The 57671-nt window shown below is 42.1% G+C and carries 50 protein-coding genes and 1 tRNA gene (1 of these 51 cut by a window edge); 32 read left to right on the top strand and 19 right to left on the bottom strand.

Features of this window, described 5'->3' with window-relative positions; translation table 11 throughout:
• Positions 1 to 171 precede the first annotated feature (171 nt).
• Positions 172 to 531, top strand: a complete 360-nt coding sequence (locus AC13CS_RS04405) for a CoA-binding protein (protein WP_482888508.1) — start codon at positions 172 to 174, stop codon at positions 529 to 531.
• Here AC13CS_RS04405 and AC13CS_RS04410 read toward each other — a convergent pair.
• Positions 515 to 2002, bottom strand: coding sequence for a sodium:solute symporter (locus AC13CS_RS04410; RefSeq protein WP_482888509.1), 1488 nt, complete (start codon positions 2000 to 2002; stop codon positions 515 to 517). The genes AC13CS_RS04405 and AC13CS_RS04410 overlap by 17 nt on opposite strands.
• A gap of 76 nt (positions 2003 to 2078) precedes the next feature.
• On the opposite strand from AC13CS_RS04410, the gene recR reads away from it, so the two are divergent.
• The 14 genes from recR (at position 2079) to AC13CS_RS04480 (ending at position 14554) form a co-directional block, all read left to right on the top strand.
• Complete coding sequence (recR, locus tag AC13CS_RS04415) at positions 2079 to 2699, top strand: recombination mediator RecR (RefSeq protein WP_482888511.1); 621 nt, start codon at positions 2079 to 2081, stop codon at positions 2697 to 2699.
• 80 nt (positions 2700 to 2779) lie between these two features.
• Positions 2780 to 4141 carry a dihydrolipoamide acetyltransferase family protein gene (locus AC13CS_RS04420; protein ID WP_293169255.1) on the top strand — a complete coding sequence of 454 codons (1362 nt, stop codon included), beginning with the start codon at positions 2780 to 2782 and terminating at the stop codon, positions 4139 to 4141.
• A gap of 72 nt (positions 4142 to 4213) precedes the next feature.
• Positions 4214 to 4987 carry a 3'-5' exonuclease gene (locus AC13CS_RS04425; RefSeq protein WP_293169253.1) on the top strand — a complete coding sequence of 258 codons (774 nt, stop codon included), beginning with the start codon at positions 4214 to 4216 and terminating at the stop codon, positions 4985 to 4987.
• A gap of 30 nt (positions 4988 to 5017) precedes the next feature.
• Positions 5018 to 5629 (top strand): fumarylacetoacetate hydrolase family protein, encoded by a 612-nt coding sequence (locus tag AC13CS_RS04430; RefSeq protein WP_482888512.1) that lies wholly within the window; start codon positions 5018 to 5020, stop codon positions 5627 to 5629.
• Positions 5629 to 5967, top strand: coding sequence for an Hpt domain-containing protein (locus AC13CS_RS04435; protein WP_163626821.1), 339 nt, complete (start codon positions 5629 to 5631; stop codon positions 5965 to 5967). The genes AC13CS_RS04430 and AC13CS_RS04435 overlap by 1 nt, the downstream gene beginning before the upstream one ends.
• Complete coding sequence (locus AC13CS_RS04440) at positions 5968 to 7218, top strand: competence/damage-inducible protein A (RefSeq protein WP_482888513.1); 1251 nt, start codon at positions 5968 to 5970, stop codon at positions 7216 to 7218.
• A gap of 74 nt (positions 7219 to 7292) precedes the next feature.
• Positions 7293 to 7520 carry a 50S ribosomal protein L28 gene (gene rpmB, locus AC13CS_RS04445; RefSeq protein ID WP_100817573.1) on the top strand — a complete coding sequence of 76 codons (228 nt, stop codon included), beginning with the start codon at positions 7293 to 7295 and terminating at the stop codon, positions 7518 to 7520.
• A 28-nt stretch (positions 7521 to 7548) separates the two neighbouring features.
• Complete coding sequence (gene rpmG, locus AC13CS_RS04450) at positions 7549 to 7731, top strand: 50S ribosomal protein L33 (RefSeq protein ID WP_100817574.1); 183 nt, start codon at positions 7549 to 7551, stop codon at positions 7729 to 7731.
• A gap of 38 nt (positions 7732 to 7769) precedes the next feature.
• Entirely contained in the window at positions 7770 to 7922 is a 153-nt protein-coding gene (locus AC13CS_RS04455; protein WP_014033527.1) for a DUF4295 domain-containing protein, read from the top strand.
• A gap of 175 nt (positions 7923 to 8097) precedes the next feature.
• Entirely contained in the window at positions 8098 to 9054 is a 957-nt protein-coding gene (gene ftsY / locus AC13CS_RS04460; RefSeq protein WP_482888514.1) for a signal recognition particle-docking protein FtsY, read from the top strand.
• A gap of 4 nt (positions 9055 to 9058) precedes the next feature.
• Entirely contained in the window at positions 9059 to 10723 is a 1665-nt protein-coding gene (locus tag AC13CS_RS04465) for an amidase family protein (RefSeq protein WP_482888515.1), read from the top strand.
• A 116-nt stretch (positions 10724 to 10839) separates the two neighbouring features.
• Entirely contained in the window at positions 10840 to 12141 is a 1302-nt protein-coding gene (gene rimO / locus AC13CS_RS04470) for a 30S ribosomal protein S12 methylthiotransferase RimO (protein ID WP_482888516.1), read from the top strand.
• Positions 12142 to 12461: 320 nt separating this feature from the next.
• The gene (locus tag AC13CS_RS04475; RefSeq protein ID WP_326278885.1) at positions 12462 to 12941 is read left to right on the top strand and encodes a DoxX family membrane protein; all 480 of its coding nucleotides are present in this window, start codon (positions 12462 to 12464) and stop codon (positions 12939 to 12941) included.
• Positions 12938 to 14554 carry a Gfo/Idh/MocA family protein gene (locus AC13CS_RS04480; RefSeq protein ID WP_482888517.1) on the top strand — a complete coding sequence of 539 codons (1617 nt, stop codon included), beginning with the start codon at positions 12938 to 12940 and terminating at the stop codon, positions 14552 to 14554. The genes AC13CS_RS04475 and AC13CS_RS04480 overlap by 4 nt, the downstream gene beginning before the upstream one ends.
• 272 nt (positions 14555 to 14826) lie before the next feature.
• On the opposite strand, the gene AC13CS_RS04485 is transcribed toward AC13CS_RS04480, so the two are convergent.
• The 3 genes from AC13CS_RS04485 to AC13CS_RS04495 are packed head-to-tail and all read right to left on the bottom strand — an operon-like array spanning position 14827 to position 16687.
• Positions 14827 to 15960, bottom strand: a complete 1134-nt coding sequence (locus AC13CS_RS04485) for a serine hydrolase (protein ID WP_482888518.1) — start codon at positions 15958 to 15960, stop codon at positions 14827 to 14829.
• 17 nt (positions 15961 to 15977) lie between these two features.
• The gene (locus AC13CS_RS04490; RefSeq protein WP_482888519.1) at positions 15978 to 16229 is read right to left on the bottom strand and encodes a hypothetical protein; all 252 of its coding nucleotides are present in this window, start codon (positions 16227 to 16229) and stop codon (positions 15978 to 15980) included.
• A 5-nt stretch (positions 16230 to 16234) separates the two neighbouring features.
• Positions 16235 to 16687: an SRPBCC family protein gene (locus AC13CS_RS04495; RefSeq protein ID WP_482888520.1), complete on the bottom strand. Its 453-nt coding sequence runs from the start codon at positions 16685 to 16687 to the stop codon at positions 16235 to 16237.
• A gap of 118 nt (positions 16688 to 16805) precedes the next feature.
• On the opposite strand from AC13CS_RS04495, the gene AC13CS_RS04500 reads away from it, so the two are divergent.
• From AC13CS_RS04500 to AC13CS_RS04525, 6 genes are all read left to right on the top strand, one after another.
• Positions 16806 to 17687, top strand: a complete 882-nt coding sequence (locus AC13CS_RS04500; RefSeq protein ID WP_482888521.1) for a peptidyl-prolyl cis-trans isomerase — start codon at positions 16806 to 16808, stop codon at positions 17685 to 17687.
• Entirely contained in the window at positions 17671 to 19071 is a 1401-nt protein-coding gene (locus AC13CS_RS04505) for a peptidylprolyl isomerase (RefSeq protein WP_293169226.1), read from the top strand. Before AC13CS_RS04500 ends, AC13CS_RS04505 begins: the two co-directional genes overlap by 17 nt.
• Before the next feature lie 4 nt (positions 19072 to 19075).
• Complete coding sequence (locus AC13CS_RS04510; protein ID WP_293169224.1) at positions 19076 to 20029, top strand: AAA family ATPase; 954 nt, start codon at positions 19076 to 19078, stop codon at positions 20027 to 20029.
• A 104-nt stretch (positions 20030 to 20133) separates the two neighbouring features.
• On the top strand, positions 20134 to 22401 hold the full coding sequence (locus tag AC13CS_RS04515) for an aconitate hydratase (RefSeq protein WP_482888522.1): 2268 nt from the start codon (positions 20134 to 20136) through the stop codon (positions 22399 to 22401).
• A gap of 80 nt (positions 22402 to 22481) precedes the next feature.
• A complete protein-coding gene (locus AC13CS_RS04520; protein WP_482888523.1) occupies positions 22482 to 23042 on the top strand; it encodes a TlpA family protein disulfide reductase in 561 nt (186 codons plus the stop codon).
• Complete coding sequence (locus AC13CS_RS04525; RefSeq protein WP_482888524.1) at positions 23039 to 23605, top strand: TlpA family protein disulfide reductase; 567 nt, start codon at positions 23039 to 23041, stop codon at positions 23603 to 23605. Before AC13CS_RS04520 ends, AC13CS_RS04525 begins: the two co-directional genes overlap by 4 nt.
• Here the strand turns inward: AC13CS_RS04525 and AC13CS_RS04530 are convergent, their stop codons facing one another.
• The 7 genes from AC13CS_RS04530 to AC13CS_RS04560 all read right to left on the bottom strand — a co-directional run bounded on the left by AC13CS_RS04530 (position 23606) and on the right by AC13CS_RS04560 (position 30559).
• Positions 23606 to 24058, bottom strand: coding sequence for a sterol desaturase family protein (locus AC13CS_RS04530; RefSeq protein WP_293169216.1), 453 nt, complete (start codon positions 24056 to 24058; stop codon positions 23606 to 23608). It lies immediately after the preceding gene.
• Positions 24055 to 24897, bottom strand: a complete 843-nt coding sequence (locus tag AC13CS_RS04535; protein ID WP_482888525.1) for a phytoene/squalene synthase family protein — start codon at positions 24895 to 24897, stop codon at positions 24055 to 24057. The genes AC13CS_RS04530 and AC13CS_RS04535 overlap by 4 nt, the downstream gene beginning before the upstream one ends.
• On the bottom strand, positions 24894 to 26354 hold the full coding sequence (locus AC13CS_RS04540) for a phytoene desaturase family protein (RefSeq protein ID WP_482888526.1): 1461 nt from the start codon (positions 26352 to 26354) through the stop codon (positions 24894 to 24896). Before AC13CS_RS04540 ends, AC13CS_RS04535 begins: the two co-directional genes overlap by 4 nt.
• Before the next feature lie 6 nt (positions 26355 to 26360).
• Entirely contained in the window at positions 26361 to 27260 is a 900-nt protein-coding gene (locus AC13CS_RS04545; RefSeq protein WP_482888527.1) for a MerR family transcriptional regulator, read from the bottom strand.
• A gap of 235 nt (positions 27261 to 27495) precedes the next feature.
• A complete protein-coding gene (locus tag AC13CS_RS04550) occupies positions 27496 to 29106 on the bottom strand; it encodes an alanine/glycine:cation symporter family protein (RefSeq protein ID WP_482888528.1) in 1611 nt (536 codons plus the stop codon).
• 106 nt (positions 29107 to 29212) lie between these two features.
• Positions 29213 to 30316 carry a hypothetical protein gene (locus tag AC13CS_RS04555; protein WP_482888529.1) on the bottom strand — a complete coding sequence of 368 codons (1104 nt, stop codon included), beginning with the start codon at positions 30314 to 30316 and terminating at the stop codon, positions 29213 to 29215.
• Between the two features lie 159 nt (positions 30317 to 30475).
• Positions 30476 to 30559, bottom strand: a tRNA-Leu gene (locus tag AC13CS_RS04560).
• Positions 30560 to 30724: 165 nt separating this feature from the next.
• Here AC13CS_RS04560 and AC13CS_RS04565 point away from each other — a divergent pair.
• The 7 genes from AC13CS_RS04565 to AC13CS_RS04595 all read left to right on the top strand — a co-directional run bounded on the left by AC13CS_RS04565 (position 30725) and on the right by AC13CS_RS04595 (position 41931).
• Positions 30725 to 31285: an RNA polymerase sigma-70 factor gene (locus AC13CS_RS04565; RefSeq protein WP_482888530.1), complete on the top strand. Its 561-nt coding sequence runs from the start codon at positions 30725 to 30727 to the stop codon at positions 31283 to 31285.
• A 121-nt stretch (positions 31286 to 31406) separates the two neighbouring features.
• Positions 31407 to 32360, top strand: a complete 954-nt coding sequence (locus AC13CS_RS04570; protein WP_482888531.1) for a FecR family protein — start codon at positions 31407 to 31409, stop codon at positions 32358 to 32360.
• Between the two features lie 150 nt (positions 32361 to 32510).
• On the top strand, positions 32511 to 35765 hold the full coding sequence (locus AC13CS_RS04575) for a SusC/RagA family TonB-linked outer membrane protein (protein ID WP_482888532.1): 3255 nt from the start codon (positions 32511 to 32513) through the stop codon (positions 35763 to 35765).
• A gap of 20 nt (positions 35766 to 35785) precedes the next feature.
• Complete coding sequence (locus AC13CS_RS04580; protein WP_482888533.1) at positions 35786 to 37531, top strand: RagB/SusD family nutrient uptake outer membrane protein; 1746 nt, start codon at positions 35786 to 35788, stop codon at positions 37529 to 37531.
• A gap of 80 nt (positions 37532 to 37611) precedes the next feature.
• Positions 37612 to 38742 carry an alkaline phosphatase gene (locus tag AC13CS_RS04585; RefSeq protein WP_482888534.1) on the top strand — a complete coding sequence of 377 codons (1131 nt, stop codon included), beginning with the start codon at positions 37612 to 37614 and terminating at the stop codon, positions 38740 to 38742.
• Positions 38739 to 40508, top strand: a complete 1770-nt coding sequence (locus tag AC13CS_RS04590) for an alkaline phosphatase (RefSeq protein WP_482888535.1) — start codon at positions 38739 to 38741, stop codon at positions 40506 to 40508. The genes AC13CS_RS04585 and AC13CS_RS04590 overlap by 4 nt, the downstream gene beginning before the upstream one ends.
• Before the next feature lie 163 nt (positions 40509 to 40671).
• Positions 40672 to 41931: a mechanosensitive ion channel family protein gene (locus AC13CS_RS04595; RefSeq protein ID WP_482888536.1), complete on the top strand. Its 1260-nt coding sequence runs from the start codon at positions 40672 to 40674 to the stop codon at positions 41929 to 41931.
• A gap of 18 nt (positions 41932 to 41949) precedes the next feature.
• On the opposite strand, the gene deoD is transcribed toward AC13CS_RS04595, so the two are convergent.
• The 8 genes from deoD to AC13CS_RS04635 form a co-directional block, all read right to left on the bottom strand.
• Positions 41950 to 42654, bottom strand: coding sequence for a purine-nucleoside phosphorylase (gene deoD / locus AC13CS_RS04600; RefSeq protein WP_482888537.1), 705 nt, complete (start codon positions 42652 to 42654; stop codon positions 41950 to 41952).
• Positions 42655 to 42664: 10 nt separating this feature from the next.
• Positions 42665 to 43306 (bottom strand): deoxyribose-phosphate aldolase, encoded by a 642-nt coding sequence (gene deoC, locus AC13CS_RS04605; protein ID WP_482888539.1) that lies wholly within the window; start codon positions 43304 to 43306, stop codon positions 42665 to 42667.
• 1 nt (position 43307) lies between these two features.
• Complete coding sequence (locus tag AC13CS_RS04610; protein ID WP_293169186.1) at positions 43308 to 43712, bottom strand: hypothetical protein; 405 nt, start codon at positions 43710 to 43712, stop codon at positions 43308 to 43310.
• Between the two features lie 134 nt (positions 43713 to 43846).
• Positions 43847 to 44926, bottom strand: a complete 1080-nt coding sequence (locus tag AC13CS_RS04615; protein ID WP_482888540.1) for a sensor histidine kinase — start codon at positions 44924 to 44926, stop codon at positions 43847 to 43849.
• A 491-nt stretch (positions 44927 to 45417) separates the two neighbouring features.
• Positions 45418 to 45711 carry a type II toxin-antitoxin system RelE/ParE family toxin gene (locus AC13CS_RS04620; RefSeq protein ID WP_293169182.1) on the bottom strand — a complete coding sequence of 98 codons (294 nt, stop codon included), beginning with the start codon at positions 45709 to 45711 and terminating at the stop codon, positions 45418 to 45420.
• Positions 45698 to 45940, bottom strand: coding sequence for a type II toxin-antitoxin system ParD family antitoxin (locus tag AC13CS_RS04625; protein WP_293169180.1), 243 nt, complete (start codon positions 45938 to 45940; stop codon positions 45698 to 45700). The genes AC13CS_RS04620 and AC13CS_RS04625 overlap by 14 nt, the downstream gene beginning before the upstream one ends.
• Before the next feature lie 118 nt (positions 45941 to 46058).
• Positions 46059 to 47120 (bottom strand): TlpA disulfide reductase family protein, encoded by a 1062-nt coding sequence (locus tag AC13CS_RS04630; RefSeq protein WP_293169178.1) that lies wholly within the window; start codon positions 47118 to 47120, stop codon positions 46059 to 46061.
• A 468-nt stretch (positions 47121 to 47588) separates the two neighbouring features.
• Positions 47589 to 49406 carry an alkaline phosphatase gene (locus AC13CS_RS04635; RefSeq protein ID WP_293169176.1) on the bottom strand — a complete coding sequence of 606 codons (1818 nt, stop codon included), beginning with the start codon at positions 49404 to 49406 and terminating at the stop codon, positions 47589 to 47591.
• 360 nt (positions 49407 to 49766) lie between these two features.
• Between AC13CS_RS04635 and AC13CS_RS04640 the strand changes: the two genes are divergently transcribed.
• The 4 genes from AC13CS_RS04640 to AC13CS_RS04655 all read left to right on the top strand — a co-directional run.
• Positions 49767 to 52928 (top strand): SusC/RagA family TonB-linked outer membrane protein, encoded by a 3162-nt coding sequence (locus AC13CS_RS04640; protein ID WP_293169174.1) that lies wholly within the window; start codon positions 49767 to 49769, stop codon positions 52926 to 52928.
• A 14-nt stretch (positions 52929 to 52942) separates the two neighbouring features.
• Positions 52943 to 54313: a RagB/SusD family nutrient uptake outer membrane protein gene (locus AC13CS_RS04645; RefSeq protein WP_293169172.1), complete on the top strand. Its 1371-nt coding sequence runs from the start codon at positions 52943 to 52945 to the stop codon at positions 54311 to 54313.
• 18 nt (positions 54314 to 54331) lie between these two features.
• Positions 54332 to 55855, top strand: coding sequence for a BspA family leucine-rich repeat surface protein (locus AC13CS_RS04650; RefSeq protein ID WP_482888541.1), 1524 nt, complete (start codon positions 54332 to 54334; stop codon positions 55853 to 55855).
• Between the two features lie 65 nt (positions 55856 to 55920).
• Positions 55921 to 57671 carry the 5' portion of a PI-PLC domain-containing protein gene (locus AC13CS_RS04655; protein WP_293169168.1) on the top strand. It continues 163 nt past the right edge of the window, so 1751 of the gene's 1914 nt are visible here — the first part of the coding sequence; it begins with the start codon at positions 55921 to 55923; the stop codon falls past the right edge of the window.

A 57671-nucleotide genomic window follows, 5' to 3' on the forward strand; every position in this document is an offset into this window, starting at 1 on the left:
GAAGAAACCCCGGTAAAAATACCGGGGTTATACATTGATAAGCTATACTAAACACTAACCATTAACTATAAAAATACAGTCTTACCAATGACAATATAATATATGAATAATAGACGAGTTATCCTTTTAAAAGTTACAGTCTATATTAAAGTTTAACACAAAAATTAACAAATGTCAAAAACACTTGTCGTAGGGGCTTCTACAAACCCGGGAAGATACAGCAACACAGCAATTCGTAGGCTGGTTGACAACAATATTGAAACAACCGCATTTGGGATACGTGGGGGAACTGTATCTGGGGTGCAAATTAAAGACAACTTGGGTGATTTTCAAAATATTGATACCGTAACTTTATATTTAAGCCCCAAAAACCAAAAGGAATATTATCAACAGATCGTGGACCTTAAACCCAAACGGGTGATTTTTAATCCGGGTACCGAAAACCCCGAGTTCTACAAAATCCTTGAAAATGCAGGGATTGAGGTAGAAGTGGCCTGTACTTTGGTGTTGTTGGCTACTGGGCAATACTAGTTTTTGGCTTGGATTCCTTGGTCCTGATCAGCCAAAGACCGATAAATGTCAATAATCCGTTGAGTGGTAACAATTCATAGCCAACCTGATACCCTCCCAAGTAATCTGCAGGTACACTGGCAACCAAAACTATGGTGACCACCGAAGCTAGTGCAACTATCCAAACATAACTATCCTTGATCTTATGCTTGGTGAAGATGCCAAAGGCAAAAAGTCCCAATAAAGGACCGTAGGTATAACCGGCCACAGTGAGCAGACTATCAATAACATTGCTGCTAAGAATGTACTTAAAGGCGATAATAACAATTACCAACACTACGCTCATTACAATATGGGTGCGTTTTCTGATGCGCTTTTGCTCTTTCTCCTCCTTTTTTTCAACATTTAAAAAGTCCACACAAAAAGATGTGGTCAGGGAGGTAAGGGCACTATCGGCACTACTATAAGCGGCGGCAATCAATCCAAGCATAAAAGTAATGGCCAAGGCTAGACCCAAGCCGCCGTTCAGTGCAATTTCAGGAAACAGTAAGTCCGTTTTTGGTGTACCGTCCATCAATGGAATTCCAATACCCTCTCTTTTTGCATAGATAAAAAGCAAAGCTCCCAACAACATGAACAAGAATGTGGTCCCTACCAATACAAAACTAAAGGAGACCATGTTTTTTTGAGCATCTTTCAAGGATTTGCAGGTGAGGTTCTTTTGCATCATATCCTGATCCAGACCCGTCATACAAATGGTCACGAACATTCCCCCTACAAAGGATTTAATGAAATAACTTTTGTTCAAAAAACTATCCGTTATTAAAAAGTCGTTGTAATTCTTTAATTCTTCCGAAGCCAAGAACTCACCAAAACTCCATCCCAATTCCTTGTTTATCATCACAATGGAAAGGATTACGGCCAAAATCATAAAAAGTGTCTGTAGGGTATCGGTCCAAACAATGGTTTTTATTCCCCCTTTGTTTGTGTAGAGCCAAATCAATAAAATAGAAATGACCACCGTAAACTCAAAACGGACACCTAGATCATCAAAAACAAATTGTTGTAAAACAATGGCGACCAAATACAATCTAAAAGCTGCACCCAAAACCCGGGATATAAAAAAGAAAAACGCCCCGGTACGGTGGCTTACTTTTCCAAAACGATCATGCAAATACTCGTAAATAGAGGTGAGGTTCAGTTTGTAGTACAGGGGCAACAATACAAATGCTACCACAAAATAGCCAAAAAGATACCCAAGAACCACTTGCATGTAGGTCAGTTGGCTATCTCCCACCCATCCGGGAACCGATATAAAAGTAACACCCGATAACGAAGCACCGACCATTCCAAAGGCAACAACGTACCATGGGGATTGCTTGCCTGCCTTAAAAAAGTCGGCATTGGAATCGTTTTTGCCAGTAAAGTAAGAAATAAGGATAAGTACCAAGAAATAGGCACCTATAAGCAACAGAATTTGTGTGGCTGACATATTTGCAATTTGATTTGCAAAGTACGAAAGTAAATTGGTAACACTAAAATCGTAATTTTGTAGTAGAATTGAAACTATGGAATTTTCATCGAAGCTATTGGAAAATGCAGTTTACGAAATGTCGCAGTTGCCGGGAATCGGTAAGCGAACGGCATTACGGTTGGTATTGCACCTGCTAAAACAGCCCGAAGAAAGGACCGAACTGTTGGCACATGCCCTGCTAAAATTGAAGAGCGAGGTCAATTTTTGTAAAAACTGCCACAATATTTCCGATACCGAACTGTGCGAAATCTGCGCCAATCCCAAACGGGACGAAACCATAGTCTGTGTGGTAGAAGATATCAGGGATGTAATGGCCATTGAGAATACATCGCAGTACAATGGGTTGTACCATGTGCTGGGGGGTAAAATATCTCCCATGGAAGGTATGGGGCCACAAGACCTTACCATAGCATCGTTGGTCAATAAGGTGAAGAATGGAGTTGTAAAAGAATTGATTTTGGCCCTGAGTTCCACCATGGAGGGCGACACCACTAATTTTTATATTTATAAACAATTGGACGGACTGGAGGTTACTACTTCCACGATTGCCAGAGGTATCTCGGTCGGGGATGAATTGGAATATGCAGATGAGGTAACTTTGGGAAGAAGCATCATCAATAGAGTGCCTTTCGAAAGCTCTATTAAAGCGAATTAAATGAACATAAATCAAAAATAAGTCGATTTCTTTAGTATTTTTGTAAAATACAAATCAAAATCACTTTGATAAATACGAATATGTCAAAATTTGAATTGAAATTACCGCAAATGGGAGAAAGTGTCGCAGAAGCTACCTTGACCAACTGGTTGAAGGAAGTGGGCGATACCATTGAGATGGACGAGGCCATCTTTGAAATTGCCACCGATAAAGTGGATTCCGAAGTTCCCAGCGAAGTGGATGGCGTGTTGTTGGAAAAGCGGTTCGATGTAGATGATGTCATAAAAGTTGGTGAAGTGGTCGCCGTAATCCAAATAGAAGGTGAAGCTGACCAAGTAGCGGATGACACCTCCGATGATGAAATGGTGGTAGAGGAAACCGCAGAAGTACCAGCAAGGGAATTGGAAGCCCAAATGGCAGGAGTGAAAGAATCCGTTTCCTCCCCAGCACCCGATTTTTCAAATTCGGAACGATTCTATTCACCTTTGGTGAAAAACATAGCCAAAGAAGAAAATATTTCCATGGACGAATTGGAGGCGATTGCAGGTACCGGTAAAGAAGGCAGGGTCACCAAGAACGATATTATGGCCTACTTGGAAAATCGTTCCAATGGAAGGCAGCAGCAAGTGGAATCCAAACCCCAGCCCGAAACCAAAACAGAAAAAGTCGCTGCGCCCGAGCCTCCAAAACAGGCTCCGGTAAAACCGCAAGAGTCCAAAGTGCAAGTAGGAGCCGGTGATGAGGTAATCCCGTTGACCCGTATGGGCAAACTGATCGCCCACCACATGATGGAGAGCATATCTACCTCCGCACACGTGCAGAGTTTTGTGGAAGTGGACGTGACCAATGTGGTGAACTGGAGAAATAAAGTAAAAAATGTATTCCAGGAACGTGAAGGGGAAAAACTGACCTTTACGCCCATATTTATGGAAGCTGTGGCCATGGCCCTTAAAAAATATCCAATGATGAACATATCGTTGGACGGGGACAAGGTGATTAAAAAGAAAAATATCAACTTAGGTATGGCAGCGGCCCTGCCTGATGGCAATTTAATAGTTCCCGTGATTAAAAATGCCGATCAATTGAACTTGGTAGGCATGGCCAAAACCGTGAACGATCTTGCCAGTAGAGCCAGAAATAATCAGTTGAAGCCCGATGAGGTAAAAGATGGCACCTACACGGTAACCAATGTCGGTTCCTTCGGAAGTGTTTTCGGAACGCCGATCATCAATCAACCACAAGTGGGAATCCTTGCTTTGGGCGCCATCAGAAAAATGCCATCAGTCATCGAGACCGATCAAGGAGAATATATTGGTATCCGCAGTAAAATGTACCTATCACACAGTTACGACCACCGTGTTGTAAATGGTGCCTTGGGGGGTATGTTTGTAAAAGCCGTGGCCGATTATTTGGAAGCTTGGGACATAAACAGGGAAATATAACGGAAAACCGTTCATATTCTTTTCACTATTCTTAATTTAGAAGCCCAGTGAATTTTATTTAAAACGTCCCACATGCAATTACAATTGACCAAACCTATCTGCTTTTTCGATTTGGAGACCACGGGAACCAACGTAGCGAAGGATAGGATAGTTGAAATATCCATCCTAAAGGTTTTTCCCAATGGAAACAAGGAAAGCAAGACATGGTTGGTGAACCCAGAAATGCCGATTCCGGCAGAATCTGAGGCCATTCATGGAATTTCCGATGAAAAAGTGGCCAACGAGCCCACATTTAAACAGTTGTCCAAAGACATTTATGCCATGATCCGTGATAGTGATTTGGCAGGTTTCAATTCCGACAGGTTCGATATTCCACTGTTGGCGGAGGAAATGCTCCGGGCCGATGTGGATTTTGATATGAAGAGCATGGTTTCCGTAGATGTCCAGACCATTTTCCATAAGATGGAAAAGCGAACGTTGGAAGCGGCCTACAAATTCTATTGTGATAAGAATTTGGACGACGCTCACAGTGCCGAAGCCGATACCATGGCCACTTATGAAGTTTTGCTCGCACAGTTGGAAAGATACCCTGAACTGGAAAACGATGTTAAAAAACTATCGGAGTTCACTACCCGAAAGCAAAATCTTGATTTTGCAGGTTTTATCGGTGTGGATGAAAATGACAACCCTATTTTTTCCTTCGGAAAGCACAAAGGAAAAACGGTGGATGAGGTCATGGAAAAAGAACCCGGATATTTTGGTTGGATTTTGAACGCCGACTTCCCGCTGTACACCAAAAAAGTACTTACCCAAATAAAGTTGAGCAAGCTCAACAATAAATTTTAAGATAAGAAGCGTTAACCCCCATAACAGATTATGAAGCTGATTTGTATAGGACGTAATTACGTTGATCATATTGATGAATTGAACAACGAGCGTCCGGATGAACCTGTGGTTTTTATAAAGCCCGATTCTGCTATTTTGCCCAAAGAGCAAGATTTTTATATCCCCGAATTTTCTCAAGATGTACATTATGAAGTAGAGGTCTTGGTGAAAATCAAAAAAGTGGGAAAACATGTTTCCAAAGAATTTGCCCACAAGTATTATGACGAAATTGGGCTGGGTATAGATTTTACGGCAAGAGACCTTCAATCCAAATTAAAATCCAAAGGATTGCCCTGGGAAAAGGCCAAAGGATTTGATGGAGCGGCCGTGGTAGGCAAGTGGTTGTCCAAAAACAAATTTAAAGATTTGGACAATCTAAATTTTACATTGTCAAAAAATGGAGAAAAAATGCAAGAAGGGAATACCTCTTTAATGTTGTGGAAAATAGATGAAATTATAGCGTATGTATCGACGTATTTTATGCTGAAAAAGGGCGATATCATCTTTACCGGTACGCCTGCCGGTGTTGGTAAAGTAAGCCCAAATGACTACCTTGTCGGTACATTGGAAGGAGAGCAACTGTTTGATATTAATGTAAGATAATGATTTACAACCTCGATAAAATAAATGAAATGGCCGAAGGTGATGAGGATTTCATTACCTCGGTAATTTCTGTGTTTTTGGAAGAAGTTCCAGAAGACTTGGAAAGCCTTGAAAAGGCAATCAGCTGTAAGGACTACGAAAACATATACAAGCTAGCGCACAAAATTAAACCCAATGTGGATATTTTGGGCATGGAGCAAACAAGGGCCAAGGCGCTCGAAATAGAAACCTTGGGTAAAACAACAGGCAGTATGCAGGAAATAGAGGAAAAATTTCCCATCCTTAAAAAGGATGTGCTCCAAGTGGTCACCGAACTGAAAAACGACTTCAATTTATAGATGCAAGCCGAAATAATTACCATTGGGGACGAAATTCTCATTGGCCAGATTGTAGATTCCAATTCAGCGTTCATTTCCAAAGAACTGAACAAAATTGGGGTCTCGGTCTATCAAATTACTTCCGTACAAGACGATAGGGAACATATACTCAAATCTTTAAAAGAAGCAGGGGAACGTTCTTCGGTGGTCATCATTACGGGTGGTTTGGGCCCCACAAAGGATGATGTGACCAAGCACGCCCTTTGTGAGTTCTTTGAGGACGAACTTGTTCGGGACGATTCAGTATTGTCTCACATTGAAGAGCTTTTCAAAAAATATATTACCACCCCTATTTCTGATTTGAACAGGGAGCAAGCCATGGTTCCATCCAAGGCTACGGTGCTGCACAACGAATTTGGTACCGCTCCTGGCTTGTGGATAAAAAAAGGGAAGACCGCCTTTGTTTCACTTCCAGGTGTACCTTATGAGATGAGAAATCTCATCGCCAAATCCGTATTGCCCAAGATTATTGAAGCATACGAACGTCCACACATTGTTCATAAAACCATTATGACCTATGGTATGGGAGAGAGTGCCGTGGCAGAAAAACTGGAAGATTGGGAGAATAATCTACCATCTTTTATAAAGTTTGCCTACTTGCCCAATCTTGGGAGCGTACGGTTGCGGCTTTCTGCCAAAGGAACGGATAAAGAAGCCTTAATGGCCGGCATAGAGGAACAGGTTAAAAAGTTGTATCCTTTGATTGGCGATATAATTTATGGCGAGGAGGAAGAAGATGGACGAGTGGAGAAACAAATCGGTACTTTGTTGACCAATAAAAAAATGACATTGTCCACGGCCGAAAGTTTTACGGGCGGCAGTATTGCAGAAAGAATTACCGCAGTTCCGGGAGCATCCAATTATTTTAAGGGAAGTATAGTGTGCTATGCCACCGAGATGAAAGTGAAATTGTTGGACGTGCCACAAGAGCTTATAGATAAACATTCCGTAGTCAGCGAAGAAGTTGCCATGGCCATGGCCAACAATGTGAAGAAAAAGCTGGAAACTGATTTTGCGATTGCCACTACAGGTAACGCAGGGCCCACCAAAGGGGATTCCGATGCCGATGTTGGAACTGTTTACATAGGAATAAGCACACCAAAAGCTACTTTTGCCCAAAAATTTGTAATGGGCAAGCATCGGGAAAGGGTTGTCAAAAAGTCTGTAAACAAGGCTTTTGAGCTCTTGTACAAAGAAATTTTAAATTTCTGAAAAAGATTTTTGTACGTCCCATTAAAATGGTGTAAATTTGCAGCCTCAATAAAATCACTCAAATAGTTAGGGAGATGTCTAAAGTTTGTGAAGTAACAGGAAAAAAGGTGATGTTTGGAAACAACGTTTCCTTTTCTATCAATAAGACCAAAAGGAGGTTCGATGCGAATATCTCCAAGAAGAGATTTTATATTCCAGAGGAAGATCGTTGGGTAACCTTGAACGTTTCTGCCCGTGGGTTGAAAATCATCAACAAAAAAGGAATCTCTGCTGTCTTGAAGGAAATCAATTCCAAAAAGTAAGTTGTAAAAGCATTATAAGTACAATACAATGGCAAAGAAAGGAAATAGGGTTCAGGTAATTTTAGAGTGTACAGAACACAAGGAATCTGGTATGCCAGGTACTTCTAGGTATATTACCACAAAGAACAAGAAGAACACGCCAGATAGGATGGAGATCAAAAAGTATAATCCTATCCTTAAGCGTATGACCGTTCATAAAGAAATTAAGTAATAGCTTTTTACAAAGTAAATAGCATAAAAATATAAACCATGGCAAAGAAAACAGTAGCAACACTTCAGTCATCATCCAAAAGATTGACAAAGGCCATCAAAATGGTTAAATCTCCTAAAACTGGAGCATACACTTTTGTAGAGTCCGTTATGCCACCAGAAATGGTTAATGACTGGTTGAACAGCAAATAAGGAAATCTCCTTGTAGACAATATAGAAGCCGCTTTTTTAGCGGCTTTTTTATTTTCTTGACTTTGTATTTCACCAGCCTCTGCTACAATCATAAGGGTAATCCGTCCCGATCAAATTTTGTATTAACAAAACTCCCCTTACTTTCCTATCTTTGACCATTAGCAAAGAACACAGGATGAGCTTATTCAAAAATATATTTTCAAAGGATAAAAAAGAGACCTTGGACAAGGGGCTCGAAAAATCCAAAACCAGTTTTTTTGGTAAACTGGGCAAGGCCGTTGCAGGTAAATCCAAAGTGGATGATGAGGTATTGGATAACCTGGAAGAGGTTTTGGTAACTTCCGATGTAGGCGTAAATACTACACTTAAAATAATCGACCGAATCGAAGAACGTGTGTCCCGTGACAAATATATGGACACCGATGAACTCAACACCATTCTTCGAGAAGAGATTGCAGGTTTGCTTTCTGAGACCAATTCGGGCGAGGATACCGAAATTACCGTGCCCCAAGACAAAAAGCCGTATGTAATTATGGTGGTAGGTGTAAATGGTGTGGGTAAAACAACCACCATTGGTAAATTGGCCCATAAGTTTAAAAGTAAAGGAATGAAAGTGGTGCTGGGAGCAGCCGACACCTTCCGTGCTGCCGCCATTGATCAATTGGAAGTGTGGGCAAAACGGGTGGATGTGCCCATCATCAAACAAAAAATGGGCAGTGATCCCGCTTCCGTGGCATTTGATACCTTGAGTTCGGCGGTGGCAGAAAATGTAGACGTGGTTTTGGTGGATACCGCAGGACGTTTGCACAACAAGGTCAATTTAATGAACGAACTATCCAAAGTGAAGCGCGTAATGCAAAAAGTGGTCCCCGACGCGCCTCACGAGGTGCTTTTGGTGCTGGACGGATCTACGGGACAGAACGCATTTGAACAGGCCAAACAATTTACCAAGGCCACCGAAGTAACCAGTTTGGCCGTAACCAAGTTGGACGGAACAGCAAAAGGTGGGGTTGTCATCGGCATTTCCGACCAATTCCAGATTCCCGTAAAATATATTGGGGTAGGTGAAGGAATCGAAGATCTTCAAGTGTTCAATAAATATGAATTTGTCGATTCATTCTTCAAAATATAATATCATGTTCAGATATTTTCTATGTGCTTCTCTACTGATTGGATTCATTTCTTGTAAAGATAAAAATGCGGAACCCAAGGAAGAGATTGTCCTTTGGACACCCTATAACGATTCCGCTGAGGTTGCTGCCAATGCAGATCACGAGAACAAGAGGATGCGCTATAAATTCATCCAGAGCAAGGTCTTGGATAAGAACGAAGTGTTTCTCCCTCTGTATGACGAAGTATCCCAGTTCACCGAAGCGCAATACGAAAAAATGAAACCTTTGGTTTTGGAACAGGATATCCCAACCATTCAAAACCATATTGATGCAGGAACGTTCTCCTACGAAGATTTGGTATTGTTCTACCTACATCGAATTTATAAATACGAGTTGCCGAACAAAACCACCTTAAACACCATAATTGCATTGAATCCAAAGGTGCTTGAAGAAGCCCGTCAACTGGATGAAAGCAAGGAGATCCATCATCTTATTTATGGGATGCCCATTTTATTGAAGGATAATATCGGAACCTCCGAAATGAAAACCACAGCAGGTGCCATTGTTCTCAAAGAAAACCAGACCGATGATGCTTTTATCGTGGAACGTCTAAAGTCAAAGGGAGCATTAATTTTAGGTAAGGTAAACCTAAGTGAGTGGGCTAACTTTATTTGTAGTGTATGTCCCAATGGCCAGAGCGTCATAGGCGGACAGACCTTAAATCCCTACGGAAGAAGGGTTTTTGATACGGGTGGTTCCAGTGCGGGCAGCGGAACATCCACCGCAGTCAATTATGCAGTAGGTGCGGTGGGAACCGAGACTTCTGGGAGCATACTTTCACCATCTAGTCAAAGTTCCGTAGTGGGATTAAAACCGACTATTGGTCTGTTGAGCAGGACGGGAATCGTGCCTATCTCCAGTACCTTGGACACCCCGGGTCCCATGACCAAAAATGTAACCGATAACGCCATCCTTTTGGATGCCATGTTGGGCAAGGACGAAACCGATTATAAATCGGTAAGTACGGAAAAACCAGGTATTTTATCCGCTTGGATGAGCCCTGAGCCCCTCAATGAAATTCGTCTTGGGGTGATGACAAACTTAATGGAGGGGGACTCCATTTATGCTGCCAATGTGGAAGCTTTGCGAGAAGCTGGTGCTCAAATAGTTGCATTTGAAGCAGAAAGTATTCCTTTGGAAGGTTTCACTACGCTGTTGAATTTGGATATGAAAGAGGATTTACCTGCTTATTTAAACGCTGAGGTGAAAGATAGGGACGCTGTAAGAGTAGCATCGGTAGAAGATGTGGTTACATTCAACAATCAAGATTCTTTGGTTAGAATACCCTACGGGCAAGCACGTTTTGATGGTATTTTGGCCGATTCGACCACGGCAGAACAATTCGAAAAAATAAAGCAAGATTTGAGGGAATCAGGTAGGGCGTTCTTCAAAATAATGGAAGAAAAGCAGCTTGATGCCGTGTTGAGTATCAACAATTACCATGCAGGCTATGCTGCCGTGGCAGAATATCCCGCTTTGACCGTTCCGATGGGGTATAAAGCTGATGGCGAGCCTGAAAGCATGACTTTTATCGGAAAACCATTTTCCGAAGCCCATTTGTTGCGAATAGGCAAAGCTTTTGAAGAGCTGACCAAGGCCCGAAAAATGCCAGAAGACTATCGGGATTAACAAGCTTAGTATTGCTTTTACCTAATTACTACAAGATATACTACCGCTAAAATTATACACTAAAGTGATTGTAATGCTTTGCGTTATTGTATTTTTGCACTCCATTTATAGGAAATATGCGTACAAAATCGCTCAAAAAGAACAAAATCAATGTAGTGACCTTGGGTTGTAGCAAAAATGTCTACGACTCCGAAGTGTTGATGGGACAATTGCGTGCCAACAACAAAGATGTGGCACACGAAGAGGAAGGCAATGTTGTGGTGATCAACACCTGCGGATTTATTGCGAATGCCAAGGAAGAAAGTGTCAACACCATTTTGGACTACGTACAGCGCAAAGAAGCTGGGGATGTTGATAAGGTTTTTGTGACCGGCTGCTTGAGCGAGCGTTATAAACCGGATTTGGAGAAAGAAATTCCCAATGTGGATGAGTATTTTGGGACCAGTGACCTTCCCAATTTGTTGAAAGCGCTTGGTGCCGATTACAAGCACGAGTTGATTGGTGAGCGTTTGACCACTACACCTAAAAACTATGCCTATCTTAAAATTGCCGAAGGTTGTGATCGGCCTTGCTCGTTCTGTGCGATTCCATTAATGAGAGGCAAGCACAGGAGCACACCTATTGAAGATTTGGTGGCCGAGGCTGAAAAGTTGGCGGCCAATGGGGTCAAAGAACTCATTTTGATAGCGCAGGATCTTACCTACTATGGTTTGGATCTGTACAAAAAAAGAAACTTGGCAGAATTGCTTCAGGCATTGGCCAAAGTTGAGGGGATTGAATGGATTCGTTTGCATTATGCATTTCCTACAGGATTTCCAATGGATGTTTTGGAGGTAATGCGCAACGAGCCCAAGATTTGTAATTACATCGATATACCGCTTCAACATATTTCGGATTCCATACTTAAAAGTATGCGACGTGGTACCACCCAGGCCAAAACCACAAAGCTGTTGAAAGACTTTAGGGAAGCCGTTCCCGAAATGGCTATCCGAACCACATTGATCGTTGGGTATCCCGGTGAAACCGAAGAGGATTTTGAAACCCTGAAACAATGGGTCCAAGAAATGCGCTTTGAACGTTTGGGTTGTTTCACGTACAGTCATGAGGAGAATACCCACGCCTACAATCTGGAGGACGATGTTCCCGAAGAGGTGAAACAGGAGCGCGCCAATATTATCATGGAAATCCAATCCCAAATTTCTTGGGAACTCAACCAAGAGAAAATCGGGGAAACCTTCCGTTGTATTATCGATAGAAAAGAAGGGAACCATTTTGTGGGCCGTACGGAATTTGATTCACCCGATGTAGACAACGAAGTGCTTATTGACGCTACAAAACACTACGTAAAAATCGGAGACTTTGTCAACATCAAAATTACGGACGCATCGGATTACGATTTGTTCGGTGAGCCAGCCTAAGGGTCTTGCTTAGGGGCAATATTATTTTTATCATCCAAAGTGTAATTCTATAATGCACTTGCCATGCCTTGCGCAGCTTGGTATGTCTTCTCAACATGCTTTTATTTGTTAGCGACCACTTATTAAAAGTCGCGATTTTATTGTTTTTAAACACAGACAATATGATCAACCCTTAAAAATGACATTTGTCATGGTATTTGGTGGTGGTGTTAGGTACTTTTAGTATTTCAAAATAAAAGAAGATCAGATGTGTCATTTCCCAATTTTTGATTTCTAAAACATATCAGAAGCAACGATTGTTTGCAATTAACTATATAACTATGGACCAAAATCAAAATAAGCTAAAAGCAAGTGTTACCCTGCTTCGTATTTTTATCGGGTGGCACTTTTTATTTGAAGGTGTGGTGAAGATGTACAATCCCGAATGGACATCGTTTGGGTATTTGGCAACCGCGCAAGGACCTTTTGAGTGGTTTTTTACCATGTTGATCGGCGATGCAACCATAGGTTGGGTGGATACTTTGAACATTATTGCCCTTATGGTGGTTGGGGTCACCTTTACCCTTGGAATCTTTGAAAAAATCGGGGCCATTGTGGGCATTGGCCTGCTGGCATTGTATTTCTTGGCCCATCCGCCATTTCCCGGGTTAACACAAATGAACGCAGAAGGAAACTACTGGTTGATCAATAAGAATTTGATTGAACTTGTGGCCTGTATTGTGATTTACCAACTACCAACAGGCAAATACTTTGGTCTGGATTACCTTAGAAAGTACAAACTTAAAACTCAGGAACAATGAAATGGACTAGAAGAGACCTTTTACTAGGATTGGGAGGCCTGCCCATACTCGGAGCTGTATGGTGGGCAGGAGCGGCGACCTCTGTGGGGTCTAGAAATAAACGCTCGGAAATATTGGAACAACTTAATATAAAGCCATCATTGCCCCCTGCTGTTCCGGCTATTGGCGGTGAACCTGTTCGAATCGGAATTATAGGTTTTGGTATCCGAGGGGAACAATTGACCAGGGCATTGGGCTTTGCTACCGACGAATGGAAAGAAGAAATGCGTTTGGAAGCCGAAGAAGACCCGAACAATAAAAGATTGGAGGATTTTGAGAAACAAGAACCGCTCAATGTAAAGTTGGTAGGCATTTGTGATGTCTTCGATGTGCGTGCTGAGAAATTCATCAACTCCTTCTCGACGGATGATAATCAAATAAAAAGATATTTGACCTACAAGGATATGATCCAAAGTGGCGAAGTGGATGCCGTGGTAATCGCTACCCCGGACCACTGGCATGCTCCCATGTCCATCGAAGCATTGAACAATAATGTGCATGTATATGTAGAAAAACCCATGACACATACTATTGGTGAGACCTATGCCTTGCGCGAGGCCGCCGAAAAATCCGATGCGGTTTTTGCAGTAGGACACCAACATAGGCAAACCTTGAGTTTTGGCACGGCCCGAGACATTGTGGAAAAAGGAACGCTGGGGCATGTGTCCTTGATCCAGACAAACACAAACAGGAACGACGACAACGGGGCATGGAACTACGATATCCACGAAAAAGCCAGTCCCGATACCATTGATTGGGAACAATTCTTGGGGTCGGCACCAAAGGTACCGTTCAACAAAAACCACTTTTTCAGATGGCGTAAATGGTGGGCCTATGGCTCCGGACTTTCCGGGGATTTATTGACGCACGATTACGACCGCTTGAACTGCGTCCTCAATATGGGAATTCCAGCTTCGGTAAGTGCTTCAGGTGGAATTTATACCCATAACGATGGCCGAAATGTTCCCGATGTGATTCAAGTGAATATGGAATTTCCCGATTTCAGTACGGGAAGCAGTCAGACTAAGGGCAAGGAAAAAGGAATGACCTTTTGCTATAGTGCTACCTTGGGCAACGGTTTCAACCGCCCAACTATTTTAATGGGTCACGACGCCACAATGGAACTGGGCAATAGATTAACGGTTTGGCCCGATGGGGCGTCTACCCGGTATGCCGATATGTTGGAAATGGAAAAAATGAGACCTGACGTACCTATCTACCAATACGACCCAGCAGCGAATGCAACAGATGCCGTATCATCGGCAACATCGCAGTATTTTGCAGATAAAGGCCTAATGTGGACCTATATTGATGGAGTTCGTGTAGATTCCACCTTTTTGCACATGAGGGAATGGTTAAGTGTTATTAAAAATGGTGGAAACGTAAGCTGTGGCATCAAGGAAGGTTTTGATGAAGCTATTTCTGCCCACATGGCAGGTTTATCCTGGAAATTGGGAAGAAAAATAGAATGGAATGCAGCAAGCCAAACCTTAAAGCCGATTGAAGGTATAGATTTTGACCAAGTGCTCTTGGGCAACGAAAACTGGAACATGCAACCAGAAATGGTTGGGTGAGGTTTCTTGACTTTTATGGATTCTAGTCCGGAAGGTGGGACATTGCCGAAAAGAATTTGATTCTTGGACCAATGTCCCTCTTTTCTTAATGAATGAATCTAGGGGTAAATCCCTCGCCTTTAGGTGAAGACTTTGGTCTTTTTTATTTCACGTTTTGTCCCCACCTAACCTCCCCAAAGGGGAGGAACTATTCTCCCCTCCGTTGGAGGGGTTGGGGGAGGACTCTTTGGTTGCCTTTAGAAGAAAGTAGTTTAATGTTGAAAGGGAGCTGATCAACGTTTCCGACTTAGCTCATACTCGTATAGTTCCCGACCCAATTGTGCCAAAAATGGTATGCCCACTTCGTCGTATTCGTAGGCATCATCATTAAAAATACCATCACTATTAACCAATATCGTTGCCGTGAGCATAAAATCAACATTGTTTTTGGTGTCCTTTATATAGGCACAATCCGTTAGGGTACCATAGGCATATCCCACTTTGTTATATATTTTAATGTGTTCGGGCATGGGTTCCGTACTGTCACCAAACATAAAAAACTTTACATAGCTGTCATAAAATTCATCAGGGTCATAACCTAATTGGGGCGGAAGTGTATGCATAGCGGTCAACAAATATTCGCGTTGATCATCACTCAGGTCAAAACGTTGTTCCCTTGGGAATGCTTCAGGAAAGATGATGCGTTTTAAAAGTGCAGTCTGTGCCTCGATGGGATAGTAGTTTTTCAACGAAAAATCAAAAGGACCCATTTGCAAAGATTCATCATAAATAAAACCTTTTCCTTTTTCAGCCCTATTTAGTTCAAGTGGTTTTATCGGGGAATTTATAATGGGTTTGCTCAATGAGGTCGTGGAATCGTTAAGGTAAAAAACCAATGGTTTGGTAGTTACATCATCAGCATTGTCCGTAGATAAACGATGGGCTATCCTAATGGGCGAAACGCCTCTCCTTTGCATCCTTTTATTCAAGTCGTCTTGCCCTAAAAACTCTACCAATCGGTTGTTTGCAGCATTGTCCGAGACGGCAAAAATTTCTGAAATGGCCTTTGCGAATGTTGTGTTTGCGGAATCACCTTCAACAAAAAACTGGGTGTTTAGGGAAAGTGAGTCAAGTTTGTTGAGTTTTTCCAGAGTGGCCACTGCAGCGGGGAACTTAACCGTGCTTGCGGGATAAAAATAGTTGCTTTTATCAACCTGAAAATCGTAATCTGTAAAAATGATGCTGTCATTCCTTCGGTCTATTTGGGTATACCGGATTTGAATTTCGTGCTTCTCCAGACTATCCATCACTTTTTTGATCTTGGGGTTTTGTGATGAAAGAGCATTGCCCAAAGGATCGGTTGAAGAGGAGTTGGAGCAAGATGTTCCCAGAACAAGCAAAACTATGATCGAAAACCTATGCCACATGCGTTCAGCGTTTAATTTTATTTGGTGTAGACCTCGCCTCTGTGAGGTTTGAGTATATTTTTCACTTCGTTCAATTCAAATTCGGCCACGACCAAAAAAGCAATACTGTGGGTGGGGCTATAATGTTCTACTCCCGAAAGATCATGTTTTAATTCCTCTGCCTCTACAAATTCTTTGAGGTGTTTTAAATAGTGATCGGCAACATGGGCTGCATTGGGGCCTCTAAAGTCCCAAATAATCTTGATTTTTCTGTCCAAAAGTTTTTCCATGGTTTTTATGAGTCGGTTATGGATTTGCCGGTTTCGGCGAAGGATTTAAAATCTTGCATGTATTTTAGGGACTGTTTTTTAAACGCCCCGGGCATAAAAAGCCCCATAAGTTTCATGCCAAATCCCGAAAATTGGAATTCAGACTCGGAAACCCAGCGGGTTTTGCCCCCTTCTTCCTTAAAATAATTTTTTTGAATGTTATGCACGCCTTTGGTGTCGTAAATGGTGTGCAGTTCGTCGGGAAGGTTTCTTTTGATGATGGTCTCTACCATAGTGATTTCCCGTTTGCCCATTTTGTAACTGAGGCTCATTTGGGCACCTTCCTGTCCAGGGGTTTGAGATAGTTGTTCATAGTTGACAAGACCTCTTTGCCAATGCCTCATGTTTTGGGGATCGTCCATCTTTTTGATGAATTCTTCCCTTGGGACATCAACAACAATTTCGGTAGTGTACTTCATGTTTGGTTTGGTTTTGCACTAATGTAGCAATTTCTGGCATCTATCTCCAACTAAAAAAAATCTGTTAATGAAATTAGAACCTTCTTGTAAGGGATTTTGTAATTGTTATTTTTGCGAAATGCTTAAGCACCAAAAAAATACGCTGTTCCTTCTTTGCGCTTTTATAGCAATCCTCGTTTCTTCTTGCGAGGGCATGTTCAACAAGGAAGAAGAAAAGGAACCTTTGGCAAGGGTGGACGATACTTTTTTATACAAAGAGGATATTGCTTCCTTGATCGGGGACGACATGACAGCGGAGGACAGCACCATATTTGTGACGAATTATATAAACAATTGGGCATCGAAGCAATTATTGTTGTCCAAATCCAAAATAAACCTGCCCGAAGAAAAGTTGGCCGAATTTGACCGTTTGGTGTCCGATTATCGGGCCGACCTTTATACAAGGGCTTATATAGAGGCATTGGTGAACCAATCCCAGGACACTTCCGTTACCAAGGCACAGCTACAGGAGTTTTACGAACGGGAGAAAGAGAACTTTAAACTGAACGAAAAATTGGTGCAGCTCAGGTTTGTGGGTATGTCCGAAAAGTTTTTGGACAGGGACGGTGTAGAGGCCAAAATAAAAAATTGGGACGTTTCGGATAAAAGATATTTGGATTCCATCGCGGTACAGTTCAAAAAAATTCATTTTAATGATTCTATTTGGATAAGTGCATCACGGGTAATCGAGGAAATCCCGCCTTTAACGCGGGCAAATGAGGAAACCCACTTAAAAAAATCACAATTTTTTGAGTTACAAGATTCGTTAGAGGTATATTTGGGCTTGGTGACCAATGTGTTGGAAGTCAACGAAACAGCTCCTTTTGATTATGTGGAGCCGGACATCAAACAATTGATATTGAACAGGAGACGGTTGAACTACATAAAAAAACTGGAAACCGAAATTATTGATGAAGCTATTAAGAAGAATGAATTTGAGGTTTATGACAAAGAAAATTAAAGGACTTTTTATTGCATTTTTTGCACTGTTCGGTATGGTACAAGCGCAGGAAGCCGACGAAGCATTGGGCGTTAACGATTCCACAAGTAACGCCAAAAAAGTAAAATTGGATGGTATTGCCGCCGTGGTCGGGGATTACGTGATCTTGGAATCGGATATAGATAAAACATTGATAGACCTTCAAAATCAAGGGGCATCCACCGAAGATGTTACCCGATGCAACCTATTGGGCAAACTTATGGAGGATAGATTGTACGCCCACCAAGCGGTACAGGATAGTTTATTGGTGTCCGACGATATGGTAAACGCCCAAAGTGATCAGCAGATACAACAACTTACCCAACAAATAGGCAGTGTTGAAAAAATGCTGAGCTACTATAAAAAGCCCGATATGGAAAGTTTCCGCGAGGAGCTTTTTGAAATCAACAAACTGCGTATGCTCTCCGAAAAAATGCAGGGCAAAATTGTTGAAGAGATTGAAGTGACCCCGGAAGAAGTTCGCCAATTTTTCTATAAAATTCCGGAAGATGAAAGACCTGTTTTTGGGGCAGAACTGGAAATTGCCCAGATTGTAAAACAGCCCGAGGCCCCGGAAGAGGAAAAACAAAAGGTCATTGACCAGTTAAAGGAAATTCGTCAGGACGTTTTGGAAAACGATGCTAGCTTTAATGTAAAGGCAATTTTGTATTCACAAGATCCAGGTTCTAAATCCAAAGGAGGTTTTTATAGTATGACGAAAGAAACTCCGTTTGTAAAGGAATTTAAGGATGTAGCCTTCAGTCTTCAAGAAGGGGAGATATCGGAGCCCTTTGAAACAAGTTTCGGCTATCATATTATTTATATAGAAAAAATCAGGGGACAAGAGTTAGATCTTCGACATATCCTCATGATTCCTAAAATCCCTCAAAGTGCTATTGATAAGGCCGTAAACGAATTGGATACTATCCGCCAACAAATTTTGGATGGCAAATATACTTTTGCCGAAGCAGCCCTGAACTTTTCAGATGAAAAAGAAACCAAGTTCGATGGTGGATTGCTCCGTAACCCAGTAAACTTTGATTCCCGTTTTGAGCTGACCAAAATGGATCCAACACTATACAATCAAGTTAGGGATTTAAAAGATGGGGAAATATCACGTCCCATTCGTGAAGATGACCAAAGAGGAGGAGCTCCCAAGTTCAAAATCATGAAGATTTCCAACAGATATGACGAACACGAGGCAGATTTTGCAAAAGACTACATGAAAATCCAGGAACTGGCACTACGAGAAAAACAATTCAAGGCCATTAAAGAATGGATGGACGAACATATAGAGGATACTTATATCCATGTTGACTCCGAAAGTAGGAACTGCGATTTTGCAAACAACTGGGTAAAGGAATAATTGTATGTCGGATGTGGTTGCAGTAGAAAATCTGGTAAAAAAGCACCAAGATTTAAAAAAAGAGATTGCCAAGGTCATTGTGGGCCAAAATGAAGTGATCGAGCAAATACTACTATCCATTTACACGGGGGGGCACTCCTTGTTGATCGGTGTTCCCGGTCTGGCAAAAACCTTAATGGTCAACACCATTGCACAAACCTTGGGGCTGGATTTTAAAAGAATCCAGTTTACGCCCGACCTAATGCCCAGCGATATTCTAGGAAGTGAGGTGTTGGACCAAAACCGAAACTTCAAATTTATAAAGGGACCTGTTTTTGGCAATATCATTTTGGCGGATGAGATCAACCGTACACCACCAAAGACCCAAGCAGCTTTGCTGGAAGCCATGCAGGAGAGAGCTGTGACCATTGCAGGAAAACAGTACAAATTAAATCGGCCCTATTTTGTACTGGCCACACAAAACCCGATAGAGCAAGAAGGGACCTACCCATTGCCCGAAGCGCAATTGGACCGTTTTATGTTCGCCATAGAGCTGAAATACCCCTCGATCGAAGAGGAAATCCAAGTGGTGAAATCCACTACTGCAGATGATGAGGTCCAGATAAACACACTTTTCAATGCCGACGAAATCATCGAAGTACAGCATTTGGTAAGACGTATTCCCGTGCCGGACAATGTTGTGGATTATGCGGTTAGGTTGGTCAATAGAACAAGGCCGGACCAAGAAGGTGCATCCGATTACGTAAAAAGTTATATTGATTGGGGAGCAGGCCCGAGGGCGTCACAGAACTTGGTTTTGGCAGCTAAGGCCCATGCAGCAATCAATGGTAAGTTTTCTCCGGACATCGAAGATGTTAAAGCAGTTTCCTTGGGAATCCTTCGCCACAGGATACTAAAAAACTACAAAGCTGAGGCTGAAGGCATCAATGAGGAAAAAATTATCACGGAATTATTGTAAAAAATAAGAAAGTCAACACTTATTTAGTGCGATTCTAATTCCAAATTACTTCTCATTTTAGTAAATTTACCGAATTACGAAAATCTTAAAAACTCAATTGTATAATGGCATTTGATATAGACATGATTAAGGGCGTTTACGCTTCCATAGGGGAACGTGTGGAAAAAGCCCGTGAATTGGTGGGCAAGCCCCTTACACTTTCCGAAAAAATCTTATACTCCCACCTTTGGGACGGTAAACCCGAAAAAGCATTTGTAAGAGGCAAGGATTACGTTGACTTTGCACCCGATAGAATCGCTTGTCAAGATGCAACGGCGCAAATGGCCTTGCTTCAATTTATGCAGGCGGGCAAGGATAAAGTAGCGGTGCCTACAACGGTTCACTGTGATCACTTGATCCAAGCCAAGGATGGCGCAGCATCAGATTTGAAGCACGCCAACGAAACCAGTAAAGAGGTTTTTGACTTCTTGGGGTCTGTATCGAACAAATATGGAATTGGATTTTGGAAACCAGGTGCAGGTATTATTCACCAAGTTGTCTTGGAAAATTATGCATTTCCTGGAGGTATGATGATTGGAACCGATTCCCATACCGTAAACGCCGGTGGATTGGGGATGGTTGCCATTGGTGTTGGTGGGGCCGATGCAGTGGATGTAATGGCCGGAATGGCCTGGGAACTAAAATTCCCCAAGTTGATCGGTGTAAAATTGACCGGTAAGCTATCTGGTTGGACAGCCCCTAAAGATGTTATTCTAAAAGTGGCCGAAATTCTTACCGTAAAAGGGGGAACAGGAGCCATTGTGGAATATTTTGGCCCAGGAGCCACTTCCATGTCCTGTACCGGTAAAGGAACCATCTGTAACATGGGTGCGGAAATCGGGGCTACCACTTCCACATTCGGTTACGACGAATCCATGGAGCGTTACCTAAGGGCGACGGACAGGAAAGATGTTGCGGATGAGGCAAACAAGGTAAAAGAACATTTGACCGCCGATCCAGAAGTTTATGCCAACCCAGAGCAATATTTTGACCAAGTAATCGAAATAAACCTTTCCGAATTAAAGCCTTTGCTAAACGGACCATTTACCCCGGATTTGGCAACAGAAGTAGGAACAATGAAAGAAAAGGCCGAGAAAAACGGTTGGCCTTTAGCTGTTGAGTGGGGATTGATAGGATCTTGTACCAACTCTTCTTATGAAGATTTATCGAGAGCATCATCCATTGCACAACAAGCTTTGGACAAAAAACTGAAAACAAAAGCTGAATTTGGTATAAACCCAGGTTCGGAACAAGTAAGATATACTACGGAGCGTGATGGTATCCTTGAGATATTCGAAAAATTGGATGCCAAAATCTTCACAAATGCTTGCGGACCATGTATAGGCCAATGGGCACGTTATAAAGACCCGAAGAACGCTCCAAAAAATAGTATTGTTCACTCCTTTAACCGAAACTTCGCAAAGCGCGCCGATGGAAACCCCAATACACACGCTTTCGTAGCTTCGCCCGAAATGACCGCTGCAATCGCTATTGCAGGTCGTTTGGATTTTAACCCCTTAACGGATAAGTTGATCAACGAAGATGGCGAAGAAGTAATGTTGGATGAACCGACAGGATGGGAATTGCCACCAAAAGGTTTTGAAGTTAAGGAAAACGGTTATGAAGACCCGTTGGAAGATGGAAGTGGAGTAGAGGTAAAAGTGGCTTCGGATTCTGAGCGTTTGCAATTGTTGGAGCCATTTGTGCCCATCAAAGCAAGCGATCTTCAGGGTATGAAATTGTTGATCAAAGCCTTTGGTAAGTGTACGACCGACCACATTTCCATGGCCGGGCCATGGTTGCGTTTTAGAGGACATTTGGACAATATTGCCAATAATACTTTGATTGGTGCTGTAAATGCATTCAACCAAAAGACCAACTTTGTAAAAAACCAGTTGACCGGTGAATACGGAGGTGTTCCGGATACGCAGCGTGAATACAAGAAAAAAGGAATCATGACGGTTGTTGTGGGAGACCACAACTACGGTGAAGGTTCATCAAGGGAGCATGCGGCCATGCAACCAAGGCACTTGGGTGTTGCCGTTGTATTGGTAAAATCCTTTGCAAGGATCCACGAGACCAACCTTAAGAAACAAGGTATGTTGGCCTTGACCTTTGCCAATGAGGACGATTACGATTTGATCCAGGAGGATGATACGTTCAATATTGTTGATGCCGCTGAGTTTGCTCCGGACAAACCTTTGACCATCGAAGTAGTGCACGCCGATGGAAGTAAGGATACCATCGTAACAAACCATTCGTACAACGATGCGCAAATCAAGTGGTTCAACGAAGGTTCGGCCTTGAACTTGATCAAGAAGCAGAATGCTTAATTGTATCTAATATAATCTGTAAAAACTCCTGATGTTGTAAAAGATGTCAGGAGTTTTTAATTTTTGATAAATAATTTTCAATGAAGATCAACAAAAAGACCATTCTCAATGTTGTATTGATTCTTTTTATCCTATCGTTTTTTGTGACCCCGATCGGTTACTACGGAAAAATTTGGTTGAACAGGGTGTTTGCATTTTCTCCCGAAGTCATCGAAAAAAGCGAGCAACAAAAAATCACCGATTACGATTGGGAGCTAAAAGATGCAGAATGGAACTTTTTCAACTTTGAAAAATCCAAAGGAAAGGTAATCTTCATCAATTTATGGGCTTCATGGCGATTGCCATCGGAAGCAGAGCTTGCAAGTATTCAGGAATTGTACGACAAATATAAAGATGAAGTTGATTTTTACATCATCACCAATGAGGAGAGAGCACCTGTTGAGGCCTTTATGGAAGAGCACGAATTTACATTCCCAGTAACCTATTTGATCATAGGCGAAAAAATGCCCATTGATCCCAGCGAGGTGCCTTCGTCCTATTTGATCGATAGATCAGGAAGCATTGTGATTCACGAAGAAGGAATTTCGGATTGGAGCACCAATAAAGTTTATAAATTAATGGAACGGTTAATCGCAGAATGAAAATCACCAAGGAACAGATCGGCAACGCTATATGGATTTTGGCCATAGTGCTCATACTTTTTACCCCTTTGGGCTTCTATCCACGGGTATGGGTCAATAAAATCGTTGCCACAGTGATTAGTCCAAGCACTGTGGACAAGGATGAACAAACTAGGTTGAAAAACTATAACTGGAACCTTGTTGATCTAAAGGGTAAATCAACCAACCTCCAATCAAAACAAGGTGAAGTTATTTTGGTGAACGTTTGGGCAACTTGGTGTCCCCCTTGTGTGGCCGAACTACCGGGTTTTGTGGAGCTCTACGAAGATTATGGAGATAAAGTCACTTTTGCCTTTGTTGCCAATGATGAAAAACAAAAAGTTGAGGCTTTTCTAAAGAAAAAAGGATATGAATTACCTGTATACTTTCAAGCTTCGGCCACACCAAAGGAGCTGGAAAGCGGTAGTATTCCGGTAACCTATATTATTGATAAAAAGGGCAATGTAGTAGTGGATAAAACGGGAGCCGCCAATTGGAATTCCGACAAAACCCGGGACTTGCTGGACGAATTGGTGGCTGAATAACTACTTCTTCTTGAAATATTTGAAAGGGACGACCAACATTCCAAAACATTCCCCATCTTCTTTGCCCAAATGTTTATGATGGATTTTGTGCGCCCTACGTACTCCTCGCGCATACCAATTGTTGGCATTCCTAAATATTTTAAAGCGTTGGTGAATAAATATATCGTGAACTGTAAAATAAGCAATGCCATAGGCCAAAATGCCAAATCCTAATGGCCATCCATACCAAAACGAGGTGTAACTGCCCAAGTAAAACAACGTCATGCTAACGACGGCGTAAAAAATAAAGAAAGCATCATTCCGCTCAAACCAGGAATCATGATCTTTTTTATGGTGGTCCTTATGCAGGCTCCATAGAAAACCATGCATTACGTATTTATGGGTAAACCATGCCATAAACTCCATAAAGCAAAAAGTTGCCAAAAATATCAATATCCAAAGTGCTACTTTCATTGTACCAATTGTAATTTATAATTTACATACGATTGTGCCAACAGCCCAAATTTTTGATAGTTGGGTACACGGATCCTAGTGTTTTTGATCTCCAGCGGAGGTGTGCCCTGCAATTTTTGAAGCAGTTTTTTATAATATCTATACGCGGTATAAACTCCAAACTTGGCTTGTTCGGGCAACTGTACAATTCCTGAGTACCCAAGCGCAAAATCGGCCTTGATCTCGTTTACGATACGCTTTTTGGACTCCTCGTCCAGTTCCATCAAGTTGGTGTTCGGAAAATAGGCCCGGTTCAAATGCTCGTAATCAGCTTTTAGATCACGTAAAAAGTTCACTTTTTGAAAAGCGGAACCCAAAGCCATGGCCGATTCTTTCAATTTTTCATACTTTTCCTTGTCCCCTTTTACAAATACACAAAGGCACATCAACCCAACAACATCGGCAGAACCATAAATATACTCACGGTATTCATCAAAAGTCTCATAGTTTTTCTTGGTAAGGTCCATGCGCATACTTTTCATAAACGACGCTACTAAATGATGCGGAATGTCATACTTGTGATAGGTATGCTGAAAGGAATTCAAAATAGGGTTAAGGCTTATTTTGTCCTCAAGGGCCTGTTCCATATCTTTTTCAAAGGCATTGAACAATTTGGCCTTGTCGTAATCGTGAAAGGTATCCACAATTTCGTCGGCAAAACGTACAAAACCGTAAATATTGTATATATCGGAACGGATGGACGGTGCCAACATTTTGGTGGCCAACGAAAAAGAGGTGCTGTAAGACTGGGTCACGACCTTGCTGCAGTTGTAGGATACATCGTCAAAAATAGTTTTCATCTTTTTACTTCTTTAATGATTAAATCAGCCACCAGTTTTCCGGAGATCAGGGATGGTGGAACCCCTGGGCCGGGAACGGTCAACTGACCGGTAAAGAACAATTTTTTTACTTTGCTACTTTTGAGGTTAGGTCGTAAAAAAGCGGTTTGGCGCAACGTGTTTGCCAAGCCATAGGCATTACCTTTATAGGAATTGTACTGCTCCACAAAATCGTTTACACAGAAACTTTCCTTAAAAATTACTGATTTTTTTACAGTTTGCTTGGTTAAATTTTCAAATCGGTCCATTACAATATCAAAATATTGGTCACGTACTTGTGGTGTATCTTCCAATCCAGGGGCAATGGGCACCAAGAAAAAACCTGTTTCTTTACCATTTGGCGCCATTGTGGCATCGGTTACCGACGGAAAGTTGGCATAGAACAACGGATTGCTTGGCCATTGGGGGTTATCATAGATTTCTTGGGCATGTTTTTCAAAGTCGGTGTCAAAAAACAAATTGTGATGTTCAATATTTTCCAATTTCTTGTCAAAACCTATGTAGAACAGCAGAGAGGAAGGGGCATAAGTTTTTTTGTTCCAGTATTCTTCGGAATATTGTCGGTATTTTTTATCCAATAACGTTTCGGAATGATGATAGTCGGCACCGCTCACTACATAATCACCAAGATGATTTTCCCCTTTGCTCCTGATGCCCAAGACCTCTCCATCGGATACTAGAATATGTGTTGCGGGGCTATTGGTATGTATGGTTACGCCCAATTCTTCTGCCAGACTTTGCATGGCCTTGATGATTTCGTACATACCACCTTTTGGATGCCATGTGCCCAAACCAAAGTCGGCAAAATTCATAAAATTGTAGAAGGATGGGGTTTTGCTGGGTTTGGCTCCCAAGAAAAGTACGGGAAACTCCAAAGTGGATACCAACTTTGGATTTTTGAAGCGTTTACGCACCTGTTGACTTATGGTTTTAAAAAACTGGTCAACCTTTAAAACGGTTTCTTTGGTTACAAGCTCCAAAGGGGAAAGACCTGGCCTCAACACCACCTTGTTGATAGCGATATTATAATTTTCTTGGGCTTCGGCTATAAATTGTTTCAAATGTTCGCTGCTTCCCGATTCAATGCGTTCGAACTCGTTGCATATCTTTTCCATACAGTCACCTATGGTGATCACGTCGTCTTCGAAGAAAATTTTATAGGCGGGGTTTAGCTTGTCCAACTGGTAATAGTCCGAGGTCTTTTTGTTGAAGTCAGCAAAAAATTTATCAAAAATATCGGGCATCCAATACCAGCTTGGGCCAATATCAAAGGTAAAACCATCTTTGACCAATTGTCTTGCCCTGCCGCCCACGGTATCATTTTTTTCGAATAGTTCCACCTCAAATCCTTCTTTTGCCAAATAACATGAGGCGGATAGGGAAGAAAAACCAGAACCGATGACAATTACTTTTTCCATTTGGACTTAAAGCGATTCTATCAGTTGATTAATGGATTTAAATATTTTGATGGGACCCGAAGGTTGCTCATCCTCAAATTCTTGTATCTGATGACCCAAAACGTAAAGTTTGGAACCGGGCGATTTTTTTAACACCTTACGGAATCGTTTAAAATAATCATCAATGTCATCTTTGGTGGGTGCTACGGTAAAGTAGGAAATAAACCTGATGTTATCGTAATATTTCAGTAAATCCTCAAGACTTTCCACCGGCATGGTCTGTCCTAAATATATGGTTTTGTAGCCGTTAAGGGCCAATTGGTAATTAATGTACAAGAGCCCCAATTCGTGTATCTCGTTTTCAGGAAGAAAAAGAACGTATACTTCATCTTTTTTTGCGGGAGTTTCAAATTGAAGCTTCTCGGTATGGATGTATATTTTTTGTTTGATCAAGTTGGATATAAAATGCTCGTGGGCCGGACTTATGGTGTTGGTTTGCCACAACAATCCAAGTTCGTTCAACAGGGGGATAAAGACCTCGTTAAAGATCTGGGTAAACGATTTCTCCTCCATGAGCCCATTGTAGGTCTTCAAAAAAAGTGATTGGTCAAAATTGAGCATCGATAGTTTCAATGAATTGAGTATGTGGTTCTTTTTACTTTTTTGCGAAACAATCTCATTGACCAATGCGGGTATTTTTTCATCCCCTAACTTGGCGATTTTGGAAATTTTGTACCCATTGTTATAAAGTAGGGTAACGTTCAATAACTTTTGTAGACTGGTAATGTTGTATGTCCGGATATTTGTGTTCGTTCTTTCAGGACGGAATAAATTATATCTCTTTTCCCAAATTCGGATGGTGTGGGCTTTTATGCCCGAAAGGTTCTCCATATCCCGAATACTAAAAGAAGTTTTTACACTGTTCATCTTTTTTATTTAAACGTTAAACAAATTTACAATTTAAAAGATGTCATCCTAGTTATTTATCATAAATTTTGCACTAACTCTTCAAAAAGTCACGAAGGTTTATGGAATTTTAACAATAAAATCCTTGCTCTCGATACATTCCTAAAAGCGAACAGGGTTTCCCCCTGGAAATAAACTTGAACTGGCTTTTATTGCCATTATCATGTACAATGCTGATGCCTATGAGGCCTTTTCCCTATTTTTTGGCGATCAAATGCATATAGCCTTTGAATTCTTTTTTTACATAAGGGAACAAGATGAGCAAACCGATCATGTTTGGAAATACCAGGGCCAATATCATAGCATCCGAGAACTTTATCACTGCATCCAGGGTTATGGCAGCACCCAGCACCGTAAACAAAAGGAATATAATTTTATAGGTAAGGTCAGTGACCTTGCTTCTTCCAAAGAGGTATTTCCATGCTTGTAGCCCATAATAGGACCAAGATAATATGGTGCTGAAGGCAAACAGGCATACAGCGGCCATTAGGATCCAGGAAGAACCGTTAATGGAATTTTCAAAAGCCAGGGATGTAATGTTCACCCCGCCCAACCGACTTCCATCAGCCATTAGAGCTTGGCCCTCTACTACATTGCCATATACAAAAACACCGTCCATGTTAAAGAGAATGATGACAACGGCTGTCATGGTACACACCAAAACGGTATCAATGAAAGGTTCCAACAAACCTACAAGTCCTTCCGATGCCGGGAATGAGGTATTAACGGCCGAATGTGCTATGGCGGCAGAGCCTGCGCCCGCTTCATTGGAAAAAGCAGCTCTTCTAAATCCTTGGATCATAACCCCTACAAATCCACCTGAAATTGTTGCTTCGGGTGTGAAAGCTTCTTTTATGATGAGGGCAAAGGCATCATCGACCCATTCTATTTTGGAAATTATGATGAACAGTGCAGCACCCACATAAAGTATGGCCATAAAGGGAACCACTTTTTCCGTAACCTTGGCAATACGTTTAATCCCGCCAATGATCACAATTCCGGCTAAAATTGCAAATACAAGGCCAATGATGCTCCCCGTAGCATCGCCGGTTAAACCAAAACGTTCTATAATCTGGGCGGCGGCCTGGTTGCTTTGGAAGGCATTTCCGCCACCAAAGGAAGCCCCCACGCAGAGTATGGCAAAAACTGAGGCCAAAAATTTGCCCAAGCGGGAAAACCCCCGCTGTTTTAACCCTCTGGACAAATAATACATGGGGCCACCATAAACATTGCCATCGGTGTCTATATCCCGATACTTTACCCCAAGGGTGCATTCCACAAACTTAGTGGACATGCCAAGCAGTCCGGCCAAGATCATCCAAAAAGTGGCTCCGGGCCCTCCAAAGGAAATGGCTACGGCCACCATGGCTATATTGCCCAGACCTACAGTACCCGATACCGCGGTGGCCAAGGCCTGAAAATGGTTTACCTCTCCCGAGTGCCCTTCATCTTTAATGGTGTCCACCAAGTCACCATCAACTTCATAAACCTGTGGTTTTGGTTTTGGGGATGTTTTTTCAAGTTCATCGTATTTTCCTCGGACCACTTGTATGGCTGTTGAGAAATGACGGATGTTGATAAACCCAAAGTAGACAGTAAAGAACAGGGCCCCCAGTATCAGAATGATAAGGATTATTGGAATGCCATGCCCGAATATGGGGATTTCTGCCAGAATCAGATTTTCCCACCATACGGCAAAGGGCATAAAGGCTTCATTTATTTTTTCGTCCAGACCTTTTTCGGATGTGGATGCTAAAATTGCATTGCTTGGAATGCATAATGTACTGTACAATAGAAATTTACCCATGATCGAAAGTTTGCCTGAATTTCGATTGTAGGTTTGATTTTTTTGGACATTGTCGGAATGAATCTCAAAATGTCAGTAACCAAATAACTGACAAATAAAAGCTAAGTCATTCATTTTCAATCTGTATGTTTTCTTTTGGGATATGGAGCCTAATTTTCCTTTCCCTGTTTTCCGACATTTCGAACAAAGTGCCTTTTAAGGGATGGTAGTGTTTGTCCCTTGTCCAATTCTTTTTGCCGAAGAGTCCATTCAGCAGCGCCTCCAATAACCTTTTAAGCTCATTGTGGTCGTTAATGTCATAGTTTTTGGAAGCTTCAAAGTTTTTAGGTTTGATTTCCAGCCAATTATCGGTTGAATTCAGTTTGCGTTCGGCAAATGTTCTCAACAAGCGATAGAGGGCAGGGGTGAGCCGAACGATTCTATCTTTATTACCAGGAAACCCGATTAAAGTCACTGAGCTTGCGCCACCGTTTTTTTGGCCACCGGTTTTACCAAATAAAAGTTTTAGCTGATGGGGTCCTGGTATCACCGTTTCGGTAAGTTCCTTTACCCAACTTAGTGCCAGGGCAAAGAACAGCATGATCAACGAAGTTTTAAAAATGGCTGAGAACAACAATAGATTAATGGTGTTGTCCATCAACTTATATATTTGGGCCAAGAGCGTTACCAAAATGGTGATCAATGCTAACCAACCCAAGAGGGGAAGCCTTCTTTTTATAAAGGATTCCCATAAAACAAAGCCTAAAAATAGCAAGGTCAACAGTGCATAAACAACATCGAGTTCATTGATGACGTATGCTTCACGGACCAAAAACATTTTGAATAGGGTAGGAAACAGTGCAAATGCAAAAGGAATACCGATGATGTAGGGCCAAAACTTTGATTTTATCAAAGGAGCCAATGCCTTGGGCAAATATTTGAACCAAGGCAGGGCCATCAAAATAAACAAACTGTTGGTCAATGATAGAATACTCCTAAGACCATCTTTAAAGTGGGGGTAAAGGCCATTATTGTTGAGGTACACGATTTCCACAAGCCCGGAAAAGGCCCAACAAAGCACAGAAAGAGCCAGCCATACAGGGCCATAATCATTTTGCTTTTTCCCGATATGGTACCAAATGGCCATTAGGGAAAGAAATGCAAAAAGGCATACCGAAAGCTGCCACCATCCATAAAACATGGAAATTTCACTTGATACTTGTGCATCCATGCCTATCGTTTATATAAGGGATAAGTATTCAACTATGACTGATTAGGAATTACTCGGAAAATAAATAAAAAAAGCAGAAGTAAAAAGAATGACTAAAAATAGAAGTCTATCCGTAGCCTTGAAAACAAAAAAACCGCAAGATTTTGCGGTTTTCTTCTGTGCCCACGACTGGAGTCGAACCAGCACGTCCTTACGAACACTACCCCCTCAAGGTAGCGTGTCTACCAATTCCACCACGTGGGCCTTTGGAATTTTAGGTGTGCAAATATAATTTTTTTGGACAAAAGGGAAGGATTTTAATGGCTTTTTATGGTCGATGGTTTTTAAAACCAACACGAGAACAAGCTTTCGTAAAGTTTACAATATCATAATATCCGTCCACTCTTATTTTTATGAAATTTGTCCGTGATGAAACACCCCCATACAAATGAAGCACAGCAAGAACTTGCTGTCCGGGTCAAAGCCTCGGACAGGAATGCATTTAACAGTCTGTTCTCCATGCTTTGGGAGCCCATGTACGTTTACGCAGCGTCTTTGGTAATGAACGATTCCTTGGCCAAGGATTTGGTTCAGGACATCTGGATCGATTATTGGCAACGCAGGGAAACTGTAGACGTAAACCATATTAAGTCATATCTCTTCAAAGCGATTCGGTATAAATGTTACAATACTTTAAGGGATACCAAGTTTAACAAAACACAGATTGAGGCTGCCAATTCGATTTATATAGCCCCAGAAATGGAGTTGGAAGAAGACCTTATGGAGCTTACCGAACGTATTGATGTAAGTATGGCCGATCTCCCACAAAGATGCCAGGAAGTATTTAGGTTGAGCCGAATACACAACATCAGTAATAAGGAAATCGCGGAGCGACTGAACATTTCCCATCGCTCGGTTGAGAATCAAATTTCCTTTGCCCTCCGCAGGCTGCGCAAAGACCTTTCCATTGTTAAATCATTGTTCCTTTAAATGATGGGTTTTTTAGCTTAAGGTTAAGAGGTTTCCTGTACTATTAAGTAATCATTAAAACAGATTTTTCGAGTGTGCGTCCCTGTACGTTTCTGGTACTTGTAGTTGAAACGGACATACAATGACTGAAAATGAGATCAAAGTTTTGATGAAAAAATACCTCAATGGTACCATTACCAAAAAGGAGGAATCACTCTTGGAGGAGTTTGACCATAAGTTGCTTTTCAAGAACCATCAAAACGTTTTTAAAAATCCAAAACAAAAGAAGCGGGTAGGTCAAAAATTGGCCAAACATATAAATAATTCCAAAAGAAGGCCAATACTAAAATGGAGCAGCGTGGCGGCTTCGTTAACCTTGTTGATTGGACTTGGATATTTTGCCTACACCTTTACCCATCAAACAGAAGTGGTGGAACCCATTGCCAAGATTACCAAAACCACGGAGTGGGGACAAAAGCTACACATTGTTTTGGCCGATGGTACCGAGGTATATCTTAACGCTGGCAGTACCATAAAATATCCGCAACGATTTGAAGGCGATACAAGGGAAGTGGAACTCGAAGGCGAAGCTTTTTTTGATGTTGCTAAAAACCTGGATAAACCCTTTATCATAAAATCGGGCGAGGTGGCAACCACGGTGCTGGGTACTTCTTTTAATGTGAATACCTATCCAGAAAACCAGCAAGTGGCAATAACAGTGGCAACAGGCAAGGTAAAAGTAGCTTCAGAAGAAAGCGAACTACTCCTGTTGCCCAATGAGCAGGGTATTTTCAATAGAAATTCAAAATCCATTTCCAAGGAAAAGATAGATATTGCCTCATTTCTACATTGGAAAGACGGCATCATTCATTTTGATGACGCAGAACTGTCCAAAGTGCTACAGACCTTGGAACGCTGGTACGGAGTAACTTTTGTGGTTGATAACAATACCATTGGCAATTGCCATATCACCGCAACATACGATAACGAAAGATTGGATGCTATTCTGGAAAGCATTGTGTATGCTAAAAACGGATTGCGCTATCAATTTTTGGATAAAAATAAAATCCAATTAAAAGGAAAATGTACTGACTAAAACCAACTCAAACCAAAAAACAGCATTACTATGACATAAAAGCAAACAAATTAAAAAGAGACAGCCCGTAACACTTTGGCGAGCGGAAACAGGCTGTCGACTGTTCAATAATTACAAATACTTATAACCATTTAAACATTATGTGAAATTATGAATTCACTAACTATTAAACAATTAATCAAGTTGACATTCCATACATTTTGCTTTCTGATTGTTTTGGCACTTCTGAACCCAGTGCTGGCCGCTGATGTCAGAGGACAGAACTTGGAAAGTTTTAAGGTGGACCTGTCCACGGACAATGCCACCGTAGTAGATGTGCTGAGACAAATCGAAGGCCAAACGGATTTTAAGTTTGTGTACGACCGCAAAGTGGATAGGTTGCAAAATACCTACGATATTACATACCAAAATGTGTCGCTGAAGTCTGTTTTGGAATTGATGGCCAAAGATGCCAATCTTACTTTTAGAAGAATCAACAATACCATTTCCATAGATGTTAAGCCCAAGGCTCCAAAACGAGTGTTCGAAGTGGTTTTTATTACCGTTACGGGCCAAGTAACGGATGAAAACGGAGTTCCATTGGCCGGTGCTTCGGTTATGGAAAAGGGTAGGGGCAACGGTACCATTACCGATTTTGATGGAAACTTTTCCATTGATGTTGAAAGTGATGCTGTGCTGCAAATTTCCTACTTGGGCTACAAATCCCAAGAAGTTTCCGTAGATGGCCGCAGTACCATCAATATTCAGTTGGAGCAGGATGCCACCATGTTGGAAGATGTGGTTGTTGTTGGGTATGGCACCCAAAGAAAAACCGATGTGACTGGTTCTATCGCTTCCGTGGACAGCGAAGATTTTAACAAAGGAATCGTGATGAACCCCGGGCAACTTTTACAGGGTAAAGTGGCCGGTGTGAACATTTCCAACGTTAGTGGAGAGCCCGGAGCAGCACAGGATGTAATCATCAGGGGTGTAGGGAGTCTTCGTTCGGGCACCACACCACTTTATGTAATTGATGGTTTTGCTTTGGACAATACGAGCACCGGTGTTCCGACCAACCCCTTGAACTTCATCAACCCACAGGACATAAAAAGTATAGATGTGCTTAAGGATGCCTCTGCCGCAGCAATTTATGGTGCAAGAGCAGCCAATGGAGTAATTGTAATTACCACCAAAAGGGGCAAGGCCGGAAGAACCAGCATGGATTTGAACGTATCCACCGGGTTTTCAACCTTGGCTAACCAAGTTGATGTTTTTTCGGCTGATCGCTTTAGACAAGAAGTTGTGGTTACCGGAGGTAATTTGGAAGACGGAGGTGCCAATACCAATTGGCAGGATGCCCTTAGCAGAACGGGGTTTACCAAAAATGTGAATTTAGCCATGAGCGGCGCATCCGAAAAATTCTCCTACCGAGCATCCTTGGGGGTGAACGATCAAGAAGGAATTCTTAGGGGCAATGATCTTAAACGTTATTCAGGTCGATTGAATTTGACCCAAAGGGCTTTCAACGATCGTTTAAAGGTCGAGTTCAATATGACAGCTACCAGGACCGAGAACCTTCGCGCAGATTCAAGGGCCATTGTGGGAGACATGCTTCAGCTGAACCCAACATTACCATTGTACACCGATGGGCAACCAACCTTGTTGGATAATATGCTCAATCCCTTGACCAGAGAGCAAATATACAGTGATGATGCCGTGAACCATCGTATTCTGGCCAACTTGGCACCTTCCGTGGAAATTGTGAATGGGCTTACCTATAAGTTGAACTTGGGCGTGGATTACTCATCTACACAAAGGGATATACAGTACAAGCCCTACTCTTTGTTGGAAGATTACATAAGGGGAGAACTGAACAGTATCTACACCACCAACAAAAACAGTCTTATCGAGAATACATTGACGTATAATTTGATGACCGATAAACACAATTTTACCTTTTTGGTCGGGCATACGTACCAAGAAACCTTTGTCCACCAAAAGAGTTTTGAAATGGAGGGTTTTTCGGATAATGGTATCGACCCAAAATATCAGGATCAGATAAGTTCTGAAGATATGCCAACTTTTATGAATACTTATGCCACAAAGAATGAGCTGCAATCTTTCTTTGGTAGGGCCAATTATGTGTTCGATAACAGGTATATGCTTACCGCCACCATGAGGGCGGACGGGTCATCCAAGTTTGGTGGGAACAACAAGTATGGATATTTCCCCTCCGTTGCCGCTGGTTGGAACATTATGAACGAAGCATTCTTGAGCTCGAACACAACCATCAACAATTTAAAGCTTAGGGCAAGTTGGGGTAGAACCGGTAATCAAGAAATTCCATCAAAAATTACAAAAAGAAGTTTTACCGATAGTAGGGACAATAATGATTCCTACCCCATCAATGGCGACGAAGAGACCTTGGCCGATTACCCTTACGGAACCATTTTTACCCGTTTGGCCAATCCCGACATCCAATGGGAGGTATCCGAGCAGTTGGATTTTGGTTTGGATTTTGGACTGTTCAACAATCGCTTGTCCGGTACGTTGGATTATTTCAATAAAGTATCCGAGAATATTTTGTTGGAAGTAACCCCGGCCGACCCTGTTCAACCTACCGATAAATACTGGACCAATATTCCCGATATGGAAATTAAGAACAGTGGTTTTGAACTTGCTTTGGATTACCACAGCGATTACAGCAAGGATCTTTCCTATAACATTGGCGGTAACTTGGCCTATACCAAAAACGAAGTGTCCAACTCACCCTACGAAGTGCTGACCACGGGAGCTGCACAAGGAGCGGGCCAGACCGATGCAACCATTAACGGAAACATTAATGGTGAACCAATAGGAGCTTATTATATGCAGGAGTTCTTGGGAATCGGAGATGATGGCCTGAGTATTTTGTCCGAAGATAGGAGAGTAGTGGGGAGTGCATTGCCGGATTTGATCTATGCATTTTATCTGAACTTCAACTATAAGAACTTTGATCTTGGATTGAACTTTAACGGGGTTTCTGGAAACAAGGTGTACAACCACACCGCAATGTCGTTGTTCAGTAAAGGGCTTTTAAGTTCCAACTTTAACACGACCTCCATTGCCACGCAATTTCCCAATGAGGATATCACCAACTCCAATGCCGTATCCACCAGATATTTGGAGGACGGTGATTTCTTGAGGTTGAACAATGCCACTTTGGGTTACAACCTTAGTCCGGAATTGGTCGGTCTTGATGGATTGGTAAACACGATTCGCTTTTCCATAACGGGGCAAAACCTATTTGTGATTACGGATTACAGCGGTTTTGACCCGGAAATCAATTCAAACTTGACTATAGACGGCATACAGACCTTTGGGATTGATTACTTCAATTATCCCAAAACAAGAACCCTTGTATTTGGCTTAAACGTATCATTCTAATCAAAAAAAACACTTCAAAAATGAAGCATAAAATAATAATCGCACTATTTGGAATAGGCTTGCTCTCAAACGTAAGCTGTACCGATCTTGAAGAAGAAGTTATCGACGAATCCCTGGAAGGTAGTGGACAGGCAGAAGCCATAAGCGGGGCCATTGCTCCGGCTTATGGGCAAATTTCTTGGACTTGGAGGCACACCAATTACTATGGATTGCAGTTAATTCCGTCCGATGAGGCCATATTACCTTATCGCGGTGGGGTCGACTGGTACGATAATGGGAAGTTTTTAGAAGTACATCGCCACAATATTGCTCCAAGTAATAGTTTGGTAGGAAGCTCTTGGAACGAAGTGACACGAAACATATCCAGGACAATAACGGCAATTGATGTTTTACAGCCCCTTGCGAAAGAAGGAAATGCCGAGGCAGAGGGGGGGCTATATGAAATGATTGCCCTAAGGGCCTACTTGAACATGCTTACTTTGGATAGTTGGGGATTGGCTTTTAAGAAAGAAACTTCAGGTGAGCTTTCAGAAGTGATCCGAGGGCAAGATGCCATTGATTACATCGAAAGTGAACTGCTTTCAGTTGTTGATGTGATCAATACCAGTAGAGGCCCGGGACGAATAACACAAGCAACCGTTTGGGGGTTCTTGGCCCGATTGAGCCTAAATGCTGCCGTGTACCGCGATCCCTACGGAACACCGGATTTTACCTCAGAAGATATGAACAAGGTAATTGAGTACACCGACAATATCATCAACTCCGGAATGTACTCCTTGTCCCCAGAGTATTTTGAGCTTTTTAATGATGAAAACCACGACAACCCAGAGTTGATCTTTGCTTTGGATCAACGTGGCGTGATGAACAGGGAGCACAGCCGATGGGCCTATTGGTCGTTGGCGGGATCTTGGTATCCCAGACCGGAACACCCCAGCGCAGATGGTACCGATGGGCCGGCCATTACCCCGGATTTTTATCAGACCTGGGTAGATGCCTACGGCGATGTTGACCCGGCGGAGGCCGATGCCAGATTTTATCAGGAAAACCAGATTATCCCTGAAGAGCTCAGGGACTTGACGGGTGTTTCACCGGAAAATGATGAAGATCATTACTACTGCATGTCCGCTGAAGATTTTGAAATCAACAGGGGAATTATCCGAGGTGTAATTTGGGGGCCGCGCAAAGACGAAAACGGCTCTTTTTACACCTGCGACGAAGGTTACCGTATTTATCCGGTAATCCAAAGAAAAGGGAATGGTCCCGATAAGGATGTGGATTATGTGAACCATACCTTGCAGGTGGATTTCTCCAACGAAGGCAGATTGCACAAAAACGGTTACCGCGTATCCAAATACCAGTTTAGCCGTACCTCGCCAAATGGCAACAATTACAGTAGCGTAGACCTTGTTTTGATGCGCTTGGCCGAAATCTATTTGATGCGTGCAGAAGCTAAATTACGGACAGGTGATAATGCCGGTGCTCTGGCTGATGTAAATACAGTTAGAACCTCCAGAACGGCACGTCCAGAGCAGACTCCGGAACCACTTTCCGCTATCGATTTGGATATCTTGTTCCGTGAAAGAGGATTTGAGTTGTACTGGGAAGGTTTCCGCAGGAGCGATCAAATCCGGTTTGGTCGTTACGAAGATACTTGGACCGAAAAAACAGATGACAACGTTCATCACAGATTGTTCCCGATTCCACAAGACGCCATAGATGGCGCATCCAATGTTGCAGGGTATTTGGAGCAGAATGAAGGTTATTAGTAGGGTGTATTTTTTAGCTAAGCGGCAGGTTGGTTTATCCACTTGCCGCTTACATGTTATAAAAGAAAAAGAACAGATTCATGAAAATTTCATTTAAAAAAGCTGCTGCATCTTTGGCCGTTCTATGGATTTTGGGCTGTACCACATCAAAAAAAGAAGAAAAACCTATAGAATCCATCAATGAAGAGCCCCTGAGCATTATTTTTATGATAGGCGACGGGATGGGTGTTCCACAAGTATCAACGGCCTATTATTTTGGCGATAGCCTGCCCAATTTTTCACGGTTCAAGCAAATTGGATTTCACCAAACATCGGCAACGGATTATACCATCACCGATTCGGCCGCTGGGGCCACCGCCTTTTCAACCGGACAGAAAACCTATAAAAGGGCCATTGGGGTATCTGTTGATTCGCTTCCGCAAGAAACCATTTTGGAACAGTTGAAGGGGAATGGATACCAAACAGGCTTGATCAGTCTTACCACAATTACACATGCAACGCCTGCGAGCTTTTATGCCCATGTAACCGACCGTGGCATGCACAATGAGATTGCTTCACAGTTGATTGAGGCTGAAGTTGATTTTTTTGCGGGCGGAGGAAGAAAGTTTTTCAATAAAAGAAACGATGGAAGAAATCTTTTTGAGGAATTAAAGGACAAAAACTATCATTTGGATACCTTGGCACTATCAAAAACCGCGAAGGACAAAAGGAATGCCTATGTTTTGGCCGATGATGGGATTCCCTCAAAAATTGATGGGCGGGCCAATTATTTATCCGAAGCAACTACCATGGCCTTGGATTATTTTGATCAAAAAGGGGAGCCATTTTTTATGATGGTCGAAGGCTCGTACATTGATTGGGGCGGACATGCAGAAAATGCCGAAATGATGATATCCGAAGTGTTGGATTTTGATAAGACCTTGGGAGTTGTGTTGGATTATGTGGAAAACAACCCGAATACCTTGCTGGTGGTTACGGCAGACCATGAAACAGGAGGAGTGAGTATTGGCAAACATTATGAAGTGGACAAAAGTACGGGCAAAAAAAGGGAAGTGCCCGAAAAAGTGACCGTTTACTTCAATTCCGATCAGCATAGCGGGGAATTAATCCCTGTTTTTGCCAAGGGCAAGGGGTCGGACAATTTCCAGGGCATCTATGAAAACAACGAGATTTACCATAAAATGATCAATGCCATAAATCAAGCAAAATGAAAAAGAGAGCAGCCTTTTTAGTTATAGTTGGATTGATTTTCTTCGTTACGGGAAAAATCTTTGCCCAGACCGTTTATAAAGTCCACTCCCATAACGATTATGCCCAAAAACTGCCATTTTGGTATGCCTACAGCAATGGGGCATCATCCATAGAGGCCGATGTGTTTTTAAGGAATGACTCCCTCTATGTTACCCATGCCGAAGATGAGATAGTCAAGGGAAAAACCTTTGATAAGCTGTATTTGAACAGGCTCAGTAGTTTGGAAAGATCAGGGGAACTCAGGCCACTTCAATTGCTTATCGACATCAAGTCCGAAGCATATGCCACACTGGGAAAATTGGAAGAAATACTGCGATCTTACCCAAATTTGATCAAAGCGGACAAAATCAAATTTGTGATTTCTGGCAATCGGCCTAAACCAGAAGAGTACAAAAATTACCCAAGTTTTATTTGGTTCGACCATCAGAATTTGGACGAGTTGGAACACATGGATTTAAGCAAAGTTGCATTGATCAGTTCCAGTTACAAAAACTATTCTGTATGGAATGGATACGGACGAATGACCGCCCTTGATCTGGAGAAAGCAAAAAAGGCCATAGCCAAAGCCAAAACATCTGGAAGACCATTTCGATTTTGGGGCACACCGGATACCAAAACAGCTTGGGCACGTTTGGCAAAATTAGGTGTGGATTATATCAATACGGACAGACCGGCCTTGGCCAAACAGTATTTGGATAAACTGGATGCAAACACCTTCACATTAAAGGATACAGTTGAGGTGTACCGACCCAAATATGCATACAATACCGATACCAAGCCTACCAATATTATTTTAATGATAGGTGATGGCAATGGATTGGCGCAAATTAGCTCGGCCATGATTGCCAATCGGGGTAAACTAAGTGTAACAGGGTTAAAAAACATAGGATTGGTGAAAACAGCTTCACATGATGATTTAATCACCGATTCTGCCGCTGGAGCTACCGCCATGGCTACAGGTAGAAAGACCAACAACCGGGCCATAGGCACAGGATCACAGGCTGAACCACTGACAAATTTAGTGGATATGGTGAGCAAAAAGGGTTTCAATACGGCGATAGTTGCCACGGATGCCATTTATGGAGCTACGCCCTCATCATTCTACGCCCATAGGGTTGAACGAGATGATACCCCAGGCTTGATAGAGGATTTAAAAAGCAGTCCATTGGACTTTTTTATTGCGGGTGGGGAAAAGAACAAAAAAAACATTGAAGCGGTATTTTCCGAACAGGAACTGGAACACTTCTCCGATTTTAAAAGACCGACAGCTATTTATTTGGGCGACAATAAAGCTCCGTCTATCGCGGATGGTAGGGGAGATGCACTTCCAAAAAGTGTTGCAAAGGCTCTAACTGTTCTGGGGGCCAAAAACAATCCATTTTTTCTGATGGTCGAAGGTGCCCAAATTGATAATGGAGGACACTCCAACAGCACTGGCGACATAATCCGGGAAATGTTGGATTTTGACCAAGCCATTGCAGAGGCATTAAAATTTGCCGATGCCGACAAAAATACATTGGTGATCATTACTGCTGATCACGAAACTTCTGGTTTTGGAATAGTTGGTGGCAGCATGGAAGATGGTATCGTGCAAGGTGATTTTTTAACCGTTGACCACACAGGAATTATGGTGCCCTTGTTTGCTTATGGGCCCGGAGCCAAAAATTTTAGCGGTGTTTATGAGAACACAGATATCTTCGATATAATATTAGAGGTATTGAAATAAATATAGAACCAAAGGCATTTTAGGCACGTAATGCCTTTGGTTTTTTTGATAAACCTTATCAAATCATACAACCTGCTTTTCTCGGATAAAATGATGACCCCCATATATTGGGAGCAAGATTAGATTCTGTAATTTTGTACCGTATTTCTTTCAATTGGAAACTATGGACAAAGACCTGGGTCGTTTGCTTTACAATTATTTGTTGGAGACAGGAATGAGCGAAGGCTTGGCTGCTTACCTCAACGTATTTGTACTTATGCTTGTTGTTCTTGTACTAGTACTGTTGCTGGATGTGCTCATTTGGAAAGTATTGCGGGCATTGTCCGTAAGGCTGGCCCGAAAGTCCATAAACAATTTTGACAATTTTTTGGTGGCCCACCGGGTTCCGCGTTATGTGGCTCATATTGTACCATTGACCATCTTATTGGAGTTTGTTCCCATAGCTTTTGCAGATTTTGATTATGCGGAGATTTTAGCTCTAAAAACCATTAAGATCCTCTTTGTCTTCTTGACCTTGGTCATTTTTCGGAAGTTTTTTAAAAGCGTGAACGGATATTTGAGAACCCGTCCCAAGTTTAAGGACAAGCCAATAAACAGTTACGTTCAGGTATTTATGATCTTTGCTTGGGTGGTGGGGCTGCTCACTGTTTTTGCTATCGTTACCGATACCACGGTATGGAAATTTTTTACCGCATTGGGTGCTGCCTCTGCAGTGATACTGCTCATTTTTAAGGATTCCATTTTAGGTTTTGTGGCCAGTATTCAGGTTACCATTAACGATATGGTGCGCATTGGCGATTGGATTACGTTCGAAAAATATGGGGCCGATGGTGATGTAGTGGAGATTAGTTTGGCCACGGTTAAGGTTCAAAATTTTGATATGACCATCACCACGATACCTACCTACGCTTTGATTTCTGATTCGTTCAAAAATTGGAGGGGCATGCAGGTTTCGGGCGGAAGGCGAATCAAGAGATCATTGATCATACGGCAAAAGAGTATTCGGTTTTTAACTGAAGAGGAAATAGAAAAGCTTAAAAAGATCCAACTGGTAGAAGGTTACATAGGTACTAGGAACGAACAGATCAGGGCCTATAATGAAGAAAACAATATCAATAAGGAACTGTTGGTGAACGGAAGAAACCTGACCAACTTTGGTGTGTTCCGAAAATACGTGACCAATTATCTGGAAAATCATTCCGCCATAAACAAGAAAATGACCTTGATGGTACGGCAGTTGCAGCCTACTCCGCAAGGTATTCCTTTGGAAATATATGCCTTTAGTTCGGATAAGCGATGGGAAAACTACGAATATGTGATGGCCGATATTTTTGACCATTTGCTCGCTGCCCTACCTTATTTTTCTTTGGAGCTTTTTGAGTTGCCCGTGGCAAAGGATTATGTTTCTACCGGAGATGAATGATTAGCCTAAAGCCTACTTTTAGGGCAAAGCAGCCGCCAAGGCAATTTCTACCATATCCTTGAATGTTGTCTCACGAGCATGTGCCGAGAGTCTTTCTTGAGTTACCAGGGAATCTGAAATGGTAAGAATCGTCAATGCCCTTACATTATATTTTGCGGCTATGGTGTACAAGCCGGCGGTTTCCATTTCCACACAAAGTACACCGTATTCCGCCCAGAGTTTGTATTCCTCGGGGTCATCCACATAAAACTCGTCCGAAGAAAGCACATTGCCTGCTTTAATGGGAATGTTTTGTTCTTGGGCATAGTTAACGGCTTTTAAAAAGAGTTCAAAATTGGCGGTTGGGGAGTAGTCGGAGTTAATAAACCTGGAGTTATTGATGCCTGAAGTAGTGGAAGCGGCCATGGCCAAAACCACATCATTAAGTTTTACGTTTGCTTGGTATGACCCTGCGGAACCCACCCGGATGATGTTCTTTACCCCATAATCTGTGATGAGTTCATGAAAATAGATCATGGCCGAAGGCATACCCATACCACTACCTTGTACAGAAATCCGTTTGCCTTTGTATGTGCCCGTGTAGCCCAGCATTCCCCGTATTTTATTATAGCAAAACGGGTTTTCGAGAAAAGTTTCGGCAATCCACTTGGCCCGTAAGGGATCGCCCGGCATTAGCACTGTTTCGGCAATTTCTCCTTGTTTGGCTTCTATATGGGTGCTCATTCCTAATTTATCATTGTTCAATTAAAGCAGGGCCTGATGAGGTTCCTATGCGAGATACCCCAAGTTCTATGTATTGTAGGGCTTCTTTCTTTGTTTTTATACCACCGGAAGCTTTTATTTTTAACTTGTTGCCCACAACGCTTTTCATGAGTGCCACGTCATCCAAAGTGGCACCTCCGGTTCCAAACCCAGTGGATGTTTTTACAAAATCCGCCTTTGCATCAACCGCTAGGGTGCAGGCAAGTTTTTTTTCTTCATCGCTCAGGTAGCAGGTTTCTATGATCACTTTCAAAATATTGCTGCCAATCGCTTGTTTTATCGCTTTGATCTCATCTCTAACAGCATCAACCTCTTTTAATTTAAGCCATCCAATATTAATTACCATATCTATTTCGTCCGCACCATTTTTAATGCAGTCCATGGCCTCGAACACTTTTGCCTTGGTAGACATGGCCCCAAGGGGAAAACCGATTACGGCAGCCGTTTTTATTTGACTTCCTTTTAAAACTTCTGTGGCCAAAGGTATATGGCATCCGTTTACACAAACAGCATAAAAACCATGTTCAATAGCTTCCCTACATAACTTTGTTATGTCGGTATGGGTGGCGGTGGGTTTTAGATTGGTGTGATCTATATATTTTTCCAAAGACATGTTAATGGTTAAAGAGCTGTTTGAGCTTAAAGATAGCCAACATCTCCGATCTATTTTTCCCAGCAAAAGATTTGGCTATGGATTCGGCGGTTTCAACAACCAATTTTTTGATAGGTTCGGTGAATTTTTCGGGATGTTCTTTGTAAAACTCCTTGAATTCCTTGAAATATTCTCCACCATCTTTCTCCTCTCCATTTAACCAATCGAAAACAATTTCTATTTGATAGGCGGCATCGGTATGAAACTCATCTTCAATTTCATCCATATCCAGCCAATGTTGCCGAACATATTTCCGCAACCTTTTTATTTCGATGGGCCTTACATTGTTATCTGCCATGGCCACGGCATAAAACAGCTTGCCAAGGTTTTGGTAGAATTCGTTTCCTATTTTCTCAGAATTTAGCATGATTATCCTTTTAAACTCAACTAAAGTTAAGATTAATCAAATAGGTTTAAAATGACATTTCTCAATTGTTTTTTGGAAAAAATGTCTCAAATGTTATCATAATTGGTTTGGCACAAACAAATTAGGTGGTGCGATCAATTTGTAATCGAGGGGATTTGTGCTTTGAATAGAATCGTAAAGGTGGTCCCTTGGTTAACCTTGCTGTCCACCGAAATACTTCCACCAAGGCTGGTAAGCTGTTCGTGGACTAAATATAAGCCAACACCTTTACTGTCTTCGTTACCATGAAATTTCTCGTTCAACTTAAAAATAAGGGTGCCTACTTTCTCCATATCAAAGCCAAGACCATTGTCCGTATAGGTTAGTTTCTTTTTCCCATTTTCTTGTGCTGTGCTTATTGAGATGATGGGAGGAACACTGGGTCTGGCATATTTAATGGAATTGGTGATTAAATTCAAAAAAATACTTTCCATGTAAATATCCTTGAAATGGACACTAGGCATGGCACTAAAATCTATGTGGAATTTGGCACCTGCCCTTTGTATAAGTGAGCTTATAGAGTTCTGGACCTTATCAAAAACATTTTTAAAATCGACATCTTCCAACACCATATTCCGAACGTCCTCTTCGGAATAGGAATCAATATATGCGTTCATGGTATTCTTCAATCCTTCGGCGGATAGTTTTATTAGACTGAGTATTTCTTTGGTATCCACATCATCAATTTTGGTCAAATCCAATAAATTGACCAGGGACAGCATATTGTTAAGAGGCGATCTAAGGTCGTGTGAGGTGCTATAGTTCTGTTGTTTAAGCTTTTCATTTACCTTGGACAGTTGACTTAAATGCAATATGCGCTCCTTTTCCAGTTTTTTGGTATGCGTAATATCCTTGGCTATGGCGTAGATCAATCGCTCATTTTCCAACGGTATGGATGTCCAATGTAGCCAGACAATAGCTCCTGATTTGCACACATACCTGTTTTCGAAATTCACCAGTGGAACATTGTTTTTTAGTTCTTCCCTGTGAGCGGCCGTTCGTTCCCTATCTTCGTGATAGATGAATTCGGAAATTAATTTTGAGCCCAGCTCTTCTTCGGTATACCCCAATAGCTTTATAAAAGCAGGGTTCACTCTCACAAAATACCCATTATAGTCTGCAATACAGAGACAATCCATGGATTGGTCAAAAAAAGGTTCTAATTGGGGGTTCATTGTTTTTGTTGTGGTTTTTATCATTCCATCTTCCTTTGTGAGAAAACAGGGGCTCTTTTATCAATTCATCTCGTGGTCGGTTATCTGGTACCAACTTGGACTAAATTATATCTGCATACTTTTTGGTTTAATAAGTGGAAATGACAAATATGGCCAACACATTTTTTAATTGAAAAGACAATACCACTCTTTTTTACCAGCTCGTTAAAATATAGCGTGAAACAGTAATAAGCAAATACATTTTATTGATTGTCACTAAGGTTTCATCATTTTTTGGAGGGAAAACCATAATCCATACCATCTTAGATCGTATTGTGAACCCTTTTAAACCATATTATATCAAATTAAGATAGGTCTAAAAAACACAAAACCCCGTAATTTAAATTACAGGGTTTAATTTCTTATGGTTTGCTAAAAAGTGACCTGACTGGGTTCAGTGAATAATATGTTCAGCCCTTTTTTTAGCCACTTTTCAATCGTTTTTATAAACTTTAAAGATGCTCAACAAAATTCATGCGTTTGCCCAACACCCTGACAATAAAAATTTCGTCAACACTATCAAATTGGTAGAAAATAACATGAGCTTTATAGCTGTAGTATTTTAAAGGACCGGAAATGGCCGATGCGTCTTTGGCCAATTCTGGGCGTTCGGACAGTTCCTCTAAAAAACTTTCCAAATCCAATAAATACTTAGAGGCCTGTTGAGGGCCAAAAAACTTTATACCATATTTATAAATGCCAACTAAGTCGTATTGGGCCCTGGTGGATAAATTATAATTCCCCATTATCAACTTTTGCGATAATGTCACTTATTTTGAGATTACTTCTGCCACTTTGCAATCCATCATCAATTGCGGCCTTAAGCTCCGCGAGTTTCATGTTCTCTTCTTGGTCCTTTCTTACCAAATCCCTTATATACTCACTATCATTGGTAAAGTCACCTGATTGAACCCTAAGCTTTATCCAACTATCTTGTTGATTTGTAAAAGTGATTGACTTTCTAACTGTTTCCATAAACCTATGTTTGTGATGCAATATAACACTTTTTCGCACCACCAGTGGTGTGTACGGCTCTTTTTAAAATTTATAGTGGAATTTACTCTTCGCTAATAGGTTGGTCAGCTATTGTTTATCATAGCTCGGTTTCTAAGATTCTAGTTAATTCGACATGGTTTACATCAACTGTCATAATTTGTCCTTCACGGTCTAATAGTATATTGAATGGAATGGAATTTAAATTATATGTTCTTTTAGTTTCTCCTAAAGAATCCAAAACCTGCAACCAGCTAATACCATCCTCTATTATCGCTTCTTTCCATTTTTGGGAGTTTTCATCTATTGAAATTCCCAAAATTTCAAACCCCTTATCTTTTGATTTCTCATAAATTTTCAAAAGTTCTGGATTTGCTTGTCTGCATGGAGCGCACCATGAAGCCCAAAAATCCAATAGAACAATCTTTCCCTTTAGTGTTTTTCTATCCAACAGGTTGCCTTCCATGTCAGGCAAAACAATGTTAGGTGGAGTGTTGCCAATTTCCAATAGCTTCCTTTGGCTTATGTTTTTACTTATTTTTTCCAAACTTTGCTCGTCTTGGTAACTGGTATCCAAAAGAACAAAAAGATTGTTTATTTGGTCGCTAGTCAGATTATATCCAGGAGTGCTGTAATCTGCCAAATATTCCCCACTCAATTCTAATTCTGGATTTGCAGATAAAAACTCAAACAAATTATCATACAATGTTTCAGTCTTAATACTGTCATTTGGTTCTTCAAAAACGGTACGGTGCATTTTTCCCTCAAAATGGTCTTTAAGAACTTGGCTTTTGGATCCATTGATACTGTCAATATCCAAAAACTTGATTGGTCCTGAACTTGTCATTCCTTCGGAATATCTTGCCACAATATCTATCTCACTGTTTTCCAGCATTAAGACTCCAATTGTCATTTGTTCCTTGGAGGATGGTAAGTCTGGATATAATGCAGATTTTTTAGGATAGGAAACTTTCCCCTCAAAATAAAATGAACCATTCAGAACTTTTGAGCTATCGATTTTGTTTCCGTATACTAAATAAATATATCTATTGTCCAATCCACTTATTCTGCCATTGATCAAAAAACCTTTTTCTGGTTTGGTGGTACATCCAAGTATTACTATGGAAAACACTAAAAATAAGGCTAGCGTATTTGATTTCATAAATTGGGAATCCTTTATTTGAACTTTACTTAAGGTGTTTTGGAAAATCCATCCGACCGCCCAAAACTCTTACAATGAATATTTTCTCATTTTTCACAAAATAGAATATGACATGTGCCTTGTACCTATAGTTCGTCCTCAATCAATAGAATTTTCATAAAATAAAATTACGCTCAAAATTTAGAAAGAAAAGGGAGCTTACGGAGACCATGCCCGATGGTGTGTTGTCATTTACAACTTTATGAGTCAAGATTTGTTGAATAAAGCAGAATGTTTTACTCCTAGATAGCGAATACCAAAGTGGAGGGTAGTTGAAGGGAGTAGTAAAGGCCATGGAAAAGTGACGAGTCTAATCTGATCTATTAGCTAGTGGTGACAGGTTATAATTGGGAAAACTTGGGAACGGTTTTGTTCCCAAGCTCTCTCAACATCAGCATCTAAAAGCTAACTAAACTAATCGTTAAAAATTCATTCAAGGTATATGCTCAAGATGTTCATTATTTTATCGAAAACTTCATTGTTTTCATACACACCCTGAAACTCATGGGAGTGTGGACCATAGGCAAAAATGGGCACCATGGCCGCAGTGTGGTCAAAAGTGGTGAAATCCCCTTCAATGGTCCTGCTTTTGAGATTGCCCTGTGGAATGGCAAAACCAGAGGTTTCATGGTCGGCGGTAATAATGACTAGTGTATTTTTCGAAACATCGGCAAATTTTATGGCCTCCGTTATGGCCCTGTCAAAATCTATCCCCTCACTTACAATGCCCGCCACGCTTTTTTTATGCGCATACTTGTCTATTTTTGCACCCTCCACCATCAGGAAAAAAGGTTTGTTCTTTGCCTTTAGGAAATCGATGCTTCCTTTGGTCGCCCTGGCCAATGCATCTCCCCTTCCTTCCAGAACACTTGGCACATCGCCATTGGAAAAAAAATGACCGACCTTCTCATGGTCAGAATCACCAATATCATCTATATGATCCACTAGAGTGAAGCCAACTAGGTTTTCCTTGTTTTCAAAATCAGTTTTTCCTCCCCCTACAAATAGAGAAAGCTCACTATTGAACAAATCTGCTGCAATGGAGGTTACTTGTGACCGGTCTTCCTGATGCGCATAAAAGGAAGCTGGTGTGGCCCCGGTCAACTTGTCTGTGGTTACACAACCAGAAATAAAGCCAGATGTGGCTAGTTTTTCGGGAATATTTACCAGAGGCTCCCTCAAGGTATCGAGCCCAATGGAACGATTGTATGTCTTGCTTCCGGTTGCCAAAGCAGTGCCCGCAGCAGCCGAGTCGGTGGTGAAATCATCCGCTGAGGCAGTTTTCAGAAAACCGATGCTCTTCAATTGTGTCAGGGTCAATGCCCCCCCATTGGCCAAGGCTGCTGAAGAGATATGGCTCAACCCATTTCCATCGCCGATGAACAATATGATGTTTTTCACCGGTTTTTCCTTTTGATCTACGGTATATCGGGGAGTATAAACTTCAGAGAAAATCTTGTTTCCGTATCTCCTTTTTTCCAAAGAATTGACAAAATCGATGCAAACGAAGGGCATATCCGTGTTGATGAAATCCACTCCAAGATCAGCAAGTGCCCGCCAAGCCGTTTTGGTATCGGGAGTGGCCCAAAACCTAAAAGGTTTTCCATAGCTGTGTGCCTTATCGATGATGGTCTTTACTTTGTCAAGGTCATCTGAGGTTAGTCTTCCCAACCCGTTCCAAGGAGAAATCTTCTTGAAGTTGAGACTGATCAAAGCCACTTTGTCCCAAAGTTTCTCGTTGTTGAAGTTTTCCAAGCTTTGATAATCAAACTTGATGTATGGTGGATAGTTTGGGTAGGTTTCGACGGGCGGACGATTTCCCGAAATGACCAAGGTGATATTGTTGTTCCCTATGATATCCGGGTATTTTTCCAACACATTGATCAATTCTTGCAGAGTCGGTTCCGCTTCGGATTTGATATCGATGAGCACTTGGATGGCTTTTTGATTCCCAAGTTTCAGAGCCAAGGCCTTTTGTATAGGTTGGAGATAAAGATTTTCAATGTTCCTGTCCTCGATTATTTCGGATTCCTCATGAGTGGCGTATAATACTCCGTTTTTTAGAAACACATCCACTTCAAAAGATTGGAGACCACCAGAAAAAGCATCCCAAAAAGGAACAGCCTGTTCATAATCATTGTGTGAATGGATGCTCTGGCCATGGACGTTGGACTGGAATTGGAAAACACCAATGAGAACGACCAAATGGAGCAAGGAAATCTTGTACTTGTGCAATGTAAGGTGCATAGAAATCATTTATAAAGGATAGATTCATCCACAGACCCAGTTGGGAAAATTGGACAATTCAAAACAACGACAAATAATACATTCTTTAAAAAAATATTGTGCAAAGGTTTGCACAAAAAAAGGTGTTGCAACCCCTAAGGATCAAAGAGTTGGAAGGGGGGTACCTTCACACTCCTTGCAGAGACTGTTGTCACCCTTTATAAAATGTTTTCAAATAGGGGATAAACAAGCGGTTAAATGCTTGCAAATTAAAGGTTAACCAATGCAAACCTTTGCATAAAGTTTTGATGTAGGCGTATTAACGAAATCGTTTTTTTATTGTTATTTGGTTGCCGAATTAACAATTATAATCAACCTAATATGAAGAAATTTAAATTTTTGGTAACAATTTTTCTAATTGGCCTTACCACGGTTTCGTGGGCCCAAAAGAAAATAAATGGTACTGTTATCGATAGTGATGGGTACCCCCTTCCAGGGGCCAGTGTTGTGGAGAAGGGAACCAACAATGGGGCTATTTCCGACTTTAATGGGGAATATTCCATTGAAACCAGTTCCGACACACCTGTTTTGGTGGCTTCTTATATGGGTTTTGAAACAATGGAAAAAACTGTTGGCCCATCTGTATTCACCCTGGATTTTGTTTTGAAAGAGGCCAGCAATGTTCTTGATGATGTGGTGGTCATTGGTTATGGGACAAGCTCCAAGGAAAAAATCACTGGCTCGGTGGTCAGTATAGATGCAGAAAGTATCCAGGAGTATTCCAACGCCAACTTCGACCAGGCCATAGTAGGAAAACTACCTGGGGTTGACATTTTGACCAACGCAAGAAACCCTGGGGATGGTAATACTATAACCATACGGGGTGCGGGCTCCATTACCAGAAGCGCAAACCCACTCGTGGTGGTCGATGGTTTTCCGTTGGCAGAAGGAAGCTCCCTCAATGTCATCAATCCCAATGACATTGCATCCATTGATGTGATAAAAGATGCGGCTTCTTCGGCCATTTATGGATCTCGGGCGGCCAACGGGCTTATCATGATTACAACGAAAGAGGGACGGAGCAAAAAAACGACAGTTCAGATTAATTCCGTGGCCGGGATACAAGAACGTACCGGGACATACGACCTTTTGAACGCTTATGATGCGGCCATTTTCTTTAGGGACGGACGAAACAACGCATATCTGAAAAACCATAGCAATGTTAGTGTTAATGACACAGAGGCACAGCGTATTGCTAATGGAGCAAACGTGCGGGAACTTTTATTGGATTATACCCTTCCGTACCTGAATAACGAACAGGGTCTAATGGATTTTAACTGGGAAGATGCTGTGTACAGGGCAGGGATAGTACAGAACCACCATATAAATGTATCGGGTTCGAACGATGCCACCAACTATTCAGTATCATTGGGGTACACCGATGAGGAAGGTATAGTGATTACTGCAGACCAAAAACGTTATACCACTAACATCAAGTTCAACACCAAATTGAGTGAACGCTTGAAGTTCGGGGCAAACATGAACGGTTACTATTCTGAAAGAGGACTTACCAATGGAAGTAACCAATATAGGTTCCCTATAGATCCAGCAGGCAGAGCCATGGTATATATGTACCCATTTTTCTCTGCTTATGACGATTCGCACCCAACCGGGTACAATATTGAGGCACAAATTCGTGCAAACAGGCCCTATAATGCAAACTTGCAAGAAAACCCTGTGGCCATGGCAGAATTGTCCAAGTATGATAGAAGAGAGTTCAGGACTTTCGGAAATGCCTATCTTTCCTATGAGCCTATAGACAATCTGGAACTAAAGACCTCATTGGGTTATCTGTTAGACTACAAGTTTACCGACCAGTATGCGCCAATGCTCACCGGTGCATACCGTGAATTGATCAGTGAAAGAAATCCTCAGCAGGGGTCGGAAAGCAGAAGCGATCAGGGGGATGTTCTCATAGAGAACACGGCCAACTATACCTTCGATATTGGCCAGCATTCGTTCAATGCATTGGCAGGACAAAGTTTTCAGAAAAGCTCTTCATCTGGACTGTCCGTTGACGGGTTCGATTTTCCAAACGATATCATTGAAAATATAGATGGCTCTACTGTGCAGACGGCCGGGGCATCACGAAGCCGATGGACACAGCTCTCCTATTTTGGTAGGATTATGTATGATTACAAGGATACCTATTTCCTATCGGGATCCATACGTACCGATGGTTCCTCCAGATTCGGAAGGGACAATAGGTATGGAACCTTTGGTTCGTTCTCCGCAGGTTGGGTGTTGAGCAATGAATCCTTTTTTCCGGAAAATGATATACTCACGTTTGCAAAATTGAGATATAGTTGGGGGCAAACAGGGAATAATCAGATTGGCAACTATGCACAGTATGCCTCCATTGGCACAGGAAGGGACTATCCTTATGATGGTACGCTCCATCCCGGTGCCGCCCCGTCCAGTGCCCCATCCTATGCCCTTACTTGGGAGACTAATACCTCCAACAACTTTGGTGTGGATTTGAGTTTTTTCAACAAAATCAGGCTAGGGGTCGATTACTACGTAGCAGACATTACCGATCTTTTGTTGGACAGGCCGGTACCCAAACATACTGGTTTCAACAATTCTCTTCAGAACATTGGGGAAATGAGAAACAAGGGCTGGGAATTCCAACTCAGCGGATCTAATTTCAACTTGGGGGATCTAAGCTTTGGCTTTGATGCCAATTTGGCAACCAACAATAATGAGATTCTTTCCCTTGGAGGTGCCGATGAGTTGTTCGAAGGAGGAAATCAAAGATTCATTACCCGGGTAGGGGAGTCCTTGGCGAACCTTTATGGCTATAAGATCATCGGGATTTTGAAATCCGAGGAAGAAGTAGCTGAATATAACAATAGAAAGAATACTACCCTATCTGCAGAAGTGGGTGACTACATATTCCAAGACACGGATGGAAACGATACTATTGATGCCAATGATAGGGTGCTTTTGGGCGACTACAACCCCGAAGTAACCTATGGTTTTGGAATAAACCTCGCCTATAAAGGGTTTGACATGAGCTTGAACTTCAATGGAACCGTGGGAAGAATGGCCTTTGATGAGATGACTTCCAGATATTTGGAGTATGGGGAGGCGTTTACCAATACCAACTACCACTATTTTAACAATTATTGGGACCCTGTACATAATCCGGATGGTTTTTTGGCCCCTCCCGATGCTTATGGCAACACCGCTACAAGGTCTGCCAGTAGAAACCCCACCAATTACAACGTACTTGATGCGGATTACCTGAGATTGAGAAGCGTACAGTTGGGGTATAACATACCTTCCGACGTGTTGGAACAGTTGCACTTAAAGAACCTACGCGTATATGTCTCTGCCAATAACCTGCACACTTGGACCAAGTTCAGGGGAATGAACCCTGATGGAGGCAACACGGGCAACCCACTGAACAGAGGACATATTTTTGGCACAACGGCAGTTCCCAGACTCATTTCTGCGGGCATCAATCTAACATTCCAATAAAAAGAATTATGGTTATGAAACGAATATATATTTACACTTTGGCAATGCTTTCATGCTTTGCATGTGAAGACGAACTGGACCAATTTCCAGAAACAGGCATCTTGGCCGACAACTATTACACCACACAGGAAAATGTTGAATCGACAGTGACCGCTACATATAATGAGTTACAGGCACTCTATGATTATTACATGATACTGTGGGGAGAGATTCCTTCTGACAATGCATATATCCAAGCTCCAAACTCCAATGGAGGTGCGAGACCTTTGGAAGATTTTTCATGGATCAGCACCACTGGTTTTGTTGGGAGTATATGGGAGAATGCCTATGAGGGCATCTTATATGCAAATACCGTGTTGGATGTAATCGATAATGTGTTATATGACAGTGAATCCTTGAAAAGTATAAGGATTGGTGAGATGAAATTCATCAGAGCATTTTTATATGAGCAGCTTACAACAATCTATGGGGATGTTCCCTTGGTTTTGGAGGTGGACGATCCTACCAATGCGTTTGATGATGTCCGGACCCCAGTGTCTGAAATCTATACGCAAATCGAGGCAGACCTGTTGGATGCCATAACACTTCTGCCAAAAACCAATAGCGTGGGCAGGGCAAATGAATATGCAGCACGTGCCATTCTTGCTAAGCATTACATGAGACTAGGGGACTTTGGCAAGGCAGAGGCACAATTGGAAATCATCGTGGGTTCCGAAAAATATGACCTTGCTCCGATTGATGGCCTTTTTGGTGTGGAAAATGAAGGCAACGATGAAGATGTCTTCAGTATTCAGTACACTTCCAATTTAGATGGAATGAGTGAAGGAAGCCGGTTCTATTACATATTTACCCAACCTGATGACCAAGGGGGCATGGGGGCCATGGCCATGGAAAGTTCCCTGTACAATTTATACGAGGCAGAAGATCTTCGTCGAAACTTGATCAACGAATCCAACAATGTGTACTATATCAACAAATGGACACCATCACCCAACAGCAACAGGGAAGATGGTGGGGACAACCACTTTGTGGTCAGGTATGCGGATGTGTTGCTACTATATGCGGAATGCCTCAATGAGAACAACAAGACCTCTACTGCGGAGATTTATCTCAATAGGGTAAGGAACAGAGCAGGTCTGGACAACACCACTGCAAGCGACCAAGCAAGCATGCGCAATGCCATTGCCTTCGAAAGAAGGTTGGAATTGGCAGGTGAAGGCCACCGCTGGTACGACCTACTGAGAACGGGCAAAGCCATACAGACTATGAACAGTTTCTTCCAAACGGAAGGAAGAGGTATCACTGTTGACCCCATAAGATTGTTGGCCCCTATTCCACAGGCTGAAGTTGATATTACGGATATGGAACAGAACCCCGGCTATTAATCAAAAAAAACACAAACAATGAAACGATTTTATAAATTTTTCCTATTGATCGCATTTATCGGAGCTGCACTCAGTTCCTGTGATGTGGACAGTACAGACTTTTCCCTTGACGACAGGGACGTCTATATCGACTCCATAATCATAGAAGCCTCCAAAAACCCTTGTATTGAGGAAGATATTGAGGTTTCTGTTACCAATTATTCCAGAAGCATTACAGCTTCCCTTCCGGAAAATTGTGATGCCAGTGACATGGTGCTCACCATCCATTTGCAGGATGGAATCACAACCTCGCCCGCATCCGGGGAAAGTTTTTCTACTGGGACTTCCTCCCTTTTGGTATCCGGATTTGGGCTGGAAGAGGAATACACCATCAATCTAAAAGTATTGGAACCGTTTGAGTCCGATGATGAATTTGTGTCCGTTTGGAGAGTGGATGCCAATGGCAGTATAACCCTTCCACTTATAGAGACTGGGATTTACAACTTCAAAGTATTCTGGGGCGATGGGCAGGAAAGTATAGTGGCCACCTACGACCTTGAGTCTGCCACGCACACCTACGCAGAGGCCGGTGACTATACAGTCACTGTTTGGGGAGAAATCAATGGGTTCAACTTTGATATGACCAAGACGAGTGCATCGAATATCATCGACATCACTAACTGGGGACAGGTCAAGTTGGGCAATGATGGCGGTTATTTTAGAAAGTGCACCAATCTTCAGATAACGGCAGAAGATGCCCCTGACCTTAGTGAAACCACCAATTTCAGGACCATGTTCAGGGAAGCCACTTCGTTTAACAGCAACATCAACCATTGGGATGTGAGCGGTGTCACCAGCATGTGGGACATGTTCTATAAGGCCAATAATTTCAACCAACCTTTGGACCAGTGGGATGTGGGCAATGTAACCACTTTTGAGACCATGTTTAGGGATACCGCTTTCGATCAAGACATATCCGGATGGGATGTCAGTAGTGCCACGACCATGAAGAACATGTTCAGGAACTGTCCTTTCAACCAGCCCATCGGTGATTGGGATGTTTCCAATGTGACCAGTTTCCAGTCCACCTTTAGGCAGAACGATGCCTTTGATCAGGATCTTTCCGGTTGGGGCGACAAATTGGGCAATGTGGTCACCATGCGTGAAATGTTCAGGGAATCCGATTACAACGGCGACCTTAGTGCATGGGATATGAGCAAGGTGGTAAGCATGTGGGACATGTTCAAGGACAGCGGATTTAACAATCCCTCGATCAATAATTGGGACTTGAGCAGTATGGACAACATGGAAACCATGTTCGGTGGTGAAAATTGCGCCTTTAACCAAGATATTTCCGGTTGGGACGTGAGCAATGTGGTCAATATGCAGAACCTGTTCAAAGAAAACAAGGTGTTCAACCAAGACCTTTCCGGTTGGGACGTGAGCAACGTAATGTGCAATTACGATTTTGATACCGACGCACCCCAATGGGAAGATGCCTATAAACCCAATTTTGTTGCTGACAAAACAGATAATAATGAGTTCTGCAACAGGGATAATTGACATGGATTTATTTTTAATTGAAAAGGGACCCGATCAGGTCCCTTTTTATACTTTATATTAGTTGTATGACAAGATCAACTCTCTTCAGTATCGCATTGTTGGGCTTTTTTGTGGCCTACGGTTGCTCATCGGACAGCGGAGAACCCGCTGTGAAACCAGACCCCCAAAAACAGGGGCAGAATCCGGATCCAGATCCAGATCCTGTTGTTACGGATTCCACGACCGCCATATATAGGCAGTTTTTCTTTACAGGGACCCACAATTCCTATTCAGGAAATCTTGGAGGGATGAAAAGGGAAGGAATCGAGACACAATTGGAAAGGGGGCTCAGGTTTTTTGAATTCGACCTGTTCACCTTCCATACCCAAAAAGCCTTGCAGACAACTTGGGCCGAGCAAGTGGATGGATTTACCGTGTTCGATTACATGGGAGAGCCACATATCCTTTCCTATTCAAAAATCGGGGGCAGTATCAAAATATTCAGCCTGGACAATGGCAATCCACAAATAGTTTACCAGAATACAGGAGAAGGTTTGGACGAAGTCGATAGGAAATTTTCAATACTGCCTTTTCAGAACGGGCTATATATTTTTGGATACGAACCATTGGCCGGTGACTTTATCATTTACAGTTTCAATGGCACTTCACTGACTCCCTTGCATTCAGGAAACATAGGGGACACCAATGTGAACCTGTCCACTTTTGTGTTCAACAATACAGCCTACACAGCAGTGCATGCCAAGGACAGTACCACCTATAAGATTATCGACATCTCTTTTGATGGTGGAGATGTTGCCCTTGGAGAAACACGCTATGAACAAAATTCCGTTCCCTCCAATGAAACCCTGTATCCTTTTGAGCAGGATAACAACCTTTACATGTTTAGGCACAATGTAAATACCGTCACTAATTTCAAGGTCGAATCGGTCGATACCAATGGAAACACTTGGACAACGAACGGCAACCAAACAAGCACATCAAGCCAGCTCACTGGCACGGTACAGGCTTCAATCACCAATGGAAAACTCTTTGTGAACTCCTATGGCGCCAATGGTGATGTAAAGGGTTCGCAATTGATCATGGACAATGGCAAGCCTAATTTGGTCAATGAGTACAACAATGAATCTGATATGTTGTCCGGTGCAGAAGCGGGTATGTACCCATCTGAAAATGGATATTACCTTTTTTTACAAAAAGATACATCCGTCCAATTGATGTCTATAGCGATAGGGGAACTTGTTCTAGGACATGATGCCCCAGGAGATGAGGTAGATTTAAGCGTGGACAATCCATCGTCCGTTTTCTTGGAAGATTGGATAACATATATCTCCAATTGGAGCAATGACAACCCAGAGCACGAACCCCTGTTCATTATGACAGAGCTCAAGGAGTACGAACAATGGATGGCAAATGCCAAATGGCAAAGCATCATTCGTTTGATGCAGGACAAGTTTGGGGACAAGCTGAGGTACCATAGTTCCAGCGGGTTCCATAATGAGGATCTGGTGGATCAAAACAAGATTGTTGATGGCAAGACCTTGTACTTTATGGACGAAAACGGGTCGAAGGAAGGGGGGCTGCTCGGAAAAGTGGTGCTCTATATACAGCCGAACAACAACATAACCAAGAGTGAGCACACCAACAACTTTCAGCCCTTTGCCACAACTGATGGCATACTGCAAGAAAACTTCCTCCAACTCAGACGGTACAGGGAAAACAACAAATTGGTGTCGCCCGATTGGAGAAACCCTGGGAACTATGGCAATGATATCGGGGCGTTCATTGATGCAAAAGACGACAGCTACATCAGTCGGAT

Source organism: Flagellimonas sp. B-3 (assembly GCF_056857835.1).

What these genes read in the sequence shown, in the direction of transcription:
- AC13CS_RS04410 (WP_482888509.1), bottom strand. Translation starts at nt 2,002, where the DNA reads ATGTCAGCCACACAAATTCTGTTGCTTATAGGTGCCTATTTCTTGGTA.
- AC13CS_RS04595 (WP_482888536.1), top strand. Translation starts at nt 40,672, where the DNA reads ATGGACAAAGACCTGGGTCGTTTGCTTTACAATTATTTGTTGGAGACA.
- AC13CS_RS04615 (WP_482888540.1), bottom strand. Translation starts at nt 44,926, where the DNA reads ATGAACCCCCAATTAGAACCTTTTTTTGACCAATCCATGGATTGTCTC.
- AC13CS_RS04555 (WP_482888529.1), bottom strand. Translation starts at nt 30,316, where the DNA reads ATGGATGCACAAGTATCAAGTGAAATTTCCATGTTTTATGGATGGTGG.
- deoD (WP_482888537.1), bottom strand. Translation starts at nt 42,654, where the DNA reads ATGAGCACCCATATAGAAGCCAAACAAGGAGAAATTGCCGAAACAGTG.
- AC13CS_RS04575 (WP_482888532.1), top strand. Translation starts at nt 32,511, where the DNA reads ATGAATTCACTAACTATTAAACAATTAATCAAGTTGACATTCCATACA.
- AC13CS_RS04435 (WP_163626821.1), top strand. Translation starts at nt 5,629, where the DNA reads ATGATTTACAACCTCGATAAAATAAATGAAATGGCCGAAGGTGATGAG.
- AC13CS_RS04545 (WP_482888527.1), bottom strand. Translation starts at nt 27,260, where the DNA reads ATGAACAGTGTAAAAACTTCTTTTAGTATTCGGGATATGGAGAACCTT.
- AC13CS_RS04565 (WP_482888530.1), top strand. Translation starts at nt 30,725, where the DNA reads ATGAAACACCCCCATACAAATGAAGCACAGCAAGAACTTGCTGTCCGG.
- AC13CS_RS04520 (WP_482888523.1), top strand. Translation starts at nt 22,482, where the DNA reads ATGAAGATCAACAAAAAGACCATTCTCAATGTTGTATTGATTCTTTTT.
- AC13CS_RS04580 (WP_482888533.1), top strand. Translation starts at nt 35,786, where the DNA reads ATGAAGCATAAAATAATAATCGCACTATTTGGAATAGGCTTGCTCTCA.
- AC13CS_RS04495 (WP_482888520.1), bottom strand. Translation starts at nt 16,687, where the DNA reads ATGAAGTACACTACCGAAATTGTTGTTGATGTCCCAAGGGAAGAATTC.
- AC13CS_RS04645 (WP_293169172.1), top strand. Translation starts at nt 52,943, where the DNA reads ATGAAACGAATATATATTTACACTTTGGCAATGCTTTCATGCTTTGCA.
- AC13CS_RS04640 (WP_293169174.1), top strand. Translation starts at nt 49,767, where the DNA reads ATGAAGAAATTTAAATTTTTGGTAACAATTTTTCTAATTGGCCTTACC.
- rpmG (WP_100817574.1), top strand. Translation starts at nt 7,549, where the DNA reads ATGGCAAAGAAAGGAAATAGGGTTCAGGTAATTTTAGAGTGTACAGAA.
- AC13CS_RS04635 (WP_293169176.1), bottom strand. Translation starts at nt 49,406, where the DNA reads ATGCACCTTACATTGCACAAGTACAAGATTTCCTTGCTCCATTTGGTC.
- AC13CS_RS04480 (WP_482888517.1), top strand. Translation starts at nt 12,938, where the DNA reads ATGAAATGGACTAGAAGAGACCTTTTACTAGGATTGGGAGGCCTGCCC.
- AC13CS_RS04425 (WP_293169253.1), top strand. Translation starts at nt 4,214, where the DNA reads ATGCAATTACAATTGACCAAACCTATCTGCTTTTTCGATTTGGAGACC.
- AC13CS_RS04515 (WP_482888522.1), top strand. Translation starts at nt 20,134, where the DNA reads ATGGCATTTGATATAGACATGATTAAGGGCGTTTACGCTTCCATAGGG.
- AC13CS_RS04540 (WP_482888526.1), bottom strand. Translation starts at nt 26,354, where the DNA reads ATGGAAAAAGTAATTGTCATCGGTTCTGGTTTTTCTTCCCTATCCGCC.
- AC13CS_RS04490 (WP_482888519.1), bottom strand. Translation starts at nt 16,229, where the DNA reads ATGGAAAAACTTTTGGACAGAAAAATCAAGATTATTTGGGACTTTAGA.
- AC13CS_RS04590 (WP_482888535.1), top strand. Translation starts at nt 38,739, where the DNA reads ATGAAAAAGAGAGCAGCCTTTTTAGTTATAGTTGGATTGATTTTCTTC.
- AC13CS_RS04440 (WP_482888513.1), top strand. Translation starts at nt 5,968, where the DNA reads ATGCAAGCCGAAATAATTACCATTGGGGACGAAATTCTCATTGGCCAG.
- AC13CS_RS04525 (WP_482888524.1), top strand. Translation starts at nt 23,039, where the DNA reads ATGAAAATCACCAAGGAACAGATCGGCAACGCTATATGGATTTTGGCC.
- AC13CS_RS04430 (WP_482888512.1), top strand. Translation starts at nt 5,018, where the DNA reads ATGAAGCTGATTTGTATAGGACGTAATTACGTTGATCATATTGATGAA.
- AC13CS_RS04455 (WP_014033527.1), top strand. Translation starts at nt 7,770, where the DNA reads ATGGCAAAGAAAACAGTAGCAACACTTCAGTCATCATCCAAAAGATTG.
- AC13CS_RS04585 (WP_482888534.1), top strand. Translation starts at nt 37,612, where the DNA reads ATGAAAATTTCATTTAAAAAAGCTGCTGCATCTTTGGCCGTTCTATGG.
- recR (WP_482888511.1), top strand. Translation starts at nt 2,079, where the DNA reads ATGGAATTTTCATCGAAGCTATTGGAAAATGCAGTTTACGAAATGTCG.
- AC13CS_RS04630 (WP_293169178.1), bottom strand. Translation starts at nt 47,120, where the DNA reads ATGAAATCAAATACGCTAGCCTTATTTTTAGTGTTTTCCATAGTAATA.
- AC13CS_RS04485 (WP_482888518.1), bottom strand. Translation starts at nt 15,960, where the DNA reads ATGTGGCATAGGTTTTCGATCATAGTTTTGCTTGTTCTGGGAACATCT.
- AC13CS_RS04475 (WP_326278885.1), top strand. Translation starts at nt 12,462, where the DNA reads ATGGACCAAAATCAAAATAAGCTAAAAGCAAGTGTTACCCTGCTTCGT.
- AC13CS_RS04465 (WP_482888515.1), top strand. Translation starts at nt 9,059, where the DNA reads ATGTTCAGATATTTTCTATGTGCTTCTCTACTGATTGGATTCATTTCT.
- AC13CS_RS04505 (WP_293169226.1), top strand. Translation starts at nt 17,671, where the DNA reads ATGACAAAGAAAATTAAAGGACTTTTTATTGCATTTTTTGCACTGTTC.
- AC13CS_RS04610 (WP_293169186.1), bottom strand. Translation starts at nt 43,712, where the DNA reads ATGCTAAATTCTGAGAAAATAGGAAACGAATTCTACCAAAACCTTGGC.
- AC13CS_RS04535 (WP_482888525.1), bottom strand. Translation starts at nt 24,897, where the DNA reads ATGAAAACTATTTTTGACGATGTATCCTACAACTGCAGCAAGGTCGTG.
- AC13CS_RS04570 (WP_482888531.1), top strand. Translation starts at nt 31,407, where the DNA reads ATGACTGAAAATGAGATCAAAGTTTTGATGAAAAAATACCTCAATGGT.
- AC13CS_RS04405 (WP_482888508.1), top strand. Translation starts at nt 172, where the DNA reads ATGTCAAAAACACTTGTCGTAGGGGCTTCTACAAACCCGGGAAGATAC.
- AC13CS_RS04530 (WP_293169216.1), bottom strand. Translation starts at nt 24,058, where the DNA reads ATGAAAGTAGCACTTTGGATATTGATATTTTTGGCAACTTTTTGCTTT.
- AC13CS_RS04420 (WP_293169255.1), top strand. Translation starts at nt 2,780, where the DNA reads ATGTCAAAATTTGAATTGAAATTACCGCAAATGGGAGAAAGTGTCGCA.
- deoC (WP_482888539.1), bottom strand. Translation starts at nt 43,306, where the DNA reads ATGTCTTTGGAAAAATATATAGATCACACCAATCTAAAACCCACCGCC.
- rpmB (WP_100817573.1), top strand. Translation starts at nt 7,293, where the DNA reads ATGTCTAAAGTTTGTGAAGTAACAGGAAAAAAGGTGATGTTTGGAAAC.
- AC13CS_RS04620 (WP_293169182.1), bottom strand. Translation starts at nt 45,711, where the DNA reads ATGGGGAATTATAATTTATCCACCAGGGCCCAATACGACTTAGTTGGC.
- ftsY (WP_482888514.1), top strand. Translation starts at nt 8,098, where the DNA reads ATGAGCTTATTCAAAAATATATTTTCAAAGGATAAAAAAGAGACCTTG.
- AC13CS_RS04650 (WP_482888541.1), top strand. Translation starts at nt 54,332, where the DNA reads ATGAAACGATTTTATAAATTTTTCCTATTGATCGCATTTATCGGAGCT.
- AC13CS_RS04510 (WP_293169224.1), top strand. Translation starts at nt 19,076, where the DNA reads ATGTCGGATGTGGTTGCAGTAGAAAATCTGGTAAAAAAGCACCAAGAT.
- AC13CS_RS04500 (WP_482888521.1), top strand. Translation starts at nt 16,806, where the DNA reads ATGCTTAAGCACCAAAAAAATACGCTGTTCCTTCTTTGCGCTTTTATA.
- AC13CS_RS04550 (WP_482888528.1), bottom strand. Translation starts at nt 29,106, where the DNA reads ATGGGTAAATTTCTATTGTACAGTACATTATGCATTCCAAGCAATGCA.
- rimO (WP_482888516.1), top strand. Translation starts at nt 10,840, where the DNA reads ATGCGTACAAAATCGCTCAAAAAGAACAAAATCAATGTAGTGACCTTG.
- AC13CS_RS04625 (WP_293169180.1), bottom strand. Translation starts at nt 45,940, where the DNA reads ATGGAAACAGTTAGAAAGTCAATCACTTTTACAAATCAACAAGATAGT.